This is a genomic window from Sphingobium sp. BHU LFT2, assembly GCF_018604485.1.
Taxonomy (GTDB): domain Bacteria; phylum Pseudomonadota; class Alphaproteobacteria; order Sphingomonadales; family Sphingomonadaceae; genus Sphingobium; species Sphingobium yanoikuyae_A.
Map to the genome: position 1 here is coordinate 1 of NZ_JAFCGW010000022.1, position 54,291 is coordinate 54,291.

Sequence of the window (54,291 nt, forward strand, 5' to 3'; positions counted from 1 at the left end):
GCCTGGTCGCGCATCTTCCCCAATGGCCGGGGCAAGCCCAATGCCAAGGGGCTGGACTATTATAACCGTCTGGTCGACGGGCTGCTGGCGGCGGGGATCACCCCGCATGTCACCATGTTCCACTGGGATCTGCCCCATGCCCTGCCGGGCGGCTGGCAGAATCGCGACACCAGCTACGCCTTTGCCGACTATGCCGGCTACACCGCCGGCAAGCTGGGCGACCGCGTGCAGAACTTCATGACGCTCAACGAACTGCGCTGCTTCACCGACCTCAGCTACATGACCGGTGGCAAGGCGCCGGGCCTGAAGCTGCCGATGAAGGAGGTGAACCAGGTGCGCCACCATGGCGTGCTGGCCCATGGCCTGGGCGTGCAGGCGATCCGCGCCGCGACCAAGTCGGGCACGCAGGTCGGCATTGCCGACAATCCCAACATCTATGTCCCCGCGATCGAGACGCCCGAGCATATCGAGGCGGTGAAGAAGGCCGTGCGCGAAGAGAACGCCATGTTCCTGACCGCGATCATGGAAGGGCGCTACATCGACAGCTATCTGACCGCGCAGGGCAAGGATGCGCCGGTGGTCAAGGAAGGCGACATGAAGCTGATCGGCGCGCCGCTCGATTTCCTGTCGGTCAATGTCTATACCGGCAACACCGTTCGCGCCGACGAGACCGCACCGTCGGGCTACAAGATCCTGCCCCATCCGGGTCAGGCGCCGCGCATGCCCTCCCCCTGGCTCTATGTCACGCCGGAGGTCATCTATTGGGGGATGCGCGCCATCAGCGAAAACTGGAAGCCCAAGGGCCTCTACATCTCCGAAAATGGCTGCTCGGCCGACGACAAGGTGGCCGAAGACGGCAAGGTCTATGACACCGACCGCGTCATGTATCTGCGCAATTACCTGACCCACCTGCAGCGCGCGACCCGCGAAGGCATTCCAGTGAAGGGCTATTTCGTCTGGAGCCTGATGGACAATTTCGAGTGGGAAGACGGCTATACCAAGCTGTTCGGCATCCACCATGTCGACTTCAAGACCCAGAAGCGCACGCCCAAGCTCAGCGCCGACTGGTATCGCGAACTGGTGCGCACCAACAAGCTGGTGTGACCCGAGCGCCGCCGCCGTCCCCTTGCGGATGGCGGCGGCGACCTAAAATTCCACGCCATATCGACATATGGCGTCGCATGGGCATTATCCCCTCGCATTGCCGGCCGCTGACTCGCGCCGCGCAATATTCAAGAGAGATAAGGAGTTACCCATGACGATGTCGCCGCTGTCCCGTGCCTCCCGCGCCGCCTGGCGGACGCTGGCCTGTGCCGGGCTGCTGTCCGCTTCCGCCCTGGCCGTGGCGGCCACGACCGCGCCGCAGTTCGACGTCGCGCGCATCGTCAACGACATCAAGATCCTGGCCAGCGACGAGTTTGAAGGCCGCGGCCCGGCGACCCGCGCCGAGACCAAGACGATCGACTATATTGCCAAGCAGATGGCGGCGGCCGGGCTGAAGCCCGCCGGCGACAAGGGCACATGGTTCCAGGACGTGCCGCTGCGTATGTCGAATATCACCGGCACACCCAGCCTGTCGATGACCGTGGGCGGCGCGGCCCAGCCGCTGACCCAGGGCACGGAAATCGCCGTGCGCGCGGCCGAAACCGGCCAGTCGGCGGTCAAGTTCGCCAACCTGCCGCTGGTCTTCGTCGGCTATGGCGTGAAGGCACCGGAGCGCGGCTGGGACGATTTCAAGGGCGTGGACCTCAAGGGCAAGATCATGGTCGTGCTGGTCAACGACCCCGATTTCGAGGGCGGCGAAGGCGATTTCGGCGGCAAGCTGATGACCTATTATGGCCGCTGGACCTACAAATATGAAGAAGCCGCGCGCCAGGGCGCGGCCGGCGTGCTGGTGGTGCATGAAAGCGAGCCGGCCTCCTATGGCTGGGCGACGGTCAAGAACAGCAACACCAACACCATGTTCGACATCGTCCGCGCCGATCCCAAGAGCGCACACACCCAGATGGAAGGCTGGATCCAGAAGGATCTGGCCGCCAAGCTGCTGGCCGCGTCGGGCGTCGATTTCGAGGCAGCCAAGGCGGCCGCGCGCAAGAAGGACTTCAAGCCCATAACGCTCAAGGCGACAATGAGCGCCGACTATGCGGTGAAGTCGGAAATCATCACCTCGCACAATGTCGCGGGCATCCTGCCGGGCAGCAAATATCCCGACGAGACCGTCATCTATTCGGCCCATTGGGACCATCTGGGCATCGGCGCGCCGGATGCGAAGGGCGACACCATCTATAATGGCGCGCGCGACAATGCGTCGGGCACCGCCGCGCTGCTGGAACTGGCCCGCGCCTATGCCAAGGGCCCCAAGCCCGAGCGCAGCGTGCTGTTCCTGGCGGTGACGGCCGAGGAGAAGGGCCTGCTGGGTTCGGAATATTATGCCGACAATCCCCTGCGCCCGCTGGCGACCACGGCCGGCGTCATCAACATGGACGGCCCCTTCGCCGCCGAGAAGACGGTCAATTTCTCCATCTCCGGCGCGGCGAAGCTGGACCTGCTGACCCTGCTGACGCAGGAAGGCGAGAAGCTGGGCCGCCATTATACGCCGGATGCGCGCCCCGAAGCGGGCAGCTTCTACCGGTCCGACCATTTCCCGATGGCCAAGCGCGGCGTGCCCGCCATCTCGTTCAATCCGGGCCGCGAACTGGTGAATGGCGGCGCGGCGCGCGGCAAGGAACTGGGCGATATCTATACCCGCGATCGCTATCACCAGCCGGCCGACCAGTATGACGACAGCTGGAACACCAGCAGCTGGGAGGGTGACATGACCCTGCTCTACAATGTCGGTCGCCGCGTGGCCGACGGCCATGACTGGCCCAACTGGTCGAACGACAGCGAATTCCGCGCGGCCCGCGACGCCAGCCAGGCGCAGCGCAAGTAAGATGTGAGGCGTGGCGGCCGGTGCCTACCGGCCGCCATGTCATATCGGCAATTCGTGGGTCGACTTGATTTCGGACAGGGCGACGGTCGAGTTGATTTCCTGGACGCCGGGCAGCTTGCTCAGCCGTTCGAAGAAGAAGCGTTCATAGGCCTCGATATCCTTGGCCACGATGCGCAGCATGAAATCCATCGTGCCGAGCAGCACGAACGCCTCCAGCACTTCGGGAAAGCCGCCGATCGCGGCGCTGAATTCGTCCAGATTGGCGCGGCCATGGGCGTTGAGCTTTACCTGGGCGAAGACCTGGGCATTGAGGCCGACCTTGCGCCGGTCGAGCAAGGCCACCCGCTTGCGGATCAGCCCTTCCTTTTCCAGCCGGTCGATGCGGCGCCAGCAGGGCGACGGGGTCAGCCCGACCTTGTCCGCGATCTCCGCCGTGGTCTGGCTGGCATCGCGCTGCAATTCGCGGAGAATCTTCCGCTCGAAATGGTCGAGTTCGATCATATTTTCCTACATATCGTCGACGAGGGGATAATTCATCCTCATATTGGCGATATCGGGCTTCAAATCAGGCAAGATTCTTCTCTGGCGACCGGCGATAAGGCGGCATCATCCCGAGGAGAAGAATATGGTTTCCCGTCCTGCCCGCCTGAACCCGCCGATGCAGTCGGTGCGGCTGCTTGATCCCGCCAGCGGGCTGGACGGCGTGATTGCCATCCACAGCACCGCGATCGGGCCGGGCGCCGGCGGCTGTCGCTTCTGGCATTATGCCGACATCGGCGCGGCGCTGGACGATGCCTGCCGCCTGGCCGAGGGCATGAGCTACAAGAATGCCATGGCCGGCCTGCCCTTCGGCGGCGCCAAGGCGGTGCTGCGCCGGCCCGAAGGCGAGTTCGACCGGGTCGCGCTGTTCCAGGCGTTCGGCCGCGCGGTCGAGGAGCTGGGTGGCACCTATGTCACGGCTGAGGATGTCGGCACCAGCGTCGCCGACATGCAGGCGGTGGCCAGCCAGACCCGCCATGTTGCCGGGCTGGACGTAGCCGAGGGCGCGGCCGGCGGCGATCCGTCGCCTTGGACCGCGCTGGGCGTGTTCGAGGCGATGCAGGCGGCGGCCCGCCAGTCACTGGGCGCCGAACTGTCCGACCTGACGGTCGCGGTGCAGGGCACCGGCAATGTCGGCGCGGCGCTGTGCCGTCGCCTGGCCGATGCCGGCGCCCGACTGGTGATCGCCGACATCGATCCGCGCCGCCGCAACACGCTGGCCGCCGTGCTGAACGCGAATGTGGTGGACGTGGCCGACATCGCCGCGGTCGAGGCGGACATCTTTGCCCCCTGCGCCCTGGGCGGCGCGCTCGATCCGCAGAGCGTGGCGGCGATGCAGGCGCGCCTGGTCTGCGGCGCAGCCAACAACCAGCTGGCGACGCCCGATGTGGCGGAGCTGCTGCGGTCGCGCGGCATCGTCTATGTGCCCGACTATGTCGCCAATGCCGGTGGCATCATCAGCGTGTCGGCCGAATATCTGGGCGAGGACCGCGCCAGCGTTGCTGCCCGCGTCGACCAGATCGGCGGCCGGGTCGCCCAGATACTTGACCAGGCCAAGCGCGAGGAGCGCTCCCCCGCACTGGTCGCCGACGAAATGGCCGAGGCCATCATCGGCGAGGCCGAACGCCAGGCGGCGTAATCGCAAGCCGCAGTGATGCGGCGCATCAGCGGCTTGAAACGCTCAGACGCCGCGCGGGCTTGATCAAGGCGTGATGCGGAAAACCCATCACGCCTTGATAGTCCCCCTTCCCCCTTGTGCTGCCGGTCAGTCCCGACAGCGCAGGGTGGCGAGCGCCGCCAGCAGCATGACGGCGCCGGCAAAGGCCATGGTCCAGATCGGTTCGGTCGGGAAGAAATGGCGCATGATCGTGCCCATCACCGTCGCCACCAGCAATTGCGGGATGACAACGAAGGCGTTGAACAGCCCCATATAGATGCCGAGCTTGGTCTGCGGCACGCTGGAGGCGAGCATCGCATAGGGCATGGCAAGGGTCGAGGCCCAGGCGATGCCGATCGCCACTTCCGACAGTAGCAGCGCCTGTGCATCGCGCAGGACCAGGAAGGACAGGAAGCCGAGCGCGCCGAGCGTCAGCGCCAGCGCATGGGTCCGGGCCTGGCCGATGCGGCGGGCGAGCGGCTGGAGCAGGAAGGGCGCGGCGAAGGCGGCCACCCCATTATAGGTGGCGAACAGGATGCCGACCCAATTGCCCCCTTCATTATAGGCGGCGCTGGTCGGGTCGGCCGATCCGAAGACATATTGGGCGACCACCGGCGTGGTATAGATCCACATGATGAAGAGCGCCGACCAGGTGAAGAACTGGACCAGCGCCAGCTTCTTCATCATCGCCGGCATGGTCGCGAAATTGCCGACCACATGGCTGAGCAGATTGTCGGTCCGGCCCTGCGCATGGAGGCCCCGCGCGACGATACGGGCGATGCCATAGGCCGCGAGCAGCCCGCCCAGCAGATACAATTCCTTTTCCAGTGCCCAGCCCCAAACGGCGGCGATGATGGCAAGGCCAGCGACGATCCAGAGCGGACCGCCGGCGGGGACCGGCGGCGCCTCCTCTTGCCTTGCCGCTTCGCTGGCCTGGGCAAAGCGGGCCATCTGCTCGGGCGAATATTCGCGGGTGGTGAGCACGGTCCAGAGCACGGCGAGGAACAGCGCGGCGCCACCGATATAGAAGCTGACGCGCACCGTGTCGGGGATCATGCCGGCGGGCGCGACATTGGAGACGCCCATCTGGTCGAGCAGCCAGGGGGTGGAGGAGCCGATCACCGCGCCGGTACCGATGAAGGCGGTCTGGATCGCATAACCGGCCATATGCTGTTCCTTCGCCAGCATATCGCCGACAAAGGCACGGAACGGCTCCATCGAGACGTTGAGCGAGGCGTCGAGAATCCAGAGCATCAGCGCGGCGGCCATCAGGCCCGGCGCATTGGGCATGCCGAACAAGGCGAGCGCCGCAAACAGCGCACCGGCGAAGAAATAGGGCCGGCGCCGGCCGAGGCGGCACCAGGTGCGATCGCTATAATGGCCGATCACCGGCTGCACCAGCAGGCCGGTCAGCGGCGCGGCGATCCACAGCAAGGCGAGATTGTCGAGATTTTCCCCCAGCGACTGGAAGATGCGCGACATGTTGGCGTTCTGCAGCGCGAAGCCGATTTGGATGCCGAAGAAGCCGAAGCTGATATTCCACAGCCCCCAGAAGCCCTGGCGCGGCCGACCGTCGGACGTCGTCGCGCCCGTTTCCAGCCCCATCTCATTCATTCCGGCCATCCCCATCCTTCGCCTTAACTTCGCACATTTCCCGCACATTTTGACATTAAGTTACGAGCGCCTGATCCTATCGGCCTGATCCCATCGGGAAAGTCTGCGTGCATGCGGTCACGCAGCCTATCAAGCGCAGGCGCAATAGGACAGCCGGGGGCTGTTGATCGCTCCCTTCGATCCTGCGTCATTCTGACGAAAGTCAGGATCCATTCGGCGCGACATCTGCGAGCGAGCGCTGAATGGATCCCGGATCAAGTCCGGGATGACGACGAGGATCAAGGAAGCGCCAGCCTTCACCGCTTGCGCTTGCCGCCGCTGGCGACGAAGCGGATTGCCTGGCCGCCGCCGGGCGCCAGATCGAGGCTGAGGACGTCGCCCTTCTTCACCTGCTTCTTTTCGATCACGATCGCGTGGCGTGCCTCGGTGCGATAGTCGGCGCCGGGGCCGTCGCGGTAGATTTCGGCGGTATAGCTGCGGCCGGCATCGAGGAAGTCGAGCGTAACCTTGCTGGAGCGCGCCTGTTCGTCGCCGACCGCGCCCAGATACCAGTCGTCGCTGCCCTTCGCCTTGCGCGCGATCGTGACGTAGTCGCCGACCTCGCCATTCAAGGCGCGGGTGTCGGACCAGTCGGTCGGCACATCCTTGATGAACTGGAATGGGCCGGGATATTTGGCGTAATTTTCCGGCGTGTCGGCCGCCATCACCACCGGCGAATAGAGGACGACATAGAGAGCGAGCTGCTTGGCGATGGTCGAGTGGATGGTGCTGCCTTCCGAACCCGACAGGCTGAGCACGCCCGGCGTGAAGTCCATCGGACCGCCCAGCAGCTGGGTGAAGACCAGGTTCGCCTCATGCTCGGGCGGGTTCTTGCCACCGACCCAGGCGTTATATTCCATGCCCCGGCCGCCTTCGCGCGCGACCCAGTTGGGGTAGGTGCGGCGCAGGCCGGTATCCTTGACCGGTTCATGGCTGTCGATGCTGACATGATATTTGGCGGCGGTCTGCACGACGCGCAGATAATGGTTCACCATCCACTGGCCTTCATGCCATTCGCGATGCTTCGTGCCATCGGCATCGACCCGCTCGATCTGGCCGGCGTCGGTGACATAGCCGGTCTTCACCACCTGCTCGCCATGGTCGGCCGCCCATTTGAAGGCACTGTCGAGCTGGCCGTCATAATGGCTAGCCGAGCCGCCGGTTTCATGATGGCCGATCAGGGTGACGCCCTTGGACCTGGCATAGGCGGCCAGGCCATCGGCGTCGAAATCTTCGGTCGGCTGCGAGAAGTTCATATCCTTGCCGTTGCCGAACCAGTTGCCGTCCCAGCCGACATTCCAGCCCTCAACCAGCACGGCGGGGATGCCGCTGGCAGCGGCGAAATCGATATAGCGGCGGACATTGGCGGTGGTGGCGCCATGTTTGGGGCCGCGCGCCCAGCTCCATTCGCCCTTGATCATGTTCCACCAGACGCCGACGAACTTGCCCGGCTTGATCCACGAGACGTCGCCCAGCTTGTTGGGCTCGTTCAAGTTCAGGATCATGTGGTTCATGTAGAGGCCGGCGGCATCGTCGGCGACGGCGATGGTGCGCCAGGGGGTGGAGAAGCCGGCGTCGCGCGACACCTTGGGCGCGCCCGCCCCCGGCGTCAGATCGGCGCGGAAAATGTTGCCCTCGGCGCGGGCGAGATTCATGCCCGCATAATCGACCAGCGCGGCTTCATGCAGGGCAACATGGGTGCCGTCGGCGAGCTTGACCGTCATCACCGTCTGGGCGGTGCCGACCGCGTCGAGCGGGGTGCGGTTGTAGAGATATTCCTCGCGGTTCCATTCATAGGCGGGCTTCCACCAGGCGGTCCCCCCTTGTGCGAAGGCGAACTGGGTCAGTTCCTCGGCGATGTTGGCGTGATGGAGATTGGCTTGGTCGGGCAGGCTGTAGCGGAAGGCGACGCCGTCATCGAACAGGCGGAAGGTCACGTCCATCTCGCGCTGGAGATCGCCCTTCTCGCGGAAGACCAGCTTCAACTCATTATGATGGTCGCGGATCCTGGTCCATTCGCCCCAGGGCTGGGTCCAGTTGGTGTCGCGGCTCGCCTGCTTGGCATCGGCCAGCGTCAGGTTGCGCTCGATCTTGGGCGCGTCGGTGAACATGAAGCCCAAACGGGAATCGGCGATCAGCGGCTTGCCATTGCGCTGCACGGCATAGCTGGGGCGCCCCTCGCCATCGAGGCTGATGGTGAGAGTGATATGGCCGTCGGGCGAGGCGGCCCTGGCCACCACATCGGCGCGCGCGGCGGTGGGCGCGAGCGCCAGGGCGATGAGAGGCAAGGTGAGCGCGGTCAGTCGCGTCATGGGAACGTCCTTAAACTTGGAAGGCGGCGACGAGGCCGGATGCGGGGGCGAAATTCCAGTCGGCGATGCTGCCGGTCGACAGTTCGACCTGCCAGCGGTCCGCATCGGCCGGGCGCCAGGCGACGGGGCTGGTGCCGAGGTTAAAGACGCAGAGGCGCTGCTGCCCGTCCTGCGTCCGTTCAAAGGCGAGCAGATCGTCCGGCGTATCGAGAAAGGTGATCGTGCCGCTGCGCAGCGCCGGGGTGGCGTTGCGCAGGGCCAGCACTTCCCGCGTCCAGTGGAGCAGCGAGGCGGGGTCGGCTTCCTGCGCGTCGACGGCGAGCGGGCGATGCGCCTCCCCCACCGGCAGCCAGGGCTTGGCATCGGAGAAGCCCAGCCAGGGGGCCGCGCCGGTCCAGGGCATGGGCGTGCGGGCGCCGTCGCGCGACAGGGTCAGCGGCCAGTTGGCGATCGCTTCGGGATCCTGCAGATCCTCGAACGCGATATCGACCTGCGGCAGGCCCAGTTCCTCGCCATAATAGAGGAAGATATTGCCGCGCAGGCAGGCGAGCAGCAGCATCTTCATCCGGCAATAGGCATGGGCGTCGATGTCGCCGGCCCAGCGCGAGACGGCGCGCGGCGCGTCATGATTTTCGAACGCCCAGCTGGGCCAACCAATCCCCTGCTCCGCCGGCCAGCGCGACAAGGCGTCTTTCAGGAACGGCGCGGTCAATTTGGGCGCGTAGAGGAAGTCGAAGCCATAGGCGGTGTTGAGGCGATGATCGCCCTGGGTGAAGGCCTTCATCTCCGCATCGCTGTCATCCCCGCCGACTTCGGCGACGGTGAAGCGATCGGGATATTCGTCGAACACCGACCGCACCTTTTCCAGGAACAGCGGAATGTCCGGGTGGCTCTGGCTGTAGCGCTTGATCTGGAAATCATAGGGGCGCGTACGGATGCGGCCGTCTTCGGGCGCGGGCGGATTGTCGCGCAGTTGCGGGTCGGGCATCGAATGGTTGATCGCGTCGATGCGGAAGCCGTCGACGCCGCGGTCGAGCCAGAAGCGCACGATATCCAGCACCGCCGCCTGCACCTTTCCGTTGTGCAGGTTGATCTGCGGCTGCTCCTTCAGGAAATTGTGCATGTAGTATTGGCCGCGGCGCGCATCCCAGGTCCAGGCCGGGCCGCCGAACACCGACTGCCAGTTGTTGGGCGGCGTGCCGTCGGGCTTGGCATCGGCCCAGACATACCAGTCGGCATGGTCGTTCTGGCGGCTGGAGCGGCTTTCGATGAACCAGGGATGTTCGTCGGAGGTATGGGCCCAGACCTGATCGACGATGATGCGCAGGCCGAGGTCATGGGCGCGGGCGATCAGTGCGTCGAAATCGGCGAGCGTGCCGAAGATCGGATCGACATCGCAATAATCCGACACGTCATAGCCGAAGTCGCGCATCGGGCTCTTGAAGAAGGGCGAGAGCCAGATGGCGTCGACGCCGAGCGAGGCGACATAGGGAAGATGGGCGGTGATGCCGGCCAGATCGCCGATGCCATCGCCATTGGAGTCGGCGAAGCTGCGCGGGTAGATCTGGTAGATGGTGGCGCCGCGCCACCAGGGGGCCGTATCGGTCAGTGCGTCGGTCATTGCGGATTAGCGCTCCGTACAGCGCAGACGCTGTAGCCAAGGGGAGGAAGGTCGAGGGCGAGGCTGCCGGGCGCGGACGCGCGCGGGGCACAGGCCGCGCCGGCGAGACTGTCGAAGGCGGTGGAGGCGGTATCCACCTGGACCTGCGCCCTGATCGGCGCGGTCGATGTGTTGAAGGCGATCAGATATTCCGCGCCCGTGTCGGGATCGAAGCGGGAGACGGCGAACAGGCCGGGCTCGTCGCCGCGCGCGCGGATCGTCTCGCTGCCTCGGCGCAGCGCGGCATGGCCAGTGCGCAGGCGGGCGAGCGCTGAGATCTCGCGATAGAGCGGATGGGCGGGGTCGAAGCGCGCGGTGGCGGTGGTGGCAGTGCTGCCGAGCAGGCGATTGTCGTTATAGCTCGCCACCTGGCTGCCGAACATATCCTCGCGCGCGTCCTGATCGCCGCCGTCGCCGACAAAACCCTGTTCATCGCCATAATAGATGGTCGGCACGCCGCGCAGCGTCAGCAGCATGGCGTTGGCGAGCATCACCCGGCGCAGCACCTCGTCCTCGCCGGCCTGCGGGAAGGCGCGGCGGACGAAGGTGGCGAAACGGCCGGCGTCATGATTGCTGACGAAGGTCGGCAACTGACGCGCGGTGGCGGCGCCGCCCTGATAGAGGGCGTCGCCGGTCAGCATGCGTTCCCAGGTTGCGGTCGCCGCCTTGCCCGCGACGGTTTCCAGCGCGGCCTGGCGGAAGGCGAAGTCGAGCACGGCGGGAAAGCCGCCTTCGCGGGTGTGCCAGGCGAGCGGGCCGGCATCGACCGTCTCGACATAGACTTCGCCGAAGACATGGAAATTGGGGATGCCGCGCGCCTTGGCCCGCGCCTGCATGGCGGGGACGAACTGCTGCCAGAAATGCGGATCGACATGCCGGGCGGTGTCGATGCGGAAGCCGTCAATGCCGAAGCGGTCGATCCAGCCGCCGAAAATGTCGATCATGCCGGCGATCACGCGCGGATGTTCGGTCATCAGATCGTCGAGCCCGGCAAAGTCGCCCATGGTCGCGCTCTCGCCCGAATAGGTCGTCTCGCCGCGATTATGATAATAGCGCACATCGTTGAGCCAGGCCGGGTTCTTCACCGCCTGCTCGCCCTTCGGCACGAAGGGGGTATAGGCATAGGCGGGGTCGGTGAGCTTGCCGAAATTGTCCTCGCTATGATCGGCGTCGCCGGCAAAGCCCGGATTGATCGCCGGGCCGGCCACGCCGCCGCGGCGCTGATAGGGATAGTCGGCGCGCGAGCGATAGGGACAGGGCCGGTCGGCGCATTCGCGATAGCGGATCACGTCGGCCGTATGGTTGGCGATGATGTCCATATAGACTTTCATCCCCCGGCCATGGGCGGCCTTCACCAGCGCGGCGAAATCCGCGTCGGTGCCGAAATGCGGATCGACATGTTCGAAATCGGTGATCCAGTAACCGTGATAGCCGGCGCTTTCCTGCCCCTTGGGGCCCTGCACCGGCTTGTTGCGGAAGATCGGGCCGACCCAGATGGCGGTGGCGCCCAGCCCCTGAATATAGTCGAGCCGGCGGATCAGCCCCTGGAGGTCGCCGCCATGGTAGAAGCCCTTGGACGCGGGATCATAGCCGGTCTGGAGCCGGTCGCCCTTGAAGCCGCCCTTGTCATTGGCGGGATCGGCATTGTCGAACCGGTCGGGCAGGACGAAATAGATGACTTCATCTTCGGGCAGGCGGGCGCGAAAGCCGTCATCCTGTGCGATCGCCGGAGCGGGAAGCGCGCAGAGCGCAGCCAGCAGCATTGCCGTTCGTCCGCGCATGGCCTTCATCCCTCCCATTGCCGCTTGTGCCCGATTGCCGCAGCTTGGCCCCTTCTTAGTCGGCGGGGACAGGGCGGGCCAAGGGAGCGGCATACGTATTCAGACCGGTTTCAAACCCTTCTATTCCCAATGGAGACTCGCTGGCGTAGGATCGCGCCATGGCCGCCAACGACAAAGTGACATCCTTCGACATCGCCACGCTGGCCGGCGTGTCCCAGCCGACCGTGTCGCGCGCGCTGCGCGGCGACAAGACGGTGAGCGAGGCGACGCGGCTGCGGGTCGAGGCGATCGCCCGGCAGCTCAACTATACGGTGGACAAGAATGCGTCCTCGCTGCGGCGGGGCAAGAGCAATACGCTGGCCCTCCTGTTCTTCGAGGATCTGCTGCCCGACGAAAGCTGGATCAATCCCTTCTTCCTGTCGATGCTGGGGCCGATCCTGCAGACCTGCGCCAAGCGCGGCTATGACCTGCTGACCAGTTTTCAGCAGCTGTCGACCGACTGGCATGTCGATTATGAGGATAGCCGCAAGGCCGACGGCATCATCCTGCTGGGCTATGGCGACTATGAAATCTATCGCACCCGGCTGGAGCAGCTGGTGGCGCAAGGCACGCATTTCGTGCGCTGGGGGTCGGTGGACCAGCATGCGCTGGGGATGACGATCGGCTGCGACAACCGGCGTGGCGGGCGGGACGCGGGCGCCCATCTGATCGCGCGCGGATGCAGCCGGATCGCCTTTCTGGGCGACGCATCGAGCCATTATCCCGAATTTCGCGACCGTTATGCCGGCCTGTCCGACGTGCTGCGTGAAGCCGGCCATGCGGTCGACCCCGGCCTGCATGTCGATGCACTGTCGACCGAGCAGTCGGGTTATGAGGCGGCGAGCCGCCTGATCGCGCGCGGCGTAAAGTTCGACGCGATCTTCGCCGGGTCGGACCTGATCGCGATCGGCGCGATGCGGGCGCTGGACGAACATGGGCTGTCGGTGCCCGGCGACGTCGCCCTGATCGGCTTCGACGATATCCCCGCCGCCAGCCTGACGCGGCAGCCGCTGACCACCGTGGCGCAGGACTATCTGCACGCGGGCGAAGTGCTGGTCGACGCGCTGATCGGCCAGATCGACCGCAAGCCGGTGACGCCGACGCTGCTGGCGCCCCGGCTGATCACGCGGATGACGGCTTGATATTTTCGCCCCTCCCTCCTTCTCCCGCAGGCGGGAGAAGGATACGGAGCCTTGGCGGCGCAGCCGGCTAGGCGCAGTTGGATGAGGGCCCTGCGCTCATCGCGAAACAGACCCTCACCCTCCCACCGCTACGCGGCGGGCCCCTCCCTCTCCCGCAAGCGGGCGAGGGAATAACGGTGCCGTTTCCACTCCCCCGCCCCCCAAAGAAAAACGGACCGCCCTCCCCTCTAAGGGGCGGCGGTCCGGGGAGGGGGATTGCCCGCGTGCAGTCGGGCAATCCGGGGAGGAATTTCAGGACTTGCCCGACCGGCGCGAAGGCCGGTCAGAACTTGCCCGATCGGCCGCAGGCCGATCAGAACTTGTAGGTCAGGCCCAGATAATAATCGCGGCCGTAGCGCTGATAGTCGATGACCTGGCGCTTATCGCCATTCTGATAGGTGACGAAGGGCTGGTCGGTGAGGTTCTTGCCCTGCAGCAGGATCGACAGGCCGGTGAGCGGCCCCGACTGGAATTCATAGCCGATCTGCGCGTCGAGAATGCCCTCGGCCTTGGCGGTGCGGAAAGTCGGCGCGGCCGAGAGGCCGGCGACTTCGCCCAGGAAGGAAGAGCGATAGCGATAGGAGACGCGCGCCTGGAAACCGCTCTTTTCATAATAAGCGGTGCCGCTGGCGACCCATTTGGACAGGCCCGGCAGGGTGACGACATCGGTCGGGTTGCTGCCATATTTGACTTCGCTGTGGGTGTAGGAACCGCTGGCGAAGATGCCGAAGCCGTCGAGCGTTTCGCTGAACACCTTGAACGGCAGCGAGACGGTGCCTTCCGCACCCATGATCGTGCCCTTGCCGGTGTTGGCCGGGGCCTTCAGCAGGCCGATATAGCTGCCGTCGGCGATGATCTGGTTGCGGATGTCGGCAGGCAGCGAGGCCAGCACGTCCGAGAAATCATAGGCGATATTGTTGTTGGGATCGACGAAGTCGGTCAGATTCTTGAAATAGCCCGCGAGCGAGACATAGCCACCGCCCGGAAAATATTTCTCGATCGACAGGTCGATATTGGTCGACTGATAGGGACGCAGCGCGATGTTGCCGCCGTTCGAGCTGAACGGGCTATATTGCGGGTCGGAGCCAAGGCCGACATTGGCCAAGTTGAAATTATATTCCTGGTTGATCCGTTCCTGATCCATGCGCGGACGCACCATGGTCTGGGCCGCGCCCATCTTCACGAAGAAGCCGGGTTCCAGCTCGACCGAGAACTGCGCGCTGGGCAGGAAATTGGTGAAGCTTTCCTTGCCCGAGGCCGGGACGACGGTGACGACGCCATTGGAGAAGTTGGAGATGGTGCCAGTCGACGCCTGGCGGGTGTGGATCACCTGCACGCCGATCGCGCCCTTGAGCGGCTTGCCGCCCAGATCGCCATCCAGCGTCATCTTCGCATAGCCGGTGAAGACATCTTCCTTCACGACATTGTCGCGCACCAGCGACGAGGGACGATTGTCGAACACGGCGTCGAGCGTGTTGTTGTAGAGATAGAGCGGATCGAGCGTCAGCATCGCCGGCACGCCCAGATAGTCGAGCGAGACATTCTTGCCGAGCAGTGCCTCCTGCGGCACCGGCGCCGAGCCGGGCGTGCCATTGGCGATGGTGCAATCCGTGCCGCCGGTCGGGCAGAGGAAATAGCTGGTATAGGCGCTGGTCTTCTTGCGCCGGCTGTAATTGCCGCCGACTTCCCAGTTGCTGAAGATGCTGCCCGAAATGTCGCCGACCAGGTTGGCGCGGAACGACTTCATGTCGTCGATGAACTTGGGCCGGTTGAGGAAGCCCGCCTGCACGACGGCGGTGGTGCCGTTATAGCCCCAGCCATTGGGGTCGGTCAGGCTGATGACGTTGGTGTCGGTATAGTCGAGCGTCGGCACGATGCTGAACAGGCCGTTCGACTGGCGCTCGACGCGCACCGTGTCGGACACGCCCGACCGCAGATAGCCGGTGCCCGAATAGGTTTCGAGCAGGAAGTCGGTGCGCTTGGCGCGCGACCAGCTGGCATCGACATTGAGCTTGAGCCGATCGTTCAGGCGGATGTCATTGTTCCAGCCGAGCGAGATGGTGTCGGCCTTGCGCTTGTTATAGTCGTTGCGCTGGACGCCATAGACGTTGGAGAAGGTGGCGCCGGTGACGAAGCCATTTTCGACCGTCACGTCGCTGACGCCGACGTCGGTGCCCCAGACGAGCGGGAATTCGATGCCGCGCAGGCGCTGTTCTTCCTCGAAATGCGAGGCGAGCACGTCGAAGGTCGAGTGGAAATTGTCGCTCGGCTGCCATTCCAGCGTGCCGACCATGCCGTAGCGCTTGAGCAGGTTCGACTGCACATAGGGCTTGGCGCCGCCGATGATCAGATTGCCGTCGGCATCGGTGGGATAACCCCAGGCGTTGAAGCGCTCATTCTGCGACGGGGTCTGCGAGGCGGCGAAGCCCAGCGACAGGCCCAGCGTGTCGTCGGCGAACTGATCGACATAGGTGGCCGAGGCGCGATAGCCATAGCGTTCGCCATCGGGATTGAGCTTGTCCATGCCGTTCATCTGGCCGCGCAGCGACACGGCGAGGATGCGGTCATTCTTGTCGAGCGGACGCAGCATGCGCAGGTCGACCGTGCCGGAGATGCCGGCGGCGATCAGCGCGGCGTCGGCGCTCTTGTAGACATTGACGTTCTGGAAGAATTCCGACGGATATTGGTCATATTCGACGCCGCGATTGTCGCCGACGGTGACCTGTTCGCGGCCGTTGAGCAGGGTGGTCGAGAAATCCGGGCCAAGGCCGCGGATCGACAGGCGCTGGTCGCGGCCTTCGAGGCGCTGGGCGGTGACGCCGGGCAGACGGGCGAGCGAGTCCGCGATCGACACGTCGGGCAGCTTGCCGACATCTTCGGCCGAGATGGAATCGACGATCAGCACGGAATCGCGCTTCACCTTGGCGGCGGAGGCGAGCGAGGCGCGGATGCCGGTGACGACGATGCCTTCGGATTCGCCGGCGGCGGGTGCGGCGGGCGTCGCGGTTTCGGCGTCGGTCTGCGCATGGGCGACCGCGGCGAACGAGAAGGAAGCCCCTGCCAGCAGCGCAGCGCGCAGGACGGTATGACGGAATTGATGCATGACAGTGATCCTCCCCAGGACGCATCTTGAGCGTTTCTTGCCGACATGTGTCGGTCTGGTTCAAATAGCGCCGCGCCCGTCCCTCTGCACAGATTCCAGCATACGTATTCAGCCATATTCACGACATGCCCGGTTGCCGTAGCGGAAATGGCCGAAATAGCGGGTTCAGCCGTGCGATAGGACCGATGGCATGGGCACGGCCGCCGACAAAAATATGCGCCCGATGCTTGAAAGGGACGCGCACTTTCCTAGATTGGTCCTGTCACTCTTCCCCCCTTTGGAGTGACACCTCCCTGAACCTGGCCCCGTCGTCGAGCTTGCTCCGGCGGGGTTTTCTTTTGCCCGCCAGATCGGGGCAGGACGCGGGTCAGGATGCAGGCAGGAAGCCGGCCCGTTGCAGCCGGGCGACCGAATCGCGCGCGACGGGGACGCTGAGCCCGCCATCCAGGGTGATGAGCCAGCTGCGCCCGACCGGATCGCAGCGCAGGATGGCGCGATGGGCGATCCACCAGCTGCGATGCACCTGTGCCCCGGCCACCCCCTCCATCTCCGCAATCGCGTCGCGCAGCCGCATCAGCAGCAATTCGCTGCCGCCCGCGCCATGGACGCGGACATAATGATCCTCGCTCTGCAGCGCCAGGATCGGCCCGGAAAATCCGGCCGACAGGCGATGGCGCAGGGCCGGGTCTGCGGGGGATGTGGCGGCGGCGTCTTCGGCAGGCGGTGTATCGACGGGCGGCGGCAGGATGCCCCGCTGCGCCAACCGCCGGTCGGTCTGTTCGGCCCAGTGGGTGACGACCAGCACGGTGAGCGCACAGAGGAAGGAAAAGGGCAGCAGGCCGGTAAAGCCGTCCAGGTCGCGAAAGGCGGTGCGGCCGACATTGCGCCAGAGGAAGGCCAGCGGCACGACGCAGAGCGACACGCCGGAAAAGACGGTGATCGATACCGACAGGTCGATCCGCCGCGCCAGCCGGCGCAGCAGCCAGATGGCCGGCCGGACGAGAATATAGGCGCCCATCAGCAGCAGCCACCAATGGCCGATCCGCCCCGGCAGCCCGTCGCGCATATAGGTGCCGAACGGCCCCATGAAGCCGATGATGCCGGCCAGCAGCAGCATCGCCCACAGCTCCAGCAAGATGCGTCGGTTGAAAATCGCCTGCTCCCCTCTCCGCCCCGCTTGCCGCCCTGCCCGTTCGCGAAGCGTCGACTGGAAAATGCCCGGTTTTGCGGGACATTGGCAAGCCCTCTTTCCGCGTAACGGATTGGCGCTTGCCGGCCGGCGGGCTGGTGCCATCAGCAGAGCGGACGGCCGCCCCGCGCCCCTGGGCGACGGCCGAGACGAGGAGAGAATTTGGTGACCAAGCCCCCTTCCCGCCGGCTGCCTATCTTGGCCATGCTGCCCATCCTGATCGGCGGACTGGCGCTGAATGGCGGGCCGACCCTGGCCCGGCCCAGGGCGGATGGCGCGCTGTTCGGTCAGCCGGTGATCCGCACCCTGCCATTGCCCGCCGACATGCGGCCGCAAAGCGCCACCTACACGCCGTCGGGCCGGATATTGCTGACCTATGCCAAGCCGGGCGAAAGCGATCCGCGGCAGATCAACCTCGCGATCATGGATGATGATGGCAGCCATATCCGCCCGATCTTCAGCGGGACGATTCCCGCCCGGCCGAAGGATAATGGCATCCGCTACATGGTGTTTGCCGACAATAAGCGCATCTTCCTGGGCGATTTCGTGATCGAATGCCCGACCAGCCTGGACGATTGCACGCAGGCGCAACTGGTGCCGGTCACCTATCCGCCGCAGGTGGCCGATGGCGTGCATATCTGGCATCGCTGGTCGGAAATGGTGGTGGCGCCGGACAATCGCCATATCGCCTGGACGACCCTGCTCGCCAATTATTCCGCCGCGGTGCTGACCGGCGAACTGACGCGCGGCCCGGATGGCTATGTCGTCACCCGGCCGCAGATCATCAGCAGCAGCGATCCCTTCCGCCCCGATCCCGCCCATGCCGATGGCGTCATCCCGTCGCCGATCCGCGGTGGCGAGGTGAAGCAGTTCGTCCATGGCGGCAGCGCCCTGTCGCTGGTCGGCGCGGTGAAGCGCGACTTACCCGATTCGGTGGTGATGGACCTGGCGAGCGGCAAGGTGACGCCGATCACCGACACGCCGGGCTATACCGAAACGACGATCTTCTCGCCGGACGAGCGGCTGGGCGTGGTGATGACCACCCGCTTTTCGCAGACCGACCCGGCGATATTGGGGCTGATGCCCCGCCCCTATCCCGACAGCCTGAACATGGGGCTGAGCATGTTCGCCTATACCTATGCCGTCACCGGCGTGCGCACGGCGCGGCCGGGCAATGTCGGGCCGGCGCTGATCGACATCGCCCGGTCGCAGCGCGAAGCGGGCTATCAGGGCGCGAACCTCAGCAGCCAGGCCGACTGGGTATTTCATTCGCCCATGTCCTGGCATCCCGACAGCCGCCGGGCGACCTGGATCGAGGGGCTGCGCGGCAGCGAGAGCAAGCGGGTCCAGATCGTCACCCTGCCCGGATACAAGGCCGGGCCGGCGGTGGGCCCGCGCGCCGTGCCCGACAGCCTGCCCTATGGCGATACCGACCTGTCCACCCTGCCGGCACTGGCGGGCAAGAGCCAGAATATCGACGTCAAGGTCTATGGCCGGCGGTCGGGCCATATCCTCTATCGGCGCACGAGCGGCGCCATCGAGAAAATCTATGTCGATTTCAGCGACGACGGGAAGCAGGTCTATAGCGGGCGCGAGACGACGCAGATCAACATGCGCGGCCAGTCCAGCTACGAAGCGGACATACGCCTGACCGGTCCCCGCCCCGGCATCATGAAGCTGCAGATGACGTTCGGACCGCTGGGCGGCCCCAAGCCCGCCGCGATCGACTTCACGCCCCAAGCCGATGGCCAGCCGCGCAGCCGGGGCTTTGCCGAATATGGCGGCCAGCGCCTGAGCGTGGACCGGCTGGCGCCGTGAAGAGCGGCCGGACGATCAGGCCATGGCGCTGATCGTCCGGCGGAAGCGGGTGAGTGCGATCAGGAAGAAGGCGATGCCGATCGCGGCGGTGGCGGCGAATTGCGGCCAGACGACGCCGATGTCGGCGCCCCGGAACAGGATCGCCTGACCCAGTTCGACGAAATGGGTGGTCGGCGCGAACAGCATCACGTCCTGCACCAGCTTGGGCATGGATTCGCGCGGGGTGGTGCCGCCCGACAGCATCTGCAGCGGCAGCAGCACGAGGATCATCAGCATGCCGAATTGCGGCATGTTGCGCGCCAGCGTCGCGAGGAAAATGCCCATCGAGGTTGTGGAGAACAGCACCAGCGCGGCGCCCGCGAAGAAGAGCGCCAGCGATCCGGCGACGGGCACGTGCATCAGCCCCTGCACCACCAGGTTGATCGACAGGGACGAGGCGAGCAGCACGACCAGCCCCATCGACCAGACCTTTGACAGCATGATCTCGAACGGGGTGACCGGCATCACCAGCAGATGCTCGATCGTGCCATGTTCCCGCTCGCGGATCAGCGCCGCGCCGGTGAGGATGATCGACAGCATCGCGATCTGGTTGATGATCTGTGCCAGCGCACCGAACCAGGTATGGTTGAGCGTCGGGTTGAAGCGCGCCCGCACCGCCAGGTCGACCTTTGGCACGCTATTGGCGCGATAGCGGTTGACGAATTCATTCACTTCGGCGGTCGCGATCTGCTGCACATAGCTGCTGCCCGAAAATGCCTGGCTCATGCGCGTGGCGTCGGTGTTGAGCTGGATTTCCGCCGAACGCCCCGCCAGCACGTCGCGCTGGAAGCCATGGGGTATGTGGAGGACGAAGGTGAAGTCGCCCGCGTCCATGCCCGGATCGATCTGCGCCGGCGCAATCATCCGGGGCAGCGTGAATTGCGGCGGATAGAAAGCGGCGACGATCCGCTGCGACAGGGGCGATTCATCCTCATCGACGATTGCGATGGCTGCATTGTGCAGCGTTTCCGGCTTGGAATTGGCCGAGGTATAGATGGAGACGGTGAAGACGAACAGGATTAGCACCAGCATGATCGGGTCGCGCCACAGGCTCCACAGCTCCTTCACGCCCAGCCGGTAGATGTTGGAAATCGTCGCAAGCATGGGCGTCAGGCCTCCTGCTTCTTGAGCAGCATGATCGCGATGCCGACGATCAGCGGCGCGGAAATGGCGAGCGGCAGGAAGGAGCCGGCCAGGTCCGAAAAGCCCAGCGCCTTGGCAAAGACGCCGCGGCTGATGGTGAACATGTGGCTCGCGGGATAGATGTCGCCGATGATCCGCGCGCTGCCCTCCATCGAGGAGACGGGGTCGGTCATGCCGCCATAGGTGGTGGCCGGGATCATCGTGCCGATCATCGCCAGGAACATCGCGGCGATCTGGCTGCGCGTCACGGTCGAGGCGAGCAGGCCCATGCCGGTCGCGGTGACGCAATAGATGGCGGCGGCCAGCAGCAGGGTCGGGAAGCTGCCCTTCACCGGCACGCCGAAGATGAAGATCGCCATCAGCACCATCAGGAGGAAGTTGACAAGCGCCAGCACGACATAGGGAAGCTGCTTGCCGAGCAGGAATTCGCTGCGGCTGACCGGCGTCACATAAAGGTTGATGATCGATCCGATCTCCTTTTCGCGCACCACCGCCAGCGCGGTCAGCATCGCCGGCAGCATGAGCAGCAGCAGCGGGATGACGATCGGCACCATCGCCGGCAGGCTCTGCACACCGGGATTGTAGCGATAGCGGTTCTCGATCGAGAAGCTGCTGCCGACCGCGCTGCCGCGCGCGGCCGCCTGCTGGCTCAGCCAATGCTGGTGCAGCCCCTGGATATAGCCCTGCACCGTTTCGGCGCGCTGTGGATTGGCGCCGTCGAACCAGGCGCCGACCGTGACCTGCCGCCCGGCCGTGATATCCCGGCCGAAGCCCGGCGGAATCTCGATCACCAGCGCCAGTTCGCCATCCTTCATGCGCCGGTCGAGATCATCATAATCGCGGATCGGCGCATGTTCGACGAAATAGGAGGAGCCGGAAATGTCGAGCGCATAATTCTGGCTGAGGATGCTGTTGTCGCGGTCCAGCACGGCATAGTTCAGCTCGTTGATGTCGGTGGTCATGCCGAAGCCGATCACTAGCATCAGGATCAGCGAACCGATCAGCGCGAGCGTCGCACGGACCGGATCGCGCTGCAGTTCCAGCGTCTCGCGCCAGGCATAGGTGAGCGCGCGTTGCGGGCTGAAGCCGCGCCTGATCGTGCCATGTTCCGCCTGCGCCATGTCCTTGAGCGCGCTTTCCTCGTCGGGCGGGCGGGTGTCGCCGCCGGCATCGACCAGATAGCCGATGAAGGCCTGTTCCAGATCGGGCGCGCCGCGCTTCTCGATCAGGCGCGCGGGCGCATCGCTGTCCAGCACATGGCCGGCGTGCATCATCGACATGCGGTCGCAGCGCATCGCTTCGTTCATGAAATGGGTGGAGATGAAGATCGTGACCTTGTCGCGCCGCGACAGTTCCGCCAGCAATCGCCAGAAGCCGTCGCGCGCCACCGGATCGACGCCGGAGGTCGGCTCGTCCAGGATCAGCAGTTCCGGCTTGTGGACCATCGCCACGGCAAGGCTGAGGCGCTGACGGATGCCGAGCGGCAGGCTGTCGGGCAGTTCCTCCATCACCGGGCCAAGATCGAACCGATCGGCCATTTCCGCGACGCGGGCGGGAATATCGTCGCGCGCGACATGGAAGAGATGAGCGTGGAATTCCAGATTCTGGCGGACGGTGAGTTCGGTGTAGAGCGAGAAGGCCTGGCTCATATAGCCGACCCGCTTGCGCGTAGACATGTCGTCCGGGTCCACTGCATTGCCGAACAGCCAGGCCTTGCCCTCGGTCGCGGGCAAGAGGCCGGTCAGCATCTTCATGGTGGTCGACTTGCCGCAGCCATTGGACCCCAGGAAACCGAATATCTCGCCCCGGCGAATGCGGAAGCTGACATGGTCGACCGCTGTGAAATCGCCAAAGCGCATGGTCAGGCCCTGCGCCTCGATGGCGATATCATCCTCGCTGGCTTCGAGCGGCGGGATGACGACCGGCTCGTGGCCGCGCTTCTTCTCCTCGGGCAACAGCGCGATGAAGGCCTCCTCCAGCGAACTGGTGCCGGTGCGCGCGAAAATCTCGGCCGGGGTGCCGGTGTCGAGGATCTGCCCGTCATCCATCGCCACCAGCCAGTCGAAACGCTGCGCCTCATCCATGTAGGCGGTGGCGACGATGACGCTCATCTGCGCCTGGGTCTGGCGAATGTCGTTGATGAGATCCCAGAATTGGGCGCGGGCCAGCGGATCGACGCCGGTGGTCGGCTCGTCCAGGATCAACAGGTCGGGATCATGGATCAGCGCGCAGCACAGGCCGAGCTTCTGCTTCATGCCGCCCGACAGCTTGCCCGCCGGTCGGGCAAGGAACGGGTCGAGGCCGGTGGCGCGGGTGAGCGCATCGATCCGCCTTCGCCGCTCCGCCCCGTCATGGCCGAACAGGCGGCCGAAAAACTGCAGATTCTCCTCGACCGACAGGGTGGGATAGAGATTCTTGCCCAGCCCCTGCGGCATATAGGCGATGCGCGGGCACACATCGCTGCGATGGCGCTTGTCGCGCATGTCGCCGCCCAGCACATGGACATCGCCATCCTGGATGACATGGGCACCGGCGACGAGGGAGAGCAGGCTGGACTTGCCCACGCCATCGGGTCCGATCAGGCCGATCATCCGCCCACCCGGTATGTCGAGATCGATGCCGCGCAGCGCCTGCGTCTTGCCATAATGGAGGCGGACGCCGGACAGGCGGACGACCGGATCGACCGTCGGCGCGCCGATGGGGTCGGCCTGGTTCACTGGACTGCCCGCGATCCTTCGGGAAGGGCGCGGACCGCAAGCGAGGCAGGCCAGGCAACGCCCGGATCGATCCGGACATAGGCCATGCCGGGCAGGCCGGTCTTCACCTGGGCGATATGCTTGCGCAGCAGCGCCGGATCGATCCGGGCCTTGACCCGGAACATCATCTTCTCGCGCTCGCTCTGGGTTTCCACCGTCTTGGGCGTGAACTGGGCGACGTCGGCGACGAAGCTGATCCGTGCCGGGATCGGATAGTCGGGAATGGCATCGAGCACGATCCGCGCCTCGCTGCCGATGGCGACACGGCCGGCGGCGGTGGCGGGCAGGAAAAAGCTGATCGTCACGTCGGACAGGTCGACCAGGCTCAGCACCCGGCCACCGGCCGTCACCACCTCGCCGGGCTGGGCGACGCGATACTGGACGCGGCCGTCGCGGGGCGCGCGCAGACTGCTGTCGTTGATGTCCGCCTCGATCCGCTGGATGGTGGCGCGGCCGGCCTCCACGCGGGATCGCGATCCGATCACCTGGTTGCGGGCATTGGTTATGGCGACCTCCGCCGAGGCAAGCTGGGCACGGGCCGCCTCTACGGCGGCGGCGGCGCCTTCGGTCTGGGCGGCGTCGTCATCGCGTTCCTGCACTGCGGTCGCGCCTTCGCGGGCCAGGGTTTCGGACCGGGCGAGGCGCTTGCGCGAGGCGTTGAGTTCGGCGATGCGCTGGCGCACCACGGCCTGGGCCGCGGCCTTCTCGCTCTCGCGCTGGGCGACCTGGGTCTGGGCGACGAGGACGGCATTCTGCGCCTCTGCCAGTTGCGCGACGGCCTCGGTCCGCTGTGCGTCCAGCACGTCGACATCCATATGGGCAACGATCTCGCCGGCCTTCACCAGCTGCCCCTCATCCGCGACGATATCCTTGATCCGTCCGGCAGACTTGGAGGCGACGTCGATTTCTGTCGCTTCCAGCCGGCCATTGCCGCCGACAATGCCTTCGGGCAGGCCGGCCGGCTTCAGCAATGTCCAGAGCAGGAAGGCGATGCCGGCCACCGCCGCCACGATCAGCCCCCTGACGATCCAGCGCTTGTTCATGCTCATGGTTCCCCCTGGTTCCCGGACGGGGCGGCCGCGATGCCGCGATTGACCACAAAGCCGCCGCCCAGGGCGGCATAGAGGCTGACGATGCTGGAGAGTTCCCCCCGGCGAAGCTGGACCAGCGCCTGTTCCGCATCGAACAGGTCGCGCTGGGCATCGAGCACTTCGAGATAGGTGGAGCGGCCATTGTCGAAGCGTAGTTGGGCGAGGCGCGCCCGTTCCCGCTGGGCATCGACCAGTTGGCGCGTGGTGCCGATCTGCAGGGCGATCTGGCGCCGCCGGACCAGCGCGTCGGATACATCGCGAAAGGCGGACTGGATCGTCTTTTCATAGGTAGCGACGGCCTCGTCCCGGCGCGCCTGCGCCACGTCCAGATTGCCCTTCAGCCGGCCGGCGTTGAAAAGGGGCAGACGGATCGTCGGCGAAAAGCTCCACACCTCGCTATTGCCGCCGAACAGCCCGTCCAGATCCGGGCTGGTCGTGCCATAGGCGCCGGTCAGGCTGATATTGGGGAAGAAGGCGGCGCGGGCGGCACCGATATTGGCATTGGCGGCGCGCAGCTGATGCTCGGCCGCGACGATGTCGGGCCGGTTGGTGAGCAGTTCGGACGGCAGGCCGGCGGGCACCTGATAATCGCCGCCCGGCCCGGCCAGCCGCAGCGATCCGGGCGCGATCTCCACCGGCTGGCCGACCAACAGCGCCAGCGCGTTGCGATTGACCGCGCGGTCGAGGTTCAGCACATGCATGGTGGTGTCCGCCTGCGCCAGCAGCACCTGGGACTGGGCCAGGTCCAGCTTCGACCCCGACCCCACCTCATAGCGGCGGCGCATGATGCGCAGCGTTTCCTGCCGGGTGGTGATCGACTGCTGGGTAAGGGCGGCGCGCTCCTCATATTCGCGCTCCAGCAGATAGCCGAGCGCCACCTGCGCGATCAGGTCGGTCGCGACCGCCCGGCGCGATTCCTCGGACGCCAGAAACTGTTCGCGGGCGGCCTCCTTCAGATTGCGCAGCCGGCCCCAGAAATCGATTTCCCAGCTGGCGCTCAGTTGGGCGGTGATCGATTTCACGTCGACGATCTGGTCGCCGATCACCGGCAGGCTGTAGAAGGCCTGACCGCGCGTGCCCGTCGCCACGGCATCGAGCTGGGGATAGAGCGAGGCACCCTCGATCCGCCAGGCGCCGCGCGCCTGCGCCACGCGGGCGGCAGCGATGCGAATGTCCCGATTATTGGCCAGCGCCTGGGCGACCAGCCTGCGCAATTCGGGATCGGGAAAAACCTGCTCCCAGTCGCGCCCGGCCAGCGAAGCCCCGGCCGGCGTCGCCACGGCATAGCTGTCGGGCACCGGCAGGGATGGCTGAACATAATCGGGCGCAAAGGAACAACCGGTCAGGGAAAGAGCCAGAAGCATCGTCAAGGCCTCAGGGATAACCCTCCCCTTCACGCCATGACCTATCGCAAAATCGGAATTGCCAAGCGACACCAAGCACCCCTTTTCGAGCAACATGGACCCCTATTCAATCGATATAGCATCGACCGACTTCATCTATTCTCGATTTTGTGAGACATGATGCTTCAGAACATCACAAGGACTCACTAATAACTTATGCCTTTAATATATTTGTGTTTATCTACCACAACCAGTATCGTCAATCGCACCTGACCTGACCGCTCGCGCCGTTGCGAGGGGCGCAACGCGACAAGGGACGCAGGATGATCCGCAACCGCCGCGCGCAACCACGACACTTGCCCGCCCCCTGGTCGAGCCTGGCATGGCTGCTGGCTGTCCTGTCGCCTTCTTTTGCGACAAGCGCCCTGGCCGGGGAACCCGTAGAAACCCTGATAGGGCGGATCGCCCTGCCCGATGACCAGAATATGGCGAGCGTGGAACTGCGCTTCCTCAACATGGGCACGGCGCCCGCCGCCATGCCGCTGCCCGACCGGGTGGAGGCGCTGGTGGAACAGGATGGCGCCGCGCGCCGGCTGTGGCTGCGCCGGGCGCCGGGCGTGCCGGAGACGGTGGAGATTGCGCCGGGCGGCTTTGCCCAGGCGCGCTATCAACTGGCCGCGAGCGACATGGCCGAGGGGGCATTGCTGTCGATCCCGGCCTGGAATTCGCCGCAGGTGGCGCTGCATGGCGCGGCGGCGTCGCGGATGGCGGCCGCTTCGCCGGTGCCTGTTCCACCGCCGCCACCACCGCCCGGAACCCCGGTGCCGCCGCCGGTCGCGCCGCCAGCCGATCGCAGCGCGGGCAATGCCTTCATCGGCAATCTGGCACCCTATGAGCCGATCTACGCGGTCTATGGCCCCGGCACCAATACCGATGCCCGGTTGCAGTTGAGTTTCGAATATCGGTTGTTCGGGTCGCGCGATGCCGCACATTTGCCCAGTTCCTGGCGGGATGGCCTGCATTTCGCCTATACCCAGCGCATGTTCTGGGATCTGGGTGCCAATTCCATGCCCTTCCGCAACATCGATTATCAGCCCGAGATCATCTATGTGACGCCGACCCGGATGCTGAAAAACGGCATGTCGCTGGCGCTGCAGGGCGGGCTTCGGCACGAATCCAACGGCCGGGACGGCGATGCGTCGCGCAGCATCAACAGCTTCTATGTCGCACCGATGGCGGCCTTCTCGCTGGGCGAGGAGCGGCGGCTGCTGGTGGCACCGCGCCTGACCTTCTATGTCGGCGACAAGTCCGACAATCCCGATATCGTCCGCTATCGCGGCCATGCCGGCCTGTTCCTGCAGGTCGGCGATGATGACGGGCTGCGCCTGTCGACCAACAGCCGATTCAATTTCGGATCGGGCAAGGGCGCGATCAACGCCGACCTGTCCTATCCGCTGCCGCGTCTGCTGGGCGGCGGCCCCGATCTCTATTTGTTCGCTCAGGGATTTGCCGGATATGGCGAGAACCTATTGGACTATAATCGTTCCATAACAAGATTGCGGATCGGCTTCGCGCTGGTGCGCTGACCGCCGGGTGGCTTGCCCCCGGCCGCTCGACGCGACTGAAAGGGAAGCCGATGTCCTCTGCCCCGCCCGTTGCCTGGCATGCGCTGCCGCCCGAAGAGGCGCTGGCAACGCTGTCCGTCGAAGCGACCGGGCTGGACCAGCGCGATGCCGATGCCCGGCTGCGGCGCTATGGTCCCAATGCCCTGCCCGAAGCGCCGCGCCAGCATCCGCTGCTGCGCTTCCTGGCGCATTTCAACAGCGTGCTGATCTATTTCCTGCTGGGTGCGGCGCTGATCGCGCTGCTGCTGAATCACGGCATCGATGCTGCCGTGATCCTGGCCGTGGTGCTGGTGAATGCGGTCGTCGGCTTCATCCAGGAAGGCAAGGCCGAGGAAGCGCTGGGCGCGATCCAGGACATGATCGCGCCACATGCCATGGTGCTGCGCAGCGGCGAACGGCGGGTGGTGGCGGTGCCGGAACTGGTGCCCGGTGACATCGTGCTGCTGGAAGCGGGCGACCGGGTGCCGGCCGACATCCGGCTGCTGCGCGCCCGCGGCCTGCTGATCGACGAGGCGGCGCTGACCGGCGAATCGGTCGCGGCGGAAAAGCATCAGACGCTGATCCCCGCCGACGCCGGCATCGCCGACCAGAACAACATGGCCTTTTCCGGCACGCTGGTGGCCGCCGGCCAGGCGACCGGGCTGGTGGTCGAGACCGGCAGCCATACCCAGATCGGCCGGATCAGCGGCATGCTGAAGGCGGTCGAGGTCGGCAAGACGCCGCTGGTGCGGCAGATCGACGATTTCGCCCGGCTGATGACCTGGTCGGTGCTGGCCGGCGCGGTCGTCCTGTTCCTGTTCGCGGTGCTGGCGCGCGGCTTCCACTGGATCGATGCGCTGATCGCCATCGTCGCGCTGTCGGTCGGCGTCGTGCCGGAGGGGCTGCCGGCCGTCATCACCATCACGCTGGCGATCGGCGTGCAGCGCATGGCCGCACGCCAGGCGGTGATCCGGCGCCTGCCGGCGGTCGAGACGCTGGGTGCCACATCGGTGATCTGCACCGACAAGACCGGCACGCTGACCCGCAACGAGATGACGGTGCGTCACCTGCTGCTGCCGGGCGGCGACCTGCATGTCAGCGGATCGGGCTATGCGCCGACGGGCGCCATCAGTGTCGCTGGCGGCGGCGACGATGCGGAGGGGCTGGCCGATGCCGCGCCAATCCTGCGCTGCGGCTTGTTGTGTAACGATGCCCTGCTGCGCCAAGCGGATGACGGCTGGACCGTGCAGGGCGACCCGATGGAGGGGGCATTGGTCGCGCTGGCGATGAAGGCGGGGCTGAGCGCCGACCATGTGCGCGACGAATGGCCGCGGATCGACGAAATCCCGTTCGACGCCGCCTATCGCTTCATGGCGACGCTGCATCGCGCGCCCGATGGCAGCAGCGCCATCTTCATCAAGGGTGCGCCCGAAGCGGTGCTGGCGATGACCGGCGCGGATGCCGTCGCCTGGGACGCGCGGCTGTCGGCCGCCGCCGACCGGGGCGAACGCCTGCTGGGCTTTGCCGTCAAGCGGATCACAGGGGCGCCCGACCGGATCGGCTTCGACGATCTGAAGAACGGGGTCGAGCTGCTGGGGCTGATGGGCTTCATCGATCCGCCACGCGACGAGGCGCGGCAGGCGATCGCCCAGTGCCGGTCGGCCGGCATCGCCGTCAAGATGATCACCGGCGACCATGTCGGCACCGCCATCGCCATCGCCCGCCAACTGGCGCTGGACGATGATCCCCAGGCGATGAGCGGCGCCGAGGTCGAGGCGCTGGACGATACTGCGCTGGCGGCGCGGGTGCGCGATGTCGACGTGTTCGCCCGCTCCTCCCCCGAGCACAAGCTGCGCATCGTCCGCGCGCTCCAGTCGCACGGGCTGGTCGTCGCCATGACCGGCGACGGCGTCAACGACGCGCCTTCGCTGAAACAGGCCGATGTCGGCACGGCGATGGGGATCAAGGGCACGGAGGCCGCCAAGGAGGCCTCCGAGATGGCGCTGCTGGACGATAATTTCGCGTCGATCGTGGCGGCCGTGCGCGAAGGGCGCACCGTCTATGACAATATCCGCAAGGTCATCAGCTGGACCTTGCCGACCAATGGCGGCGAGACGCTGGCGGTGGTGATCGCGATCATCGCCGGCTTTGCCCTGCCGATGACGGCGACGCAGATATTGTGGATCAACCTGGTGCTGACGGTGACGCTGGGGCTGGTGCTGGCGTTCGAGCCGACCGAGCCGGGAACGATGGAACGGCGGCCGCGTGCCGCCGGCGCGCCGCTGCTTTCCCCCTTCCTGCTGTGGCGCATCATGCTGGTATCGGTGCTGATGGGGGCGATGGCGCTGGGGATATTCTTCTATGCCCAGCATGTCGGCCACGACATCGACACCGCCCGGACCATGGTGGTCAACATGCTGATCGTGGGCGAGATATTCTATCTGTTCAATGTGCGCTTCCTGCACATGCGATCGCTGACGCTGCGCGGTGCGATGGGCACGCCGATCGTGCTGGCGGCGATCGTGGCGGTAGTGATCGCCCAGCTGCTTTTCACCTATGCGCCGTTCATGCATGATATTTTCGACAGCCGGCCGCTGTCGCTGACCGACGGGCTGATGATCATCGGCCTGGGCGCGGCGATGTTCGCCGTGCTGGAACTCGAAAAGCTGGCCGCCCATCGGCTCGCCTGGTTCGAGGATATCTGACCGCCATTATCCACAGTCCAACAGCCGCAGAAGAAGGAGGAAATCATGCCGACGACCATGCGAGCCGCGATTGCCAGGACGTTCAAGGCGCCGCTGACGATCGAGGAGATAGCGATACCCGAGCCGGGGCCTGGCGAGGTGCTGGTGAAGATCGCCGCCAGTGGCGTGTGCCATACCGATCTGCACGCGATCGATGGCGACTGGCCGGTGAAGCCGACCCTGCCGCTGATCCCCGGCCATGAGGGCGTGGGCCATGTGGTGGCGCTGGGCGCGGGCGTCACCGACCTGAAGGAAGGCGACGCCGTCGGCATCCCCTGGCTGCACGACGCCTGCCGCGCCTGCGAATATTGCGAAACCGGCTGGGAAACGCTGTGCGAGCGGCAGCATAATACCGGCTATAGCGTCAACGGCACCTATGCCGAATATGCGATCGCCAGCGCACCCTTTGCCGGCCGCCTGCCCGACACTGTCGACTTCGTGACGATGGCGCCGATCCTGTGCGCGGGCGTCACCGTCTACAAGGGGCTGAAGGAAACCGAGGCGAAGCCGGGCGAATGGGTGACCATTTCCGGCGTCGGCGGGCTGGGTCATGTCGCCGTGCAATATGCCAAGGCGATGGGCCTGCATGTCGTCGCGCTGGACATTGGCGAGAGCAAGCTGGAGCTGGCCCGGTCGCTGGGCGCGGACCTGGCGCTGGATGCGCGGGCCGACAATGTCGTGGCGGAAGTGCAGAATGCGACCGGCGGCGGCGCCCATGGCGTGCTGGTGACGGCGGTGTCGCCCCCCGCCTTTGCCCAGGCGATCGCCTGCACCCGCCGGCGCGCGACCGTCAGCCTGGTCGGCCTGCCGCCGGGCGATTTCCCGACGCCGATCTTCGACGTGGTGCTCAAGCGCGTGACCGTGCGCGGGTCGATCGTCGGCACCCGGCGCGACCTGGCCGAAGCGATCGCCTTCGCGGTCGAGGGCAAGGTGAAGGCGCATGTGACGCCCCGGCCGTTCGATGATGTGAACGCCGTGCTGGACGAATTGCGCGCCGGCAAGGTGGACGGGCGCATCTCGCTCACCCTGTAACGGGCGGGTGATGGCCGGGCGCGGGCGGTGCATGCCGCCCGCGCCGCCGGTCATCGGCGCGCTTCGAAGATGGAGATGCGGCGCGGCTGGCGCGGCTGCACCGCCTGGCCCAGTTCGCGTTGCAGCATGGCCAGCATCCAGGCGCGGTGCCGGGCCATGAATTCGGGAAAACCCTCTGCCCTGGCCGGGTCGAACACCGGCACCTGCCAGTCGGCAGGCTGATCGAGATAGGGTGGGATCACGTCGCCCGCCGCCTCGGCCGGCAGGTCGACATGGCTGCCCCAGTAACGATTGTCGCGGAAGCGGATAAATTGGGCCGGGGCGAAACCCGCCTTGATGAGGTAATCGGGGCCTGACCGGCCGCTCTCGCTGCCATAGCGGGCGGTGCCGGCGACCTTGAAGTCATTTTCGACGATGCGGACATCCTGTGCCCAGCCGTCCCAGTTGGTCGCCACCACCATCTGCACATCCATGCCCTTGCCGACATGGATCACATTCTTCTCCACCAGCACGTCCGAGACATTGCCGGCGAGCTGGAAGATGCGCAGCGCGTCGTTGCGGCTGACATTGTAGCGCGCGACGGTGCCGCGATTGCCCAGATTATCCTTGTCGTTGCGGCCGGGCGAACAGATCAGCAGGAAGCCGCCGGCATTGTCGTGGCTGTAATTGTAGAGCAATGTCGTGCGGCGCGAATTGAAGTCACTGTCGAACCCCTGCCCGTCATAGCGGGTGCGGGTATAGGCGGCCTCGTTGAGCTGGATCAGGCTGTTGTCGGTGCTCCACTGCCAGATGCCGGCATTATAGCCGGGCGCACGGGCACCGGCATAGCGCACGATATTATGTTCGATCAGCGCGCCGTCGGTGCCGCGCGGGACGATGCCGTCGCCGCCAATATCCTCGACCAGATTGTCGCGGATCACGATCTTTTCGCTGGGGAACCAGTCCTTGGCGCTGATCCGGTCAGCGATGCCGGCAATGCCGGACCGGTCGACCTTCCAGACGATATTGCGTTCGATCACCAGATCCTGAAAGCGGGTCGGCAGCTTCTTGCCGGTCGCGCTGAAGACGATGCCGCCATTATCCTTGCGATCATTCACGCCGCGCACGTCGTGGATATACATGTCGCTGATGCGGATGCCGCGCGTCACGCCCCGGTCGATCGCCGAGACCAGCACACCGAAACGCTGGGCCGGGGCGGGATTGTCGTTGGTGACTTCCAGCCCGCTGACGCTGACATATTCGGCGTTGATGACGCCCACGCCATGGGGCGAGACACCGCCGGCGTCGATGCGCGGCCGTGCGCCGGTGCCGAAGGCGGCGACGCTGATCGGCGCGCCGGAGCGGCCCGAGCGGGTGATGGTGAGCGGTTCCTGCCAGCGCGATCCGGCCATCAGCAGCACCTGATCGCCCGGCATCAGCGGATAGTCGCGCACCCGCGCCAGACTGCGCCAGGGCTGGTCGGCGGTGGTGCCGGCGGCGCGATCATTGCCGGTGGCGCTGTTGACATAATAGGTCGTCGCCTGCGCCGCGGATGTCGCACCCGCGGTCAGGACCAGGAAAGGCAGGAAGATTGTCAGCGCCCGGCCATGCCGGCTTTTACCCATCATCATATTGCGCGCCATTCTATCGGTCGCGCGCTGAATGCAAGGTGAAGTCGCCTCAGCCGGGCGTGCGGCAGGCCTGGCGCAGGTCGATTTTGGGTGCCGGGGATGGGGCAGCGGGGAGAGCGATGCCCTGTGCCTGCGCCACCCGTTCGATGATGCCACCGCCGCCCGGCAGGGCTTCGGCCTGGGCATAGGCCGGGTCGGCCTCCGCCTTTGCCAGCGGGATATAGCGCGCGCCGGCGGCATCGAGCCGGGCCATGACATCGGGCAGGGTGTCGGCGGTCCAGGCGCCGACATGGAGCAGCAGCACATGCGGGATCGGGCGGCCATGGACGCGCTGGGCATTGGCCTTTGCCCGCGCGATCGCCTGATCGACCACAGCCAGATAGTGACGCTTCATCGCCGCGATCGTGCGATCGTCGCCCTGCGCGCGGCAGCGGGCATAGGCATCGCTATAATCCCAGTCCTCGAAAGCCAGGCTGACGCTGGCGATGCGATAGCCGCGCTGCTTCAGGAAGGCGGCGGCGGCGTCATGGCGGGTCGCGTCCTTGCCGCTCGACAGGTTGGGGAAGCGCAGCCAGTGCCAGTCCCCTTTCCCCATATGCCGTTCCAGCGCCGGCTCGCCCGCGATCACGTCCGCCTGCCAGGCGTCGAGCGAGGGCGCCCCGTCGAGATTGAGGTGGCTGTAACTATGGTTGGCGAGCGGATAGCCGGCCTGGCGCCACAGCGTCAGCACCGCGTCCGACGCCGGATCCTCCGCCAGTCCGCGCGCATTGACGAAGCCATAGGCCTGCGCGACATGATGCGCCTTCAGCGTCGCCAGGAAGCGGCGGGCGATATCGGCACGGGTGGTGCCGGGCGGCAACTGGCCATGGGCGGGCAGATCATCGACCGTGATCGCGACATCGAACCGAGGCGGATCGCCCGCCTGTGCCGCCGCTGCACTGCCCAGCAGCAGGCAAAGGGCCATGGCCCGCTTGATCATCTCCGCCTCTCCCGCTGAATGTCCGCAGCGGTCCTAGCCCGGCCGCGCGGATCATTCGAGCAGTTTCAGCACATCCTGTTGCCGGGCATTGGCCTGGGCCAGCATCGCCGTTGCCGCCTGCGACAGGATCTGGCTCTTGGCGAGGGCGGTGGATTCGGTGGAGAAATCCGCATCCTCGATCCGCGAGCGGGCGTCGGTCAGGTTGACGATATTGGTGTCGAGCTGGCTGGAGATGGATTCCAGCCTGCTCTGCGCGGCGCCCAGATTGACGCGGGCGGTCGAAATCTGCGCCAGCGCCGCGTCGATCACCGCCAGCCCCTGTTGCGCGGTCACGCCGATCTGGGCGTAGGATTTATAGTCGGAATCGGTGAAGGCGACATAGCCTTCCGGGTCCATCCAGCCGGTGCTGCCCAGATCATTGGTGCGATGGACGGCGGCCACACCGACGTCATAGTCGAGCGTCAGGTCGATATTGCTGATCCCCACGAAGCGCATCGTGCCGTTCACCGCAAGGTCGGTGCCCAGCAGGGTGAAATCGTCGCTGTTGCTGCGCAGGGTCGGCAGGGTGATGGCGACATTGTCCGTCGCATTGGCGCCCGCCTGCACATTGATGACGGTGCTGCCGGCGCTGTGCATGAGTTCATCGCGATAATATCCATAGCCGTCGTAATCGAGCAGATCGCCATCCGCATTATAATCGCGGGCGGCCGTCCCTTGCGCCGTGTTAGAAAACAGGTTCACGCCGTTGAACTCGCTATTCTGCAGCAGCGCGTTGATCTGGGCGACGGTCTGATCCATTTCGGTCTGGAGCGCGGCGCGATCCTCCGGCCGGTTGACGCCATTGGCCGCCTGGAGCGTCAGCTCGCGCATCCGCTGCAGGCTGTTCTGGACCTCGCCCAATATGCCCTCGGCGGTCTGGGTCAGCGATATGGCGTCGGCCGCGTTGCGCTTGGCCACTTCCATGCCGCGCAGCTGGCTGGTCATGGTCTGGGCGATGGCCATGCCGGCCGCATCATCCTTGGCCGAATTGATCCGCTTGCCGGTCGACAATTTCTCGCTTGCCTGGCCCTGGGCCTTGGTGGCCGCCTCGATCGCCCGCTGCGCGCGCAGCGCCGCGCTGTTGGTTCCGATCACGCTCATGGGATGTCCTCCATCCATGCCAGGCAGGAAGATGCCGGCGTCTGTGGGGCCGGGCGACGCGGGTCGCAGTGCGCCGCCCGGCAACCGAAAGGCGTTGCCCCCAAACGGTCGCTCCCGTGATGGCCGCGCGGCAGCGCCCGGCCTATCCGGTTAATTCCCGGATAAGATTGAAACGGCAGGGAATTTCCCGGCTTGGCAGGCGGGTGATCCGGGCTAGGACAGGGCCATGGCCACCCTGTCCCCCATGAGCGCCCGGCCGCGCCCTTTTCGCCTGGAGGCACGCGCCATCGACTGGCGGCTGGTGGCGCTGCTGCTGGCCTATCCCTTCGCGTTCAAGCTGGCGCATATGGCGGCCAGCCCGTGGGGCGGCGCCCATTTCTTCAGCCTCTGGTATCCCGCCGCCGGCGTGCGGCTGGCGCTGCTGTGGCGGATCGGCGCGCGCTTCACGCCGGTCCTGATCGTCGAGGAATGCGTGATCCAGTTGCTGACCGGCACGATCATGTGGGGCGGTCCCGAATTTCTCAACCAGCTGGGCGGGGTGGCGCGCGCGCCCGCCGCCTATGGCCTGATGATCGCGCTGGTGCGCTTCATCGAGCGGCGCAGCCGATCCGAACTGGCGATCGCGCCGATGCCGTTCGGCCTGGCCGCGGTGCTGGCGCCGACGCTGGTGTCCTTCACCGCGGGTTTCTGGGAATGGCTGTGGCCCGGCGTGTCCGGCACCCTGCCCAGCCAGCCGGTCGCCACCACCATCGCCGCCTTCCTGGTCGGCGACCTGCTGGGCGTGCTGCTGGTCGCGCCGCCCCTGCTGTGGATCGGCACCCGCCATGAAGAAGCCCGGCGGCTGATGCAGATCGGGCGCGGGCGCGCGGTCGAGGCGGCCGCCGTCTTCGTCTTTGCCTGGCTGCTCGCCTGGGGGCTGGCGCGGGTCGAACCCCAGATCGCGGTCACGCCGGTGCTGATCGGCGCGATCTGGGTGGGACTGCGCTGCGGCCGGCTGGGCGCGTGGATTGCGATCATCCTGTCGGCCGCGATCATCCTGCCCTGGTCGGCACCATTGTCGGCCAGCGCCACCCGCTTCGCGCTGCACATGGGCCTCGCCGCCATGGCGATCGCCACCTATCTGGCCGGCAGCTTTGCCGAGGCGCAGATCCGCGCCCGCGAGGATATCGCCCGGCGCGACCGCATCCTGTTCCAGGCCGAACGGCTCAAGACGCTGCGCGCCATGTCGGTGGCGATCATTCACGAGATCAGCCAGCCGCTGTCGACGCTGGCAATCGAGACCCGGCATCTGTCCGCCCTGTCGCGCGATCCGCAGCCCGACCTGGCGGAGATGCGCGAGAGCATCGAACTGGTCGATCGCAAGGCGGCTTTGCTGGCCGACATGGTGCGACGGCTGCGCAGCTTTGGCGGGCGCGCGGTCGACGAACCATCGCCGATCATCGTCGGCCAGATGCTGCGCGACTGTGCCGGCATGGTCGGCGGCGAGGCGCGCAGCCTGGGCTGCGCCATCAGCCTGCCGCCGATGGATGCGCGCTTGCAGGTCACCGGGCATGAGATCGAACTGACACAGATATTGCTCAACCTGCTGCGCAACGCGATGCTGGCGGCGCCCGGATCGACCATCGAAATCGCCGTGGAAAGCCGGGCCGATCAGGTGACGATCCATGTCGCCAACCCGGTCCCGTCCCCCACCCCCGACTATGGCGGCATGGGCATCGGCCTGCTGGTGGCGCGCGCCATCGCCGACGCCCATGGCGGCACGCTGACCCGCGACATCGCGCAGGGCCGCGCGCGTGCCAGCCTGTCCCTGCCCCGCACGGAGCCCAGCCATGACTGACCCGGCCGATCCCGCCATCATCCATGTGGTCGATGACGACCCTGATCTGGGCCGGGCGGTGGCGCGGCTGCTGGGCCGGCATGGCTATCGCACCCAGGCGTTCGACACGCCCCGCGCGATGCTGCGCGCCCAGGCCGACGAGCCGGCCCATTGCCTGGTCACCGACGTGATGATGGCGGACATGGACGGCTTTGCCTTTGCCGAGCGGATGCGGGCGCAGGATCCGGCGGTGGCGATCATCTTCATGACCGCCTGGCCGACCACCAGCAGCGCGGTGGATTCGGTGCGCCGCTATGGCGGGCTCGACTATCTGGAAAAGCCGATCGACGAGGGGCGGCTGCTGGCCGCCGTGGCGGAGGGCGCACGCTGGAGCCGGCAGCGGCGCGGGGCGCTGGCTCGGCTGGCTCCGCTGACCCCGCGCGAGCGCGAGGTGCTGCACTGCCTGGCCCAGGGGATGAGCAACAAGATGGTCGCCGCCGCCCTGTCGCTCAGCCCCAAGACGATCGAGGATCATCGCGCCGCGATCGTCGCCAAGACCGGTGCCAGCAGTCCCGCCGCCCTGATCGCCCTGGTGCGGGAGGCGAGCGGTACCGAAGGCTAGATTGTCTTGTTGTGCGCGGCGATGGTCGGGCTATCTAGGCCGATGATCGATCCCCGCGCGCTTCGCACCTTCCTCGCCGTCTGCCGTGCCAACTCGATCAGCGGCGGCGCGCGGCTGCTCAACATCTCCCAGCCATCGGTGTCCAATGCGATCGCGCAACTGGAACAGTCGGTCGGCGCGGCCCTGTTCGCCCGGTCGCGCAGCGGCATCAGCCTGACGCCGGAGGGCGAGGTGCTGCTGCGCCGGGCGGAGGCGGTCGACAGCCTGATCAGCGGCGCGGAGGAGGAATTGCGGCTAGCGCGCGCGGGCGTGACCGGGCCGCTCCGCGTCGGCGGCACGCCGGGCGCCCTCGTCAGCCTGCTGCCCGATGCGGTGCGCCGGCTGGAGGACAAGATGGGCCATTTCGCGCTGCACGCGGTGGAGCGGCCCGACCATGACCTGGCCGACATGCTGCACCGGGGCGAGATCGAGCTGGCCTTCGTCACCACGGGGCTGGAGGAACCGCCCGAGGGGATCGAGGAAATCACCTTCGCGCAGGATCCGTTCGCGCTGGTCGTGGGGCGCCGCAACGACCATCTGCCGGCCGAGGTGTCGCTGCGCGACATGATGGCCAGGCGCTGGGTGCTGCCGGAGGCGCGGGGCGCCTTTCGCCGGCAGATCGACGCGCTGTTCATGGCGGCGGGCGTGCCGGTGCCGCAGGATGTGATCCGGTGCGACTCGCTGCTGACGACCAAGGCGATGGTGCGGAACAGCAGCCGGCTGACCATCCTGCCGATGAAGGTGGCGGCGGCCGAACTGTCGATCGGCGTGCTGCGCGCGATCGCGATCCGCGAAGCGACCTTCCAGCGCAGCATCGGCATCCGCAAGCTGAAGGATGCACGCCTGTCGCGGCTGGGCGAGGCGCTGCTGGACATCATGATCCATAGCTCCAAGCTATGACGTTCCCAAAAATCATTATTATTCTTGCGTATAAATTCGGCGCATAAGGGCATTCAACAAGAGACCAAGGGAGAGCCCTCGTGCGGCAGCTGATCCGCAATATTGCGATTTTCGACGGGACCGGCAGCGCGCCCTTCCCCGGCGCGGTCATGATCGAGGGCGATCGCATCGCCGACATTCTGCGCGACGAAGCCGCGATCGACGCGGCACAGGCCGACATGGTGATCGACGGCCAGGGCGCGACGCTGATGCCCGGTATGGTCGACGCCCATACCCACCTGACCTGGGGCAGCTCGGTCGAGAAAATCTATCATCAGTTCATCCTGCCGCCCGAGGAACTGAAGGTCGCCGCCTGGCGCAATGCCCGCGTGCTGCTCGACCATGGCTATACCAGCCTCTATTCGGCCGGCGCGCTGGGCGACCAGATCGAACCCGAACTGGCCCGCGCCATCGCGGCGGGCGAAACCCCCGGCCCGCGCCTGGTGCCCTCCACGCTGGAGCGCAGCCCGGAAGGCGAGGAAGGGGTCGAAACCGGCGATGTGTTCAACGGGCGGGGGCCCGAAGCAATGCGCGCCTTCGTCGTCTATTGCGCGGCGGAGGGCGTCAAGTCGCTCAAGCTGGTGATTTCGGGCGAAGATGCGCTCAAGCCCGGATCGTCGCAGGATATCCTCTACACCGACGAGGAAATGATCGCGGCCGGCGAGGCGGCGAAGGACGCGGGCCTGTGGATCGCCACCCATGCCTATAGCCCGCGCGCCATCAATCTGGCGCTCGAAGCCGGCGCCCGCATCCTCTATCATTGCTCCTTCGCCGATGACGCGGCGGTCGACGCCATGGCGGCGAAGAAGGACGCCATCTTCTACGCCCCCGGCCCCGGCGTATCGGTCGCCGCGCTGGAGGCCAATCCGCCGCCCCATATCAATATGGCGTCGATGAAGGCGAGCGCGGCCGAGCGGCTGGAACTGGAAAAGACATTGGTGCCCAAATTGAAGGCGCGCGGCGTGCGTGTCCTGCCCGGCGGCGACTATGGCTTCCCCTTCAATCCCCATGGCCGCAACGCGCGCGACCTGGAGCATTTCGTCACTTATTATGGCTTCACCCCAGCCGAGGCGCTGCATGCCGCCACCATGCTGGGCGGCGAGCTGATGGACCAGCCCGTAGGCCAGGTGAAGCCGGGCTATCTCGCCGACCTGCTGCTGGTCGAGGGTGATCCGACGACGGACGTCCGCCTGCTGCAGGATACGGCCAATATCAAGATGATCATGCTGGGCGGGCGGATGCACAAATCCCCCGTGCCCGAGCCCCTGACGGTCTGACCGGAAAGACGCTTTCATGTTCGACGTTGCGATCATCGGCTGCGGGCCGGTGGGGGCCTTTGCGGCCAATTTACTTGGGAAGGCGGGCGTCTCGGTCCTGGTGATCGAGCGCGAGGCCAACCCCTATCCCCTGCCCCGCGCGGTCCATCTGGACCATGAGATGATGCGCCTGTTCCAGTCGGCCGACGTCATCGACCGGGTCGCGCCGGACATGCGCGATACCGAGGGGCATCTGCATGTCGGCGCCGATCATGGCGTGATCCGCTATATGGGCACGGTCGGCCGCCCCCGCCCCTATAGCTGGTCCAACGATTATTTCTTCTACCAGCCCGAACTGGAAGACCATCTGCGCGATGCGCTGGACGTCTATCCCAATGTCGAGCTGTCGCTGGGCACCGCGTTCGAGGCGCTGGCGCAGGACGAGGACGGCGTCACGCTGACGCTGCGGTCGGACGCCGGCGAGGAACAGGTCCGCGCCCGCTATGTCATCGCCTGCGACGGCGCCCGCAGCGCGGTGCGCAAGGCGCTCGACATCGGCCTCGATGATCTGGACTTCGAGGAACCCTGGCTGGTGGTCGATGCCGAGGTCGATGGCCCGGTCCGCTTCCCCGATCTGTGGGGTGTCCCCGACGCCGCCGACCTGCAGAAATTGTCGGTGATGATGTGCGATCCCAAACGCCCGGCCACCATTGTGCCGGGGCGCGGCAATCATCGCCGCTGGGAATTCATGCTGCTGCCCGGTGAAGACGACCAGACGATGATGCAGCCTGACGCCGTGGCCGCGCTGGTAGCCCCTTATCTCGACGGCGTGCCGCACCAGGTGGTGCGCGCAGCCACCTATCGTTTCCATGGACTGATCGCCGAGCGGTGGCGGCAGGGCGGCGTCTTCCTGGCCGGCGATGCCGCTCACCAGACGCCGCCCTTTTTCGGCCAGGGCATGTGCCACGGCCTGCGCGATGCCGCGAACCTGGCGTGGAAGCTGGAACTGGTGCTAGCGGGCAAGGCGCCCGAGAGCCTGCTCGACAGCTATCAGCCCGAACGCGATCCCCATGTCCGCGCCGTCATCTCCGCCGCCGTGGGCGCGGGCCGCTATATCTGCGTGCTCGACCCCGAAGCCGCCGCCGCACGCGACCATCAGTTGCGCGAAGCCGCCAAGGGCGCCCAGAGTGGCACCGCCGCCGACCTGATCCCCGCCATCGCCACCGGCATCGTCGCCAGCGGCACGGCGGGCGCGGGCGAACGCTTCATCCAGCCGCGCGTCGGCGACCGGCTGCTGGACGATGTGACCGGCGATGGCTGGCGCCTGTTCACCCGCCAGCCGGTTACGGGCGGCGACGTGACCGTCGTCGATGTCGCGGAGCTGGGCGATGACGGCCATGTCGCCGACTGGCTCGACGCCCGTGGCGCCGACGCGGTGCTGGTCCGCCCCGACCATTATGTCTTCGGCACCGGCAAGCCCGCAGAGCTGATCGCCCGGCGCGACGCGCTGATCGCCGGCACCGCCCGGCAGGAGATTGCGGCATGACCCTCTCGCTCGCGCAGGCCCGCGCCATCATCGACGCCGCACTCGCCAAGGCACGCGCCGACAGCGCCCAGCCGCTGGCCGTCATCATATTGGATGCCGGCGCCCATCCGGTCGCCTTCGCGCGCGAAGATGGCGCCAGTCTGTTCCGTTTCGACATCGCGAAGGCCAAAGCCGCCGGTGCGCTGGGGATGGGCGCGGATACGCGGGTGGTGGCCACCCGCGCCGCGTCCAATCCTGTCTTTTTCCAGAGCATCGCGGCGGCCACCGGCCAGATGGCCTTCTCGCCCGGCGGCGTGCTCATCCGCGATGCGGACGGCGGGCTGATCGGCGCGGTCGGCATCAGCGGCGACACCGGCGAATGCGACGAGGCCTGCGCCATCGCCGGCATTGCCACCGCCGGACTTTTCCACGGAGACAGAAAATGAAGCTGCGCAGCATCGAACTGGCGCTGCCCCATGCGGCAGAGGCCGCCGCCTTCCTGACCGACGTCTGGGGCATGGCGCCGGCGGCGATCGAAGGCGAAACCCATTATCTGCGCGGATCGGGCAGCTATCCCTATCTGGTCGCGCTGGCGGAGTCGGCGGACGCCTATGTCCGCTCCACAACCTTTGTCTGCACCGCCGAGCAGCTGGAGCAGCTGAAGCGCAGAGTCACCGCCGCCGGCCTGCCCGCAACGCCGACCGTGTCGGAAGATCCGGGCGGTGGCCATGGCATCATCGTCGAACTGGCCGAGGGCGAATTGCTGCGCTTCCTGGTCGATGCCGAGGAAGTCGCACCGATCGCGGGCGCCGACCTGCCCGTGAAGCTGACCCATGTGGTCTTCAACAGCGCCGACGCGGAGGCGACCGGCCATCTGGTCGAGGAGGCGCTGGGCTTCCGCGTCTCGGACCGGACCAAGGGCATGGTGTTCGTGCGTTGCAATGACTCGCACCACAGCACCGCCTTCGCCCGCGCCGGCTTTGCCAGCCTCAACCATATCGCCTTCGAGATGGCGGACATGGATGCGGTGATGCGGGGCATCGGCCGGTTGCGCGACCATGAAATGGTGCCCGCCTGGGGGCCGGGCCGCCATGGTCCGGGCGCCAATGTCTTCGCCTATTTCATCGCCCCCTTTGGCCCGGTGATCGAATTTTCGACCGCCGTGGAAAAGGTGGCCGAGGATTATCAGCCCGGTGCGCCGGAGGACTGGACCTGGCCCGAGGGCCGGATCGACCAGTGGGGCATGTCCGACAAGGATTTCGCCGGCCTGCGCGCCGCCGAAGAGAAATTCCGCCACCGCCGCGACTGGGATGCCCAACCGCTAGACCTGATCAACGAGGAACAAGCCTGATGCGCTATGTCAGTTTCCGCCGTCCCGACGGCACCCCCAGCTTCGGCCGGATCGAGGGCGAGACGATCGTCGAGCTGGCAACCGATGCGGCGCCGAGCCTGAAGGCCGCGCTGACCGACGGCAGCCTGTCGGGCCTGGCCGATGGCGCATCCTATGCCGCCGCCGATGTCGTGCTGCTGCCGGTGATCCCCGATCCCGCCAAGATCCTGTGCGTCGGCCTCAACTATGCCGAGCATGTCAAGGAAACCGGCCGCGAGCAGAAGGCGCATCCCGCCATCTTCGTGCGCTATGCCGACAGCCTGATCGCCGACGGCCAGCCGATGGTGAAGCCGGCCGTGACCGAACGCTTCGACTATGAGGGCGAACTGGCGCTGGTGATCGGCAAGCCCGCGCACAAGGTCGCGGCCGCCGACGCCTGGGATTATGTCGCGGGCTATGCCGCCTTCAACGATGGCAGCGCGCGCGACTGGCAGCGCCACAATATCCAGTTCACGCCGGGCAAGACCTTTCCCGGCACCGGCGGCTTCGGCCCCGCGCTGGTGACGCCCGACGAGATTGACGATCTGCAGGCGCTGCGCGTCCAGACCCGCCTCAATGGCGAACTGGTGCAGGACCAGCCGGTCAGCGACATGATCTGGGATATTCCCACGGTCATCGAATATGTGACCGCCTTCACGCCGTTGAGCCCCGGCGACGTGATCGCCACCGGCACGCCCGGCGGCGTCGGCGATAAGCGCACCCCGCCGCTCTACATGAAGGCCGGCGACAAGGTCGAAGTGACCATCGGCACCATCGGCACGCTCAGCAACCGCATCATCGACGAACAATAACAATCATCAACCCGCATACCGGGGGAGGACAGACCATGCGTAACATCCACATCACCATTGCGGCCCTCGCCAGCGCGAGCGCCATCGCGATCGCCGCGCCGGCCTTCGCACAGAACGCGCCCGCGCCCGAACAGGCGGCACAGCCGGCGGACGATTCCGACATCATCGTCACCGCCCAGCGCAAGGCGGAGAAGGTGACCGAGGTGCCGATCTCGATCACTGTGGCCAATGCCGCCCAGCTGGAACGGCAGCAGGTCAACACGATGAACGACCTCAACCGCATCGCGCCGAGCCTGGAAATCCAGCAGGCGCCGGGTCAGAATACCGGCGGCGGCGGGTCGATCCGCGGCATCGGCACCCAGACCTTCTCGGCCGGCGCGGTCGCATCGGTCGGCGTGGTCGTCGACCAGGTGAGCCAGGGCAACGCCAATATCTCCGACCTGTTCGACGTCAGCCGGATCGAAGTGCTCAAGGGGCCGCAGGGCACGCTGTTCGGCCTCACCACATCGGCCGGCGTCATCAACATCACCACCAATGCGCCCGATCCGACCGGCTTTGCCGCCCGCGTCCGCACCGAATTGTCCGACGCCGGCACGCTGGGGTCGAAGTTCGGCAACCAGATCGTGCAGGGCATGGTCAACATCCCGCTGGCGACCAACGCCGCGATCCGCCTGTCGGGCGTCGCCAATTTCCGCCAGGGGCCGAACCGCAACGCCAGCACCGGCGACTATAATGATACCGATCGCTACGGCATTCGCGGCCGCTTCCTGTGGGAGCCGACCGACCGCCTGACCGTCAATGTCATCGGCGACTATACCAAGAGCCGGATCGAGAATGGCGGCGACTTTTTCACCTTCGTCAAGACCAGCGGTCCGGGCACGGCGCTGGGCGGCCTGCTCGCCGACACCACCGGCATCACCGCCCGGCTTGCCAGCTGTGGCGTGACGCCGGGCGAAGGCAATCGCGACTATTGCAGCGACGACAGCTATGTCGGCCATACCGAAAATTATGGCGGATCGCTGCAGGTCGATTATGAGGCCGATCCCTTCACCCTCACCTCCATCACCGCCTATCGCAAGTCGAACGAGACCGGCTATGGCGCGGCGACCAACGTGTTCCGCGGCGATCCACTGGAATTGCAGGTCGCCAACGGCCCGACCAACCGCCGCCTGAGCCTCTTCACCCAGGAATTGCGGGTCAGCTCGCCCGCCGACCAGTTTCTCGAATATACCGCTGGCGTCTTCTATTCGAACCAGAAGCAGACCCGCGATCCCGAAACGCTGGCGGTGTCGGTCGTGCCCTTCCCCGGCCTCGTCATCCCGATCGTGCGCAATCCCGGCGCCGACATCGACATCCAGGATGAATCGCTCGCCGTATTCGGCCAGGGCACCTTCCACCTGTCGCCCGCACTGCGGCTGATCGCCGGCGGTCGCTACACCACCGATCGCCTGTCGATGGACCGTTACGACTATTTCACCCCGGCCGATCCGTTCAGCCGCACGGTGCTGGACGTCCAGAAATTCTCCTGGCGCCTGGGCGCGCAATATGACCTGGCCAACGACACCATGGTCTATGCGACCGCCTCGCGCGGGTTCAAGGGCGGGCAGATCGCCATCCCCTCGGCCCCGGCCAAGCCCTTCGTCGTGCAGCCGGAAATCCCGACCGCCTATGAACTGGGCCTCAAGAGCACATTGTTCGGCGGCTGGGTCGCGGACCTCAATGTCTTCTACAGCAAGATCAAGAATTTCCAGGCGCAGCAGTGCACGGTGGACAGCACCGCGGTCATCTCCTGCGTCCAGACCAACATCAACGGCGTGAAGTCGCGCGGCGCGGAAATCAATTTCTTCGGCAAGGTCTTCGATGGCCTGTCGCTCAACACCGGCTTCATCTATGCCAAGGCGACCTATCCGGGCGGCTTCATCGGCACCGATGGCACCAATATCGGCGGCAGCCAGCTCGCCTATGCGCCCAAATACAAGTTCACCCTGTCGGGCGAATATGAAGCGCCGGTCACGAGCCGCCTGAAGGGCTTCCTGGCAGCGGACACGGTGTGGAAGTCGAAGGTGCGCTACGAAGCCAATTCGAACGACGAAACCACCTTCCGTTCGCACTGGCTGGTCGGCGGCCGCATCGGCCTGCGCACCGATGACGATCGCTACAGCGTCGCGATCTTCGGTCGCAACCTGTTCAACGTGCATGAGCCTTCGCTGATGCAGAGCGACTTCCCCTACACCACCGACCAGGGCGAGCAGAATATCGGCGCCATCTATGGCCCGCAGTCCTTCCGCCAGATCGGCATCAGCCTGGACGCGAAATTCTGATCCTCCTGAGGCGGGGCGCCGCTGGTGGCGTCCCGTCTTTTTTCCTAATCCTTCTGGCCAGAGGGGACATATGAAGCCGATCAGGGACGCCATCGCCGCACTGGGCACCGATCTGGGGCCGGATATCCTCGGCCAGTGCCGGGCGCTGTTCGACGCCGAGCAGGTGGCGCTGGCAGCGGCGGTCCCGGTGACGCAGGCCGACATCGCCTATGGCCCGGACGCCCGCCACCGGCTCGACCTCTATGCCCCCAAGGGCGATGCCCCCGCCCCCATTCTGGTCTTCGTCCATGGCGGCGGCTTTCTGAAGGGCGACAAGGGCAGCGCCGACGCCTGGCCCAATGCCAATGTCGGCCGGATGGCGGCGCAGGCCGGCTTCCTGGGCGTCGTCATCAATTATCGCCTTGCCCCCGACCATGGCTGGCCCACCGGGGCGGAAGATGTTGCGGCCGTCGTCGGCTGGCTCAAGGATCATGCCGCCGAGCATGGCGGTGACCCCGATCGCATCGTCCTGATGGGCACGTCGGCCGGCGCCGTCCATGTCGCGGGCTATCTGAAACTCGCCGGATCGGACGCCGTGCGCGCAGCCGTGCTGCTGTCGGGCCTTTATGGTTATACCCCGCTCGATCCGCGCGACACGCTCTATTATGGCGATGCTTCGCACTACCCGGAGCGCATGCCGCTGGAGGCCGTTGCCGCAACCGACCTGCCGCTGCTGATCGCCTGCGCCGAGTTCGACCCGCCCCGCTTCCAGGCCGAGTTCCTGAGCCTGTTGCAGGACCGGCTCGCCCGCCATGGCGCCATGCCGCGCGCCTTCATCCAGTCGGGCCATAATCATTATAGCATGGCCATGCATCTGGGCACCGCCGACCGGCGGCTCGCTGACGAAATCTGCGCCTTCGTGCGCGAAACCACCGCCTGACAATTACAATAGGAGAGACGGATATGCTGGATCGCCGCACCCTTCTGGCTACCGGCGCCGCGCTGATGGCCGCCCCTGCCATCGCCGCGCGCAAGAGCGCCACCCCCAATTTCCCCAAGAGCTTCTACTGGGGCGCGGCCACCGCGCCGCATCAGGTCGAGGGCAATAATATCGCCAGCGACCTGTGGTTCGTGGAGAATCAGCAGCCGACCGTCTTTGCCCAGCCTTCGGGCGACGCCTGCAACAGCTTCGCCTTGTGGGAAAGCGACCTTGATCTGGTCAAGAATATGGGCCTCAACGCCTATCGCTTCGGTATCGAATGGGCGCGGATCGAGCCGGAAAAGGGCCTCTTCTCCCAGGCGATGCTCGATCATTACAAGGCGGTGATCGACGGCTGCCATGCGCGTGGCCTGGCCCCCATCGTCACCTTCAGCCATTTCACCGCGCCGCGCTGGTTCAGCGCGCAAGGCGGCTGGACCAACCCGGAAAGCGCGCAGCTTTTCGCCCGCTATTGCGACAAGGCGATGCGCGCGCTGGGCCAGGGCATAGCCAGCGCCATTACCCTCAACGAACCCAATATCCTGCTGCTCCTGAAGCCGATGCTGCCCCAGCAGGTGTGGGACATCCAGAAGCTGACGCTGGAAACCGCGGCCAAGCGGCTGGGCGTGCCCAAATATGTCTGTGCCAATGTCGCCGGCTTCGACGATCTGCCCGCGCTCCAGACCGGCCTCGAAGCCGCGCACAAGGCGGGCAAGGCGGCGATCAAGGCAGTGCGCGGCGATCTGCCGGTCGGTTTCTCACTGGCGCTGATGGACGACCAGGCGGTCGGCGCCCATTCGGTGCGCGATGCCATGCGCAAGCAGCTTTACGGCAACTGGCTGGAGATTGCGAAGGGCGACGATTTCATCGGCGTCCAGAATTATGAGCGCGCCCTGTGGGGCGACAAGGGCCGCCTGCCCGCGCCCAAGGGATCGGCCGTCAACTGGTCCGGCACCGAAGTCTGGGCGCCCTCGCTCGGCGGCGCGGTGCGCTTTGCCCATGAAGCAACCGGCGTGCCCATCCTGGTGTCCGAACATGGCGTGGGCAGCGATGATGATGCGGTCCGCGCGAAGTTCATTCCCGAAGCGCTCGCCGGGCTCAAGGCCGCGATCGACGATGGCGTGCCGGTGCTGGGCTATTGCCACTGGTCGCTGCTCGACAATTTCGAGTGGATCTTCGGCTACAAGCCCAAATTCGGCCTGCACAGCGTCGATCCGGTGAGCTTCGCCCGCACGGCCAAGCCCAGCGCCGCCGTCTATGGCGCGATCGCCCGCCGCAACGCGCTCTGAAGGGGAGGCCTGCCATGAAGCGCCTTGTCCTGCTGCCCCTGCTGCTGGCCTCGCCCGCCATCGCGCAGATGCCGACGCCCGTGCCCGCCACGGCGCCGGCCGAACCCAATGCCATCCCGCTCTATCCCGATCTCAAGGCGCCCAAGGGCACGACCGAGAATTGGGTGCGCTTCGGCGACGACCTCGCCGTGCGCAACGTCACCGTGCCAACCATCACCCCGGTCCTGCCCGATCCGGCCAAGGCAACCGGCGCGGCGGTGATCGTCGCGCCCGGTGGCGCCTTCATGCTACTGTCGATGGATCATGAGGGCTGGAATGTCGCGCGCTGGCTGGCCGATCATGGTGTCGCTGCCTTCGTCCTCAAATATCGGCTGAACCAGACCCCGGCCGACACCGCCGAGGCATCGGCCTATATGGGCAAGCGCATGGCGGACTCGCTGCGCGATCCCAACGTCCCGCCGACGATCAGCGAGCCGCGCGCGACGCTGGATGCACTCGCCGCGCTGAAGCGGGTGCGGGCAGGCGCCAGCCAATGGGGCATCGATCCCAAGAGGGTCGGTATGATTGGCTTTTCCGCCGGCGCCATGACCACGATGAACGCCACGCTGGAGGGCAAGGGCGCGGATCGCCCATCCTTCATCGGCTATGTCTATGGCCCGATGCTGGCCCGCAATGTCTCCGCCGACGCGCCACCGATGTTCGCGGCGATCGCCAATGATGACAGCCTGTTCCCCAATCCCTCCTATGCGCTGGTCGAAAGCTGGCGCCGGGCGCATGTGCCGGTCGAACTGCACGCCTATGAGCGCGGCGACCATGGGTTCGGCATGGGCAAGCCGGGCACGACGACCATGGGCCTTTTGCCGCAATTTCTGAGCTGGATGGACATGCGCGGCCTGCTGACCCCAAAGGCGGGACAATGACCGGCGCCGTCTCGATCCGGCGGGAAGCGGCGATCAGCGTCGGCATCAATGGCGCGCTGAGCCTGGCCTTCTTCCTTGCCCTATTCGGCACCCAGCCGCGCCCGCTGGCCTGGGCGGTGCCGGATCGGCTGGCGCTGGATTTCGTGCCGCAGAGCATTGCCGTTGCGCTGATGAGCGCGCTCGTCCCGGCGCTGATCGCGCGCAAACGGGTCGGTGGCGCCCTGCGGCCGATCCTGCTGCGCGCCGCCGGCTTTGCGCTCGCCGGTGCCGCGGTGGGCGGGCTGTTTGCGCTCGCGGCCGGTGGCCTGCCGCCGATCGGCTGGGGCGCCGCGCTGGCCATCAAGATTGCCTATGGCGGCGCGCTCGGTGCGCTGGTCGCCAGTCTGGCGCTGCGGCGGATGCTGTCATCCGCCCAAATCATTTGAAATAGAGGATCGCCCCGATGACCTTCCGTTCCCTGCGTCTCGCCATGCTGCTGGCCGGCACCGTGCTCGCCATGCCCGCCCAGGCCGACGACCTGGCCGACGGCTTCAACAATCCGCCGCAGTCGGCCCGGCCGCGGGTGTGGTGGCACTGGCTGAACGGCAATGTGACCAAGGAGGGGATCGACAAGGATCTCGACTGGCTGGCGCGCATCGGCATTGGCGGGGTGCAGAATTTCGACGCCAATCTGCAGACGCCGCAGATCGTCAAGGAACGGCTGGTCTATATGACCGACGGCTGGAAGGACGCGTTCCGCCACGCCGTCCAGACCGCCGATGCCAAGGGGCTGGAATTCGCGATCGCGGCGTCACCGGGCTGGAGCGAGACCGGCGGCCCTTGGGTCAAGCCGCAGGACGCGATGAAGAAGCTGGTCTGGGCCGAAACGGAGGTCGACGGCGGCCAGCGGCTCAAGGGCGCCCTGCCCGCCCCGTCCAATGTGACTGGCGCCTTCCAGAGCGCGAGGTTCAGCGATCCGCTGGCGGGCGACGCGGAGATACCGGACCAGCCGCGCGCCTATGGCGAGGCGCGGGTGCTGGCCTATCCGATTGCAGCGATGCCCTTGCCGACGCCCCGCATCCTCGACGCCGATGGCCAGCCGATCGCGGGCGCCGCCGCACTGGGCGATAGCGATCTGGAAACCGTGGCCCAGATGGCCAAGGGCGATGCGGCGCATCCCGGCACGCTGATCCTCGATTATGGCAAGCCGGTCATGGTGCGATCGGCCAGCCTGTTCGTGCCCCATGCCCGCCCGCCTTTCGGCGACCCCGCCTATCGCCCGACGATCGAGGCGGAAACGGCGCAGGGCTGGCAACCGCTCGGTCGCTTCTCGCTGACCGAAGTCGCCTCCACCACCAGCTTCGCGCCGGTCACGGCGCAGCGCTTCCGACTGGTCCTGTCGCCCAATGACGCCGCCAAGTCGCCGGGCCTGGGCGATGGCGCGCCCGGCGCGGTGATGATCGACGTGTTCGGCCGCCCGGCCAGCCCGACCCTGGGCATCGGCGACCTGCGCCTGTCGGCCGAGGCGCGGATCGACCAATATGAAGCGAAGGCCGGCTATGCCATCGCATCCGATTATAACCGCCTGAGCATGGGTCCGGCCGACGCGCCGGCGATCGATCCGGCCAGGGTGATCGACCTGACCGACCGGCTGCGCCCCGACGGCACGCTCGACTGGACCGCGCCCAGGGGCACGCGCTGGCGCATCGTTCGCATGGGCTGGTCGCTGACCGGCAAGACCAACCATCCCGCCACGCCCGAAGCCACCGGGCTGGAGGTCGACAAATATGATGCGGCTGCCGTGCGCCGCTATCTCGAAACCTATCTCGCCATGTATCGCGATGCGGTCGGCGCCGACTGGATCGGCCAGAAGGGCATCAGCGCGCTGCTGACCGACAGTATCGAGGTGGGCGCGTCCAACTGGACCCCGCGCATGGTGGAGGAGTTCAAGGCGCGGCGCGGCTATGATCCCGTCCCCTTCCTGCCGACCCTGACCGGGGCAGTCGTGGGATCGCCCGCGCGCAGCGACGCCTTCCTGCATGATTATCGCCAGACCCTGGCCGATCTGCTGGCCGACGCCCATTATGGCACGGTGGCGCAGGTCGCGCATGAAAACGGCCTGACCGTCTATGGCGAGGCGCTGGAAAATGGCCGGCCTGTGCTGGGCGACGACCTTGCCATGCGCGCGCATACCGATGTGCCGATGGCGGCGATGTGGACCTTCAATCGCGGCAGCGCGCCGCGCCCGACGCTGATCGGCGACATGAAGGGCGCGGCGTCGGTCGCCCATATCTATGGCCAGAATATCGTGTCGGCCGAAAGCATGACCTCGGCCTTCGCGCCCTGGGCCTTTGCCCCGGCGGACCTCAAGCGCGTGATCGACCTGGAATTCGTGTCCGGCGTCAACCGGCCGATCGTCCACACCTCCGTCCACCAGCCGGTGGATGACAAGGTGCCGGGCCTCAGCCTCATGATCTTCGGCCAATATTTCAACCGCCACGAAAGCTGGGCCAATATGGCCAAGCCCTGGGTCGACTATATGGCGCGGACCGGTTTCCTGTTGCAGCAGGGCCGCGACCATGCCGACATCGCCTATTTCTATGGCGAGGATGCGCCGATCACCGCGCTGTTCGAACATGGCGTGCCGGCCGACCTGCCCAGCGATTATGCCTATGACTTCGTCAATGCCGAGATTTTGGCGAGCAAGGCGTCGGTGCAGGATGGCGACCTGATCGCCGGCAAGGCGCGCTACAAGGCGCTGTATCTGGGCGGATCGAGCAAGGTGATGACGCTCGCCACCCTGCAGCGCATCGCCGCGCTGGTCGAGGCTGGCGCCACCCTGATCGGCACCGCGCCCGACCGCGCGCCCGGCCTGCAGGATGATCCCGCCGCCTTCCGCGCGCTGGTGGCGAAACTGTGGAGCGGCCAGCCGGTCGGCAAGGGCAAGGTGATCGCCAGCACCGATGTCGACGCCGCGCTCGCCGGCACGGGCATCGGCGCCGATTTCCGCGTGACCGGCAGCGGCGATGCCGGTGCCTATCGCTTCCTCCACCGCGCCCTGCCCGATGGCGACCTTTATTTCGTGACCAATAGCAAGGCCCAGGCCGAGCATGTCGAGACGCGCTTCCGCGTCACCGGTCGCCAGCCGGAAATCTGGCGCGCGATCGACGGCAGCGCCGCGCCGCTGTCCTACCGGACCGAGGGCAGCGACACGGTGGTCCCGCTCGATGTCGGGCCGGAGGATGCCTTCTTCATCCTGTTCCGCAATCCGGCGCAGGCGCCCAGCCGGACGATCGCGCCGGCGGCGGTGAAGCAGATCGCCACCCTGTCGCAGCCCTGGACCATACGCTTCCAGCCGGGTCGCGGCGCGCCAGCCGAGATTGCGATGCCGACGCTGACGGCGCTCGACAAGAGCAGCGATCCGGGCGTGCGCTATTTCTCCGGCGAGGCGACCTATGCCAGCAGCTTTGCCCTGCCCAGGGGCGCCAGGCCCGGCGCACCGCTGTGGCTTGATCTCGGCAGCGTCGGCGATGTCGCGGAGGTGCGGGTCAATGGCCAGGTCGCGGGCACAAGCTGGTTCGCCCCCTATCGGCTGGATGTCGGCAAGCTGGTCAAGCCCGGCCGCAACGCGATCGAAGTGAAGGTCGCGAACCTGTGGGTCAACCGCCTGATCGGCGACCAGCAGCCCGGCGCAGAGAAGATCAGCTTGACCGCCGCCCCCACCTATCGCCCCGATGCGCCGCTGCGTCCGTCGGGCCTGATCGGGCCGGTCACGCTGTCGGCGGAACAATAAGCAGGGGTCGCGCGGATGCTCGCTTGAACGACGGAAAGTCGCCGCCTATCAGGCGGTCATCATGACCGACGATCAGCAGAGCATCCGCGCCATCCTCGACCGGCTGCGCGCCCCGGCGGGCAATCCCGTGGCCCGCGCCCGCTGGCTGATCGAACGGCAGGTGCCCGAAGCGCGGCGCGGCCCCGGCTGGGACCGGCACTGGCGCGAGCTGGAAGCCTATCTGGACAGCCCGGTCAGCTGGTCGGGCAATCGCGATGCGGACGGGATCGAGGGGTGGGACGATGACGTCTGACCGGCTGATCGACATGATGATCGCGCGACTGGTGATCGCCCATGGCAAGAGCAAGCATCATTGGCGCAAGGCGATCGGTCCGGTCCGAATCTACAGCCGCGCCACCCATCCCCATTGCAACTGGGCCTTCACGCCCAGCGGCACGGCGGGCGAGATATCGGTGATCGAGACACTGCTCGACGATCTGCACCTGCGCCATCCGCTGATCGATCGCTAACACCAAGCTTCGATGAGCTTGCCTCATCGAAGCTTGGTAAAAGCCCGCGCGGCGCTTGAGCGTTGCAAGGTGCTGATGCGCCAGCATCACTGCACCTTGTCAGAAACAAAGGGCGTGGACGGCCGGTCGCCATCCACGCCCCCTTGCGACCCCGAAGGGATCGGAATCAGCCGGCGAGCTGCGTTTCCAGTTCGCCCAGCACGCGATAGCAGTCGAACACCTTGGCGACCGAGCTGTTGGGCTCGCGCCCCTCGCGGATCGCGCTGATGAACTCGCGGTCCTGCAACTCGATGCCATTGTTGGAGATGGCGACGCCAGCCAGATCGATCGGCTCTTCCTTGCCGTTCACCAGATCATCGTAGCGGGCGATATAGGTGTCGGTGTCGCCGATATAGCGGAAGAAGGTGCCAAGCGGCCCGTCATTGTTGAAGCTCAGCGACAGGGTGCAGATGGCGCCAGTCTCGCTCTTCAATTGGATCGACATGTCCATGGCGATGCCCAGTTCCGGATGGATCGGCCCCTGCATCGCATGAGCGGCGACGATCTTGCCGGCCTGATAGGCGAACAGGTCGACCGTATGCGCGGCATGGTGCCACAGAAGATGGTCGGTCCACGACCGCGGCTCGCCCTTGGCATTGATGTTCTTGCGGCGGAAGAAATAGGTCTGCACGTCCATCTGCTGGACGTTGAATTCGCCCGCCTGGATGCGGTTGTGGACGAACTGGTGCGACGGGTTGAAGCGGCGGGTATGGCCGACCATGCAGACAAGGCCGGTTTCCTTCTGCTTGGCCAGCACCGCCTGCGCATCGGCCCAACTGTCGGCGAGCGGGATTTCCACCTCGACATGCTTGCCCGCATTCATGCAGGCGATCGCCTGTTCCGCATGCATCTGGGTCGGCGTACACAGGATCACCGCATCGACATCGTCACGCGCCAGCGTCTCGTTGAGGTCGGTGGTCACATGGCCGATGCCATATTTCTCGGCGACCTTCTTCGTCGCCTCCAGTTCGCGGCCGATGATCGAGGTGACGGTGACGCCATCGATATTCTTGAGGCCATCAAGATGCTTTTCGCCAAAGGCGCCGGCACCGGCGAGGGCAATACGCATGATATTCTCCTAGGACAGGTTAGCGGGCGGGTTCGAGCACGAGGTGCCCGACCGCGGTGTTGGAAGCGGGAACATGATAATGGCGGTGCAGCGGCTGGACCTTGTCGCCCAGCGCCCCGCGCATGATCAGCCACATGACCATCTCGATCCCTTCGGACCCGGTCTCGCGCAGATATTCGATATGCTCGATC

At 66.2% G+C, this 54,291-nt stretch carries 40 protein-coding genes; 24 read left to right on the plus strand and 16 right to left on the minus strand.

All coding sequences use genetic code 11. The annotated features are described in order from the left end of the window. Together JQK15_RS23785 and JQK15_RS23790 are read left to right on the plus strand one after the other, a co-directional pair. The coding region (locus JQK15_RS23785) for a family 1 glycosylhydrolase (protein WP_214868644.1) at nt 1-1,104 on the plus strand (1,104 nt) is incomplete at its 5' end. A gap of 151 nt (nt 1,105-1,255) precedes the next feature. Next, on the plus strand, nt 1,256-2,932 hold the full coding sequence (locus JQK15_RS23790; protein WP_214868646.1) for a M28 family metallopeptidase: 1,677 nt from the start codon (nt 1,256-1,258) through the stop codon (nt 2,930-2,932). Nucleotides 2,933-2,971: 39 nt separating this feature from the next. Here JQK15_RS23790 and JQK15_RS23795 read toward each other — a convergent pair whose 3' ends face one another. Beyond that, a complete protein-coding gene (locus tag JQK15_RS23795; protein WP_004208390.1) occupies nt 2,972-3,433 on the minus strand; it encodes an Lrp/AsnC family transcriptional regulator in 462 nt (153 codons plus the stop codon). A gap of 124 nt (nt 3,434-3,557) precedes the next feature. On the opposite strand from JQK15_RS23795, the gene JQK15_RS23800 reads away from it, so the two are divergent. After that, nucleotides 3,558-4,610 (plus strand): Leu/Phe/Val dehydrogenase, encoded by a 1,053-nt coding sequence (locus JQK15_RS23800; RefSeq protein WP_037509145.1) that lies wholly within the window; start codon nt 3,558-3,560, stop codon nt 4,608-4,610. A 126-nt stretch (nt 4,611-4,736) separates the two neighbouring features. On the opposite strand, the gene JQK15_RS23805 is transcribed toward JQK15_RS23800, so the two are convergent. From JQK15_RS23805 to JQK15_RS23820, 4 genes are all read right to left on the minus strand, one after another. Then, nucleotides 4,737-6,242, minus strand: a complete 1,506-nt coding sequence (locus tag JQK15_RS23805; protein ID WP_214868701.1) for an MFS transporter — start codon at nt 6,240-6,242, stop codon at nt 4,737-4,739. A 296-nt stretch (nt 6,243-6,538) separates the two neighbouring features. Then, the gene (locus JQK15_RS23810) at nt 6,539-8,593 is read right to left on the minus strand and encodes a glycoside hydrolase family 97 protein (protein ID WP_214868648.1); all 2,055 of its coding nucleotides are present in this window, start codon (nt 8,591-8,593) and stop codon (nt 6,539-6,541) included. A gap of 10 nt (nt 8,594-8,603) precedes the next feature. Beyond that, the gene (locus JQK15_RS23815; RefSeq protein WP_214868650.1) at nt 8,604-10,214 is read right to left on the minus strand and encodes an alpha-glucosidase; all 1,611 of its coding nucleotides are present in this window, start codon (nt 10,212-10,214) and stop codon (nt 8,604-8,606) included. Beyond that, a complete protein-coding gene (locus tag JQK15_RS23820) occupies nt 10,211-12,034 on the minus strand; it encodes an alpha-amylase family glycosyl hydrolase (RefSeq protein ID WP_214868652.1) in 1,824 nt (607 codons plus the stop codon). The genes JQK15_RS23815 and JQK15_RS23820 overlap by 4 nt, the downstream gene beginning before the upstream one ends. A gap of 158 nt (nt 12,035-12,192) precedes the next feature. Between JQK15_RS23820 and JQK15_RS23825 the strand changes: the two genes are divergently transcribed. Beyond that, nucleotides 12,193-13,215, plus strand: coding sequence for a LacI family DNA-binding transcriptional regulator (locus tag JQK15_RS23825; protein WP_037520142.1), 1,023 nt, complete (start codon nt 12,193-12,195; stop codon nt 13,213-13,215). Between the two features lie 352 nt (nt 13,216-13,567). On the opposite strand, the gene JQK15_RS23830 is transcribed toward JQK15_RS23825, so the two are convergent. Together JQK15_RS23830 and JQK15_RS23835 are read right to left on the minus strand one after the other, a co-directional pair. Then, nucleotides 13,568-16,357, minus strand: a complete 2,790-nt coding sequence (locus tag JQK15_RS23830; RefSeq protein ID WP_010338929.1) for a TonB-dependent receptor — start codon at nt 16,355-16,357, stop codon at nt 13,568-13,570. A 367-nt stretch (nt 16,358-16,724) separates the two neighbouring features. Then, nucleotides 16,725-17,474 (minus strand): LytTR family transcriptional regulator DNA-binding domain-containing protein, encoded by a 750-nt coding sequence (locus tag JQK15_RS23835; protein ID WP_214868703.1) that lies wholly within the window; start codon nt 17,472-17,474, stop codon nt 16,725-16,727. 237 nt (nt 17,475-17,711) lie between these two features. Here JQK15_RS23835 and JQK15_RS23840 point away from each other — a divergent pair, with 237 nt between their 5' ends. Beyond that, a complete protein-coding gene (locus JQK15_RS23840) occupies nt 17,712-19,364 on the plus strand; it encodes a hypothetical protein (RefSeq protein ID WP_214868654.1) in 1,653 nt (550 codons plus the stop codon). Between the two features lie 15 nt (nt 19,365-19,379). Here the strand turns inward: JQK15_RS23840 and JQK15_RS23845 are convergent, their stop codons facing one another. From JQK15_RS23845 to JQK15_RS23860, 4 genes are read right to left on the minus strand one after another with little or no spacing between them, the layout of a single operon-like run. Beyond that, entirely contained in the window at nt 19,380-20,507 is a 1,128-nt protein-coding gene (locus tag JQK15_RS23845; RefSeq protein WP_214868656.1) for an ABC transporter permease, read from the minus strand. A gap of 5 nt (nt 20,508-20,512) precedes the next feature. Further along, nucleotides 20,513-23,263, minus strand: coding sequence for a ribosome-associated ATPase/putative transporter RbbA (rbbA, locus tag JQK15_RS23850; protein WP_353047265.1), 2,751 nt, complete (start codon nt 23,261-23,263; stop codon nt 20,513-20,515). Then, nucleotides 23,260-24,351, minus strand: a complete 1,092-nt coding sequence (locus tag JQK15_RS23855) for an HlyD family secretion protein (protein WP_004208404.1) — start codon at nt 24,349-24,351, stop codon at nt 23,260-23,262. Before JQK15_RS23855 ends, rbbA begins: the two co-directional genes overlap by 4 nt. Next, on the minus strand, nt 24,348-25,757 hold the full coding sequence (locus JQK15_RS23860; protein ID WP_214868658.1) for an efflux transporter outer membrane subunit: 1,410 nt from the start codon (nt 25,755-25,757) through the stop codon (nt 24,348-24,350). The genes JQK15_RS23855 and JQK15_RS23860 overlap by 4 nt, the downstream gene beginning before the upstream one ends. Before the next feature lie 302 nt (nt 25,758-26,059). Between JQK15_RS23860 and JQK15_RS23865 the strand changes: the two genes are divergently transcribed. From JQK15_RS23865 to JQK15_RS23875, 3 genes are read left to right on the plus strand one after another with little or no spacing between them, the layout of a single operon-like run. Next, nucleotides 26,060-27,322 (plus strand): phospholipase A, encoded by a 1,263-nt coding sequence (locus JQK15_RS23865; protein ID WP_214868660.1) that lies wholly within the window; start codon nt 26,060-26,062, stop codon nt 27,320-27,322. Nucleotides 27,323-27,372: 50 nt separating this feature from the next. Then, the gene (locus tag JQK15_RS23870; RefSeq protein ID WP_214868662.1) at nt 27,373-30,045 is read left to right on the plus strand and encodes an HAD-IC family P-type ATPase; all 2,673 of its coding nucleotides are present in this window, start codon (nt 27,373-27,375) and stop codon (nt 30,043-30,045) included. A 45-nt stretch (nt 30,046-30,090) separates the two neighbouring features. Continuing rightward, nucleotides 30,091-31,116 carry a zinc-dependent alcohol dehydrogenase gene (locus JQK15_RS23875; RefSeq protein ID WP_037509177.1) on the plus strand — a complete coding sequence of 342 codons (1,026 nt, stop codon included), beginning with the start codon at nt 30,091-30,093 and terminating at the stop codon, nt 31,114-31,116. 50 nt (nt 31,117-31,166) lie between these two features. Here the strand turns inward: JQK15_RS23875 and JQK15_RS23880 are convergent, their stop codons facing one another. From JQK15_RS23880 to JQK15_RS23890, 3 genes are read right to left on the minus strand one after another with little or no spacing between them, the layout of a single operon-like run. Continuing rightward, on the minus strand, nt 31,167-32,726 hold the full coding sequence (locus JQK15_RS23880) for a right-handed parallel beta-helix repeat-containing protein (RefSeq protein ID WP_251008007.1): 1,560 nt from the start codon (nt 32,724-32,726) through the stop codon (nt 31,167-31,169). A 49-nt stretch (nt 32,727-32,775) separates the two neighbouring features. Further along, nucleotides 32,776-33,705 (minus strand): polysaccharide deacetylase family protein, encoded by a 930-nt coding sequence (locus JQK15_RS23885; protein ID WP_214868673.1) that lies wholly within the window; start codon nt 33,703-33,705, stop codon nt 32,776-32,778. A 51-nt stretch (nt 33,706-33,756) separates the two neighbouring features. Then, nucleotides 33,757-34,845: a flagellin N-terminal helical domain-containing protein gene (locus JQK15_RS23890; protein WP_214868675.1), complete on the minus strand. Its 1,089-nt coding sequence runs from the start codon at nt 34,843-34,845 to the stop codon at nt 33,757-33,759. A 226-nt stretch (nt 34,846-35,071) separates the two neighbouring features. Between JQK15_RS23890 and JQK15_RS23895 the strand changes: the two genes are divergently transcribed. The 16 genes from JQK15_RS23895 to JQK15_RS23970 all read left to right on the plus strand — a co-directional run bounded on the left by JQK15_RS23895 (nt 35,072) and on the right by JQK15_RS23970 (nt 52,992). Beyond that, on the plus strand, nt 35,072-36,682 hold the full coding sequence (locus tag JQK15_RS23895) for a sensor histidine kinase (protein WP_214868677.1): 1,611 nt from the start codon (nt 35,072-35,074) through the stop codon (nt 36,680-36,682). Then, nucleotides 36,675-37,283 (plus strand): response regulator transcription factor, encoded by a 609-nt coding sequence (locus JQK15_RS23900; RefSeq protein WP_122928315.1) that lies wholly within the window; start codon nt 36,675-36,677, stop codon nt 37,281-37,283. The genes JQK15_RS23895 and JQK15_RS23900 overlap by 8 nt, the downstream gene beginning before the upstream one ends. Before the next feature lie 42 nt (nt 37,284-37,325). Next, the gene (locus JQK15_RS23905) at nt 37,326-38,222 is read left to right on the plus strand and encodes a LysR family transcriptional regulator (protein WP_007708624.1); all 897 of its coding nucleotides are present in this window, start codon (nt 37,326-37,328) and stop codon (nt 38,220-38,222) included. An 80-nt stretch (nt 38,223-38,302) separates the two neighbouring features. After that, entirely contained in the window at nt 38,303-39,538 is a 1,236-nt protein-coding gene (locus JQK15_RS23910; RefSeq protein WP_214868679.1) for an amidohydrolase family protein, read from the plus strand. 16 nt (nt 39,539-39,554) lie between these two features. Continuing rightward, a complete protein-coding gene (locus tag JQK15_RS23915; RefSeq protein ID WP_214868681.1) occupies nt 39,555-41,063 on the plus strand; it encodes a bifunctional 3-(3-hydroxy-phenyl)propionate/3-hydroxycinnamic acid hydroxylase in 1,509 nt (502 codons plus the stop codon). Next, nucleotides 41,060-41,488: a GlcG/HbpS family heme-binding protein gene (locus tag JQK15_RS23920; protein WP_214868683.1), complete on the plus strand. Its 429-nt coding sequence runs from the start codon at nt 41,060-41,062 to the stop codon at nt 41,486-41,488. The genes JQK15_RS23915 and JQK15_RS23920 overlap by 4 nt, the downstream gene beginning before the upstream one ends. Then, entirely contained in the window at nt 41,485-42,393 is a 909-nt protein-coding gene (locus JQK15_RS23925; protein ID WP_214868685.1) for a VOC family protein, read from the plus strand. Before JQK15_RS23920 ends, JQK15_RS23925 begins: the two co-directional genes overlap by 4 nt. Next, complete coding sequence (locus JQK15_RS23930; RefSeq protein ID WP_214868687.1) at nt 42,393-43,223, plus strand: fumarylacetoacetate hydrolase family protein; 831 nt, start codon at nt 42,393-42,395, stop codon at nt 43,221-43,223. Before JQK15_RS23925 ends, JQK15_RS23930 begins: the two co-directional genes overlap by 1 nt. A gap of 35 nt (nt 43,224-43,258) precedes the next feature. Beyond that, entirely contained in the window at nt 43,259-45,544 is a 2,286-nt protein-coding gene (locus JQK15_RS23935) for a TonB-dependent receptor (RefSeq protein ID WP_214868689.1), read from the plus strand. Between the two features lie 70 nt (nt 45,545-45,614). Next, on the plus strand, nt 45,615-46,463 hold the full coding sequence (locus JQK15_RS23940; protein ID WP_214868691.1) for an alpha/beta hydrolase: 849 nt from the start codon (nt 45,615-45,617) through the stop codon (nt 46,461-46,463). Between the two features lie 23 nt (nt 46,464-46,486). Then, on the plus strand, nt 46,487-47,791 hold the full coding sequence (locus JQK15_RS23945) for a family 1 glycosylhydrolase (RefSeq protein WP_214868693.1): 1,305 nt from the start codon (nt 46,487-46,489) through the stop codon (nt 47,789-47,791). Nucleotides 47,792-47,805: 14 nt separating this feature from the next. Continuing rightward, nucleotides 47,806-48,711, plus strand: coding sequence for an alpha/beta hydrolase (locus JQK15_RS23950; protein WP_214868695.1), 906 nt, complete (start codon nt 47,806-47,808; stop codon nt 48,709-48,711). After that, the gene (locus tag JQK15_RS23955) at nt 48,708-49,136 is read left to right on the plus strand and encodes a hypothetical protein (protein WP_136188087.1); all 429 of its coding nucleotides are present in this window, start codon (nt 48,708-48,710) and stop codon (nt 49,134-49,136) included. The genes JQK15_RS23950 and JQK15_RS23955 overlap by 4 nt, the downstream gene beginning before the upstream one ends. A 17-nt stretch (nt 49,137-49,153) precedes the next feature. Beyond that, nucleotides 49,154-52,483, plus strand: coding sequence for a glycosyl hydrolase (locus JQK15_RS23960; RefSeq protein WP_214868697.1), 3,330 nt, complete (start codon nt 49,154-49,156; stop codon nt 52,481-52,483). A 61-nt stretch (nt 52,484-52,544) separates the two neighbouring features. Then, nucleotides 52,545-52,775: a hypothetical protein gene (locus JQK15_RS23965; RefSeq protein ID WP_214868699.1), complete on the plus strand. Its 231-nt coding sequence runs from the start codon at nt 52,545-52,547 to the stop codon at nt 52,773-52,775. Next, nucleotides 52,765-52,992 carry a hypothetical protein gene (locus tag JQK15_RS23970; protein ID WP_010338905.1) on the plus strand — a complete coding sequence of 76 codons (228 nt, stop codon included), beginning with the start codon at nt 52,765-52,767 and terminating at the stop codon, nt 52,990-52,992. Before JQK15_RS23965 ends, JQK15_RS23970 begins: the two co-directional genes overlap by 11 nt. Before the next feature lie 166 nt (nt 52,993-53,158). Here JQK15_RS23970 and JQK15_RS23975 read toward each other — a convergent pair whose 3' ends face one another. Together JQK15_RS23975 and JQK15_RS23980 are read right to left on the minus strand one after the other, a co-directional pair. Then, nucleotides 53,159-54,100, minus strand: a complete 942-nt coding sequence (locus tag JQK15_RS23975) for a Gfo/Idh/MocA family oxidoreductase (protein ID WP_004208428.1) — start codon at nt 54,098-54,100, stop codon at nt 53,159-53,161. 19 nt (nt 54,101-54,119) lie between these two features. Then, nucleotides 54,120-54,291: DODA-type extradiol aromatic ring-opening family dioxygenase (locus JQK15_RS23980; RefSeq protein ID WP_502956876.1), on the minus strand; the 172-nt coding region annotated here is incomplete at its 5' end.

Coding starts and splice junctions, on each gene's coding strand:
- JQK15_RS23790 (WP_214868646.1), top strand. CDS start 1,256: ATGACGATGTCGCCGCTGTCCCGTGCCTCCCGCGCCGCCTGGCGGACG.
- JQK15_RS23795 (WP_004208390.1), bottom strand. CDS start 3,433: ATGATCGAACTCGACCATTTCGAGCGGAAGATTCTCCGCGAATTGCAG.
- JQK15_RS23800 (WP_037509145.1), top strand. CDS start 3,558: ATGGTTTCCCGTCCTGCCCGCCTGAACCCGCCGATGCAGTCGGTGCGG.
- JQK15_RS23805 (WP_214868701.1), bottom strand. CDS start 6,242: ATGAATGAGATGGGGCTGGAAACGGGCGCGACGACGTCCGACGGTCGG.
- JQK15_RS23810 (WP_214868648.1), bottom strand. CDS start 8,593: ATGACGCGACTGACCGCGCTCACCTTGCCTCTCATCGCCCTGGCGCTC.
- JQK15_RS23815 (WP_214868650.1), bottom strand. CDS start 10,214: ATGACCGACGCACTGACCGATACGGCCCCCTGGTGGCGCGGCGCCACC.
- JQK15_RS23820 (WP_214868652.1), bottom strand. CDS start 12,034: ATGCGCGGACGAACGGCAATGCTGCTGGCTGCGCTCTGCGCGCTTCCC.
- JQK15_RS23825 (WP_037520142.1), top strand. CDS start 12,193: ATGGCCGCCAACGACAAAGTGACATCCTTCGACATCGCCACGCTGGCC.
- JQK15_RS23830 (WP_010338929.1), bottom strand. CDS start 16,357: ATGCATCAATTCCGTCATACCGTCCTGCGCGCTGCGCTGCTGGCAGGG.
- JQK15_RS23835 (WP_214868703.1), bottom strand. CDS start 17,474: ATGCTGCTGCTGGCCGGCATCATCGGCTTCATGGGGCCGTTCGGCACC.
- JQK15_RS23845 (WP_214868656.1), bottom strand. CDS start 20,507: ATGCTTGCGACGATTTCCAACATCTACCGGCTGGGCGTGAAGGAGCTG.
- JQK15_RS23855 (WP_004208404.1), bottom strand. CDS start 24,351: ATGAGCATGAACAAGCGCTGGATCGTCAGGGGGCTGATCGTGGCGGCG.
- JQK15_RS23860 (WP_214868658.1), bottom strand. CDS start 25,757: ATGCTTCTGGCTCTTTCCCTGACCGGTTGTTCCTTTGCGCCCGATTAT.
- JQK15_RS23865 (WP_214868660.1), top strand. CDS start 26,060: ATGATCCGCAACCGCCGCGCGCAACCACGACACTTGCCCGCCCCCTGG.
- JQK15_RS23870 (WP_214868662.1), top strand. CDS start 27,373: ATGTCCTCTGCCCCGCCCGTTGCCTGGCATGCGCTGCCGCCCGAAGAG.
- JQK15_RS23875 (WP_037509177.1), top strand. CDS start 30,091: ATGCCGACGACCATGCGAGCCGCGATTGCCAGGACGTTCAAGGCGCCG.
- JQK15_RS23880 (WP_251008007.1), bottom strand. CDS start 32,726: ATGATGATGGGTAAAAGCCGGCATGGCCGGGCGCTGACAATCTTCCTG.
- JQK15_RS23885 (WP_214868673.1), bottom strand. CDS start 33,705: ATGATCAAGCGGGCCATGGCCCTTTGCCTGCTGCTGGGCAGTGCAGCG.
- JQK15_RS23890 (WP_214868675.1), bottom strand. CDS start 34,845: ATGAGCGTGATCGGAACCAACAGCGCGGCGCTGCGCGCGCAGCGGGCG.
- JQK15_RS23895 (WP_214868677.1), top strand. CDS start 35,072: ATGGCCACCCTGTCCCCCATGAGCGCCCGGCCGCGCCCTTTTCGCCTG.
- JQK15_RS23900 (WP_122928315.1), top strand. CDS start 36,675: ATGACTGACCCGGCCGATCCCGCCATCATCCATGTGGTCGATGACGAC.
- JQK15_RS23905 (WP_007708624.1), top strand. CDS start 37,326: ATGATCGATCCCCGCGCGCTTCGCACCTTCCTCGCCGTCTGCCGTGCC.
- JQK15_RS23915 (WP_214868681.1), top strand. CDS start 39,555: ATGTTCGACGTTGCGATCATCGGCTGCGGGCCGGTGGGGGCCTTTGCG.
- JQK15_RS23920 (WP_214868683.1), top strand. CDS start 41,060: ATGACCCTCTCGCTCGCGCAGGCCCGCGCCATCATCGACGCCGCACTC.
- JQK15_RS23925 (WP_214868685.1), top strand. CDS start 41,485: ATGAAGCTGCGCAGCATCGAACTGGCGCTGCCCCATGCGGCAGAGGCC.
- JQK15_RS23930 (WP_214868687.1), top strand. CDS start 42,393: ATGCGCTATGTCAGTTTCCGCCGTCCCGACGGCACCCCCAGCTTCGGC.
- JQK15_RS23935 (WP_214868689.1), top strand. CDS start 43,259: ATGCGTAACATCCACATCACCATTGCGGCCCTCGCCAGCGCGAGCGCC.
- JQK15_RS23940 (WP_214868691.1), top strand. CDS start 45,615: ATGAAGCCGATCAGGGACGCCATCGCCGCACTGGGCACCGATCTGGGG.
- JQK15_RS23945 (WP_214868693.1), top strand. CDS start 46,487: ATGCTGGATCGCCGCACCCTTCTGGCTACCGGCGCCGCGCTGATGGCC.
- JQK15_RS23950 (WP_214868695.1), top strand. CDS start 47,806: ATGAAGCGCCTTGTCCTGCTGCCCCTGCTGCTGGCCTCGCCCGCCATC.
- JQK15_RS23955 (WP_136188087.1), top strand. CDS start 48,708: ATGACCGGCGCCGTCTCGATCCGGCGGGAAGCGGCGATCAGCGTCGGC.
- JQK15_RS23960 (WP_214868697.1), top strand. CDS start 49,154: ATGACCTTCCGTTCCCTGCGTCTCGCCATGCTGCTGGCCGGCACCGTG.
- JQK15_RS23965 (WP_214868699.1), top strand. CDS start 52,545: ATGACCGACGATCAGCAGAGCATCCGCGCCATCCTCGACCGGCTGCGC.
- JQK15_RS23970 (WP_010338905.1), top strand. CDS start 52,765: ATGACGTCTGACCGGCTGATCGACATGATGATCGCGCGACTGGTGATC.
- JQK15_RS23975 (WP_004208428.1), bottom strand. CDS start 54,100: ATGCGTATTGCCCTCGCCGGTGCCGGCGCCTTTGGCGAAAAGCATCTT.